The sequence below is a fragment of the Caldisalinibacter kiritimatiensis genome, from assembly GCF_000387765.1.
Classification (GTDB): Bacteria; Bacillota; Clostridia; order Tissierellales; family Caldisalinibacteraceae; genus Caldisalinibacter; species Caldisalinibacter kiritimatiensis.
This window is the reverse complement of record NZ_ARZA01000269.1, coordinates 1-50,412: the sequence shown is the minus strand read 5'-3', so window position 1 is coordinate 50,412 and position 50,412 is coordinate 1. Positions and strand designations below refer to the sequence as shown.

Here is a 50,412-nt window from a genome sequence, read left to right as displayed (position 1 = left end):
TTTCATCATCATAAGCACATATAAATCTATCCGCTGTTTGCCTTATCAATATTTTTTCGTTATAGATAAACTCTTTTCTCATAAAAGTAGCATATTCACCTTTATCCCTGTTAATAAGTGATTTATCATCCTTTATATATAATCCACCCCATTGATAATAATAACTAAATACATTTTTTCCTTCTAAAACTTTTTTTGTATTCATATCATTTTCATTTCTTGTTAATAGCTTATTTCTTATATTACCTGTTGCAATTCCTGCTATGACTTCACATCTATCGTTTAAGTAAAGCTGGGTTGACTTATAAACTTTTTCCCTCATTTTAAATGTAATATTTGTAGAACCTATATCAAAAACATAATTTAATAAATTATAATAATACTTTTGTGGTATATATCTGTACTCCTTTTTGTATAAATCTTTTTCATGATTATAATGCAGTTCTTTACATTGTATCTCATGATTAGTATTAATACTCTTCTTTTTATCCACTGTTATAATAATCATATCCATACCCACGTTATTGAATATCTTATCTCCTAATTTAATTATTTCAATTATTTCCGTTTTATCCAATAATATTTTTCTAATTAATATGAAATTGTTATTAGTCAATAAGCTCCCCGGTACTATAAAAGATAATTTACCTTCATATTTCATCATATTTAAAGCTTTCTCAATAAATAAACTATAAATATCAAATCGTCCTGATGCTGTTGTATATTTCGATTTAAGATATTCTTTATCATAATACTTATTAATCTTCCTGTTTTCTAGATATGGAGGATTTCCTATTATTACATCAAATTTAATCTTATCTATATTATTCTCCTTTAGATAGTCATAACTATATATATTTAAGTTTATATCAAAACGTTCTTTATTTAATAATTCCATTATTTTTATCATTAACATATATTTACAATACTTAACAGCTACTTCGTCTATATCAGTAGCATACAATATTTTCTCCATTATTTCTTTTACTATATGCTCTTTAGTTAATTTAGTATTTTGAATATACCATTCATATAATACATCAAAAACATATAGTAGAAATGTCCCACAACCACATGATGGCTCTAATATCTTTAATGAACTTAAATCCTTCTTTGTTTTTATATAAGCATTCACACTATTAGCAACCATATATTTAACTATCCATTTCGGAGTATAATATATACTATATTTTTCTTTATTAATATCATTAGAAATAATGAACTCATATGCCGTAGGTATATAATATAAATCATCAAAATATTTTTTAGATAACTTACTTTGTAATATATATATAATTTTCTGAAAATCTTTTGTGTTAATATCATTATTATATAGTTCTTTAAGATAACGATGTGATAATTCATGGTTTTTCCAAATTAATACTATGTATGCATCCATAATTCCACTTTGTATAATTTTTTTATCATACTTATACTTAAATAAATCTAATATTTGGCCTACGGCATCATAAAATAAGTCCATATTTTTCACCTACTTAAGTAAATCTTTGATTTCTATATTCATCAAAATTTTCTTTATTTCTCTTAATTCAACTAGTATTTTATTCATAGTATATTGAATGCTTACTAAAATTATGAAAAATGCAACTACTCCTATAATTTTATAATCCATCAAATCCCTCCTATAAATACATATAAACTTAAGTCTCCTTAATTCTTTTTAATTAAATGCTGTTTTATAATTATTTATTCATATTTAATGATTGTTATATTTATTATACCAAAAATTAAGACCACCATAAGGTGGTCTAGTAAAACTTTACTCATTCTCATCTTTTTCAAGTCTGTTATTATCATTTTCTATATACTCTAATTTTGATATAGATACTTCATATGCTACTCTATTTTCAACTTCTCCATTATCTAATTTCTTTTGATACTCTCTACTTTGTATTCTTCCCCATAGTTTTATATGGTCACCAACTTTTAATTTTTCACAAAATCTTGCATTTCTTCCCCAAGCAATACAAGGAATATAATCTGATTTGTTATAAGGCCTATTCACTGCAATTAATAAATCTGTAATTTCTCTTCCAAAAGGAGTCGTTCTATAAACTGGATTTTTACATATATAACCATCTAAAAATATTTCATTAGGCTTTTTATATAACTGTTCCAATTCTTCTTCACTTGGTGGCACATAAGCATCCCTTGCAAACACAGTTAAAACTAGTTTGTTACTCCCATTGACGTATCTGTTGTACGACCTCAATTGTCCTTCAATTACTAAATCCATACCTGGCTTCACATCCATATTGACTAATAATCTCTCAGAAATAGTAACTGGAAGTACATCAGAATGCTCACTTAATCTTGGAACTTCAATGCAAAAGTTATAAAAGCCTTCACCATACATTTCATGGCTAAACTCCAGTTCATCGACTACCTTTCCAACAATAGTTACACTATTAGTTTGAATTACTTTATCAACCATAATGTCCCCACACTCCCCTTCCTATTCTTATGTTCTTTTTAACCAATCTACAATTATACATATTCATGTACAAGTAATATTATGATGATTTTGTACCAATATTTTTATATTTTTTTACAGTGAAAAGTGACTATGGTTTTATCTTTAGTCTATTTAAATATTTGACATGAACAAAAAAATTCCTGCCATATTAAACAAAATTTTCAATATTTTTTACCAAAAAAATAAAAAAGCTAGCAATTCTAGCTTTTTTATTTATTGTACTATTTCGTTGTATAAAATCTCTCTTCCTTGATCCATACCTTGAGCTCCAAGCAACATAATAATATCATTTTCTCTCACTATATTTAATGCAGCTTTAATTGCTTCTTTTAAAGTATTATACACTTGAAATTCAATATTATTGTTTTTCAACTCATCACGGTAAGCTAAAAACTCATCTTCTTTTACTTCATCTTTATCTTTTACAACATCATTACTTAAAGTCAATATTAGTTTATTAACCCCTAGTATTGAAAACCACGTACTTAATACTTTAGCATTGTCTTTATTTATTTCAGTCCCTCTATTTCCTCTTATGGCATTTACTAAAATTAACTTATTATATTCCATACCTTGAATAGATTCGAAAACTGCCTCATAACTAGACGGATTATGACAAAAATCATCTATTACTAAGTATTTTCCTTCATATATTTTTTCTAACCTTCTATGAACTCCTTTAAATTCCTTTAATGCCTGAATAATTACATCTATATCTATTTCAAAGATTAAAGCAACTGATATAGCTGCTAGAGCATTATATATATTATGTTTACCTAATAAATGTAGTATTGCTTTAAATTCTAATGGCTCAACTGTATTACTTCTAATTGTTGTTAGACCTCTTTGCAGGCACACTGTAAAACTAATTGTATTACCAATCTCTAAACTAGATGCTGTAACTGTAGCTTTATTATTTAACCCATAAGTTAATATCAAAGGTCTAGTATTATCCTGTACTAATTTAACAGCATATTCATCATCTACGTTTAAAACTGCTATTTTATTATTTTCTAAATTATCAAATAACTTTTTCTTTGTTTTAATATAGTCATCAAATGTATGGTGTAAATTCATATGGTCCTTTTCTATATTTGTATGAACTGCTATATCAAATTTTAATCCAGATGTTCTACAAAACTTCAAACCATGGGAGGACACTTCCATTACTACAACCTCTATTCCTTGTTCCAACATGTTGTTAAGAATATCAAATAAAACCTCTGGTTCTGGCGTAGTTAGAGTTGGCGGAATGTATTCTTCATCAATTTTAGTTCCTATCGTACCTATTAATCCTGTCTTATAGCCTGCTTTTTTAAAAATTTTATAGATTAAATGAGTTGTTGTGGTTTTTCCATTGGTTCCAGTAACCCCTATTAACCTCATCTTTTCTGATGGAAAATCGTAAAACTCATTTAAAAGTTCAGATAACTTTTTCCTTGCATGCTCAACTTTTTTTACTGGCACTTTTTTATTTTTAACATCCTTTTCTGTATATATCAAGACTGCTCCTCTATCAATAGCTTCATCTATATAATCATTTCCATCCTTATTTTCTCCTTCAATTGCTACGAATACATAACCTTCTCTTACTTTTTTCGAATTACAAGTAATCCCCAAAATCTCTATACCATCAATTTTCATAGATTTTTTCTCCTCCGCATCCCTAATATATTTTTATGTTTTGTGTTATACCTTTTTTTTATGTATAATAAGTTTTTATATAAAGACTTGTTATTTATTACCATTATAAACTAAATATTTTTAGTAAACAATATGTTTGGGGTGATATTTATGAAAAATAAAATCTCAACAAATGCAAGAAGAGCATTACAAGATTTCAAAGAAGAGCTTGGTTTAGAAATGAAATTAGACTTAATAGATGAAAAAACATCCAAACAAAAAAGAAATGCTCAAGAAGATGCATCATCACATTTAGGTAGGTCATAAAAATAAGACCAGAATCAATCTGGTCTTATTTTGCAAATATATGATTTCCTATCTGTTTAATCTGTGGTCTTGTCCAAATCCAGGCCGAAGTTGATGTTCTAGGATTAAAGTAAAACAATGCTCCTTCACTTGGGTCCCAACCTTTAATAGCTAATTCAGCAGCCCTGTAAGATGTATTATTAGGTTCTAATTTAATTTGACCATCATGCACAGCTGTAAATGCATAAGGCTGATATACTACACCATGTACGGTATTTGGAAACTTTTCACTATTAACTCTATTCAAAATAACCGCACCAACAGCAACTTGTCCTTTAAAAGGTTCTCCTCTTGCTTCTGCATGTATTGTTTTAGCAAGAAGATATTTTTCATAGTTGCTATATCTCTTTCTTCCACTTATATATAATTTCTGACCTGGATATATTATATTACTCCAATAATTATTTTCTTTTTTTATTCTGTAAACAGTTGTACCATTTCTTTGAGCTATTCCCCATAATGAATCACCTTTTTTAACTGTATAAAAATAACCTGATGCATAAACTTTATTTGCAAAAACTGGTAGAAATATCATGGTGCAAACAAGTACTATTACTACTAATAGCCTCGAGTTTATTCTCACAATTATCTACCCCCAATGAAATTAAAAAATATGCTATTTTATTATATATTATGTAAACTAATTTTTCTAGCTTAATTTTAAAGCATTATTTTAATTTTTCTTTACTTTTCTCGATTATATTATGTAAACCTTTGTTGTTCTTAAATTTCTTATGCAAATTAAAAGAGAGTCTTTTAGACTCCCTTAGTTTACCTTCTTCTTTATTTGTTTTCCTGTATGGTCTATATAATAGTTATCTTTATAAATTAATTCTGATATTGGAACTATTTCATATCCCTCTGCTTTGAGTTTTTCTAATACAAGAGGTAAATATTCTGCTACATATTTGGCATTATTATGGAAAAGTACTATCGACCCGTTTTTAACATTTTTAGTAACTCTATCAACTACAGGTTCAACACCTAACTCTTTCCAATCTAAAGAATCTACATCCCACTGTATAACATAATAACCTGCTTCTTTGCATGCGTTTATAACTCTATCATTATAATCGCCAAAGGGTGGTCTGAATAAAACTGTTCGTTGTCCTGTCAATTCTTTTATTTTATTTTCAGTTTCCTTTAGCTCTTCTACAATTTGTTCTTTACTTAACTTTGTCATATGTGGATGATTTGAAGAATGATTCCCTATTTCATGACCACGTTTTTTTATTTCCTTCACCATGTCCGGGTATCTGTCAACCCAAAATCCAACTAAAAAGAAAGTAGTCTTAATATCATACTTATCTAAAATATCTAATATATCATCTGTTTTGTCTGCTCCCCACGCAGCATCAAAACTTATAGCTATCCTTTTTTCTTCTGTATCTACATAATATATCGGTAAACTTTTATCCCTTGAAAAAACCTGTGCAATTTCATACTCTTCAAAGTTTGTGTAAACTATAGAAACAGTTACTAAAATAGCTACTATTAAAACTTTTAATATTATGTCCCTACTAAAAAAATATATTTTCAAGATATTCCCTCCTAAATAATTTTTTTAATAATACATATATATTAATAATCCTTAAATTTTAGTAATCAAATAGGTATTATATAACAAAATATCGTCGTTAGGAGGAAATATTTTGTCAAAACTCTCAATTAACTCCTATTTATTAACTACTGTAATGTTTGCTTTTGGAATATCTCTTTTTCTTATTGGAGTCTATATAATGTCTTCAAGTTTTAAAAATATAGCCTCTAACAAACTAAGACAACACATAAACAAGATAACATCTAATAGAGCATTTGCAGTTATCATAGGTATAATTATAACTAGTCTTCTTCAAAGTAGTAGTGCAACTACTATTATAATAATATCTTTAGTACATGGTAAACTAATTAATATATATAATGCAGCTCCTATTATAATGGGAGCAAATATTGGAACTACTATTACTGGACAACTTATTTCATACAAAAACGATAGTATGGTCCCCTATTTATTAATAATTGGATTTCTACTGTTTATATCTCCTAGAAAAACCTCCAAAGTTTTAGGTAAAGTGTTAATGGGATTAGGCTTAATTTTTTGTGGAATTGAAATTCTATCTTATTCAATGTCACCTTTAAAGTCAGTAGATACATTTTTATTACTTATTAATAAAATTAACAAAAATAAATTATTAGGAGTATTAACAGGTGTTGTTACCACTTCTATAATTCAGAGTAGCAGTACAGGAGTTGCCATTCTACAATTAATGGCTTCTAAAGCTATTTTACCTGTACCAACTGCTATTAATATAATGCTTGGTCAAAATATTGGTACTTGTACTACAACTTTAGTTGGTAGTCTAGCTACAAATCGTATTGGAAAACAAACTGCTATAATACACCTTATATTTAATCTTTTAGGAGTAGTAATTTTCTTTTATTTTACAGATTATCTTTTTTATATCGTATATAAATTATCTCCTGCAGATGCAGCTAAGCAAATAGCTAATGCACACACTATTTTTAACACTGTAACTACTATTATTTTATTACCTTTTTCATCTTTAATAGTTAAAATTTCAAAGTTTATAGTAAAAGAATAAAAAGCAGCCAAGCTGCTTTTTATTAACCTGTTAATATATATACAATTCTTTTTCATCTACTTTTTCATTATCTATTCTATCTTCAAATTTTTTTGGAACAGTAATTATATTAGCATTTCCATCACTTATAAACCTTTCCTCAGGATTGTTATCAAAATACTCTAACCAATCATATAATCCTAATCCTTGAACATTCATTTCGCTAGCTCTAACCCTAGGTAATGACGCCGGATTAAATCTTTTATCTATAGGCGAATATGCCGGATTGCTACCAACATTTAATATAGCAATATTTTCATATCTTTTTCCTTTATATTGACCTTTTTCTAAATACTTATAATATTCTTTTCTTGGCCTACTTCCATAGGGCAATGCTAAAGTATTTATTTTATAATCCTTTACTATATTTTCCAAGTAAATTGCATTTTTACCAATAGCTTCTTGGATTTCAGTAGGACCTAATTTAGTAAGATTTTCATGTCCATATGTATGATTCCCTATATGAAATCCGTTATCTATTAAATAATTAAGTTTATATTCTAATAACTTAGACTGTCTAAATGGGTTTGTACCATTTAGAAAAAAAGTAGCTGTAGCTGAAAAATCAGGATATTGTTTATTAAACTGCTCCATAATTCCAACTGCACAATTAGGGTCAATTGTCTTTTCTCCATCCTTACTTATGATATTAAAATTATTTCTATTTCCATCATCAAATGTGATTACAACAGGTGTACAACCAGCCTCAACATCTATATTGTTATTCACAAAATCTTTTAAACTAATAGCTCTATATCCTTTTTCGTAAAGAGTTTTTAAATCCTTTCTAAAATTTTCTGGAGTCCTAACCCAATCTGACTCCTTACTTCCTATGTTATGATACATCAATATCATTATTTTTCCTGCTTCATTTGGTTTTACAGATAAATCTATAGTACTTTTTAAATCCTTTTCTTCTTTTTCTTTATTCTGTTCTTTACTTTGTTCATTTTCTACTTTATCATGATTTTTTAAATCATTATCTTTTTCATGGTTGTTTTCTGTTTCGATGGCTTGTCCATCTTCTAAATTAGTTTTTTCATTTGTTACCTCAGTATAACTATTGCAACCTGTTAAAAATATAAATACCAAAAACACTACTAAAAATCTTTTTACATTTTGTATCATATATTTTTCATCCTTTCATTTTATTATACTTTAATTATATTTTAATTTTTTACAAAAATCTATTATACAAATATACTAATTTTTCACAGTATCCTAGATTTAGTATATGGAAATAATAAATTATGTAATCAGATGATAATATCTGTTTATATTTAAAGGAGTGTGTATTTTGTCTATAAGAAAAAGTAGATTTACAAATGTTAAAGGTAAGCAGGTTGAATACTCCGCTATAAACATAACTAATGATGAACGCCATTATCACCGAGAAGCAAAATCTCAAAAGACTCAATTAAACAGTGTGCATAAGCATGGTACTAGAGGAGATGTAAAAGTCCCTATTAAAGATAAATTAACTTAGTTTCATTATCCTGGAGAAAATCATATCTCCAGGATTTTTAAAAATTTCCTTAAATATTAATTATATGCTTAAACAGTATTATTTATTCATATTTTATTTTATTGCTAACATATTTGTTTTAAATATAGGTTATATTAATAATACAGTATCAAACATAGATGCTGTTTATAATATCTATTTGGGAGGGTATACAATGGCTAGAAGAGGTAATAGAATAATTGTTCCTGAAGCTAGGCAAGCTCTTAACCAAATGAAAATAGAAATCGCCAATGAATTAGGATTATCTAACTATGAAAATATAGATAAAGGAAACTTAAGTTCTAGACAAAACGGTTATGTAGGTGGATATATGACTAAAAGGCTTGTTGAGCAAGCTGAAAGACAAATGTCAGGAAAATAATATAAAATATTTAAAAAAGGAGAAGTGATATTTTTATCACTTCTCCTTTTTTATATGGTATAATCTAATATAGGTAATAAAAAAGAAGGTGGTAAAATGTTTACAGATAATCCTAAAGAATTAGCACAACACAAATTACTACTTTTATATATTCTCGACAGAATTGATATACCAATGACTAATTCAGATATTACTCAACTTGTCTTAGAGAATAATTATATGAACTATTTTATGGTACAACAATTTCTTAGTGAGTTAGTAGCTTCAAAATTTCTTGAATTTACAACAAAGGATGGAAATGAATATTATCACTTATCAAAAGCAGGTAGTGAAACTCTTAACTTTTTCATTGATAGAATACCTAAAGAAGTAAAAGAAAAAATTGATACAATGACCGAAAAGAAAAAAGAAGAAATGATAAAAGAAACTCAAATAATCGGAAATTACTACAAAAAAAATGATGCTGAATACATTGTTAACTTAAAAGTAATTGAAAATGATATTACTTTGTTTAATCTGTCTTTAAACGTAGTATCAAATAAACAAGCCAAAATGATATGCAAAAAATGGAAAGAAAATCCTCAAGACATTTACAAAAAAATATTAGATTTACTTACTAATAATTAAAGAGGGACTTCAGTCCCTCTTCTGGTTTATACAATCAACATTCCTGCCGGTTCTATGCCTACCTTAATATTTTTTACTATTTCTTCTTTAGTTATATCAAATACTGTTAAGTAATTATTATATGCATTAGTTATATAAATTAAATCTCTACCATCCCATAACATAACATTAGGCATTCCTCCTAAGAAATACTTACCAATCACTCTATTATCATTTATATTAATTTTATATAAATATCCATCTTCTGCGTTAGTTGCATATAATACTTTTCCATTCGTCATAACTATCATATCTACAACTATTCCTTCTATATTTAATTTGTTGATAAGCTTATATGATTCTTTATTTAAGATAGTTATGCTACTTTTTGATATTCCATTAATTCTAGATGATAAAATATATAATTTATGTTGCTTAATTATAATATGAAGAGGATTACTACTTAATCTAATCTCTTTTTCTTGAAAGTCATCTAATAAAATTACATGTAAACTATCTCCTTCATTATTAGTTATATATAGCTTATTATCCTCCTTATCTAACTTTATATCGTGTGGTTTGTCACTTACTGGAATATTAGCTACTAAGTTAAATTTATTTTTATCTATAATTGATACAGAATTTGAATCACTATTAGTAACAAATATTAAGTCTTCATTTATTTCCACATGGCTAGGACATGTACCTACATAAACTATGTCTTCAATCTCTTTATTTTCAATGTTTACTTTAAATAAGCTATTATGATAAGAGTTTACTGAATAAACTATATTACACTCATCTGATACTATACAATGGGGTCCTATACGTGTACCATTTATATATAAATTTTTATTTTTAAAATTTCTTGCCATAGGTCCTAGTGAAATTGTATCTATAACAGATAAACTCTTTATATCTAAAATAGATAAAGAGTCATCCCCCATATTTGCTACTATTAACCTCCCCTTACAAGTACACATCTATATCACCTCTAAGTGCTATTACCTATAATCTAGTTTATGCAGCATTTCTTGTAAGGTGAGTATTCAAAGAAATTTATTAAACAAATATTCTATTAATAAAACTTGCTCTATCTATTTTTAATCCTCTATTCTTTATTTCTCTAATCATTTCATTTAGCTCCATAGCTACTTCCCAATATTCTATATATTTATTATCATTAGATAATTGTCTAAGATTTAATATCTTTTGATACGCAATATTTAAAAGTTCATCATCACTTAACCCTTTATAGGGGGTAAAATCGATTATAGACATAAAAATCCTCCCTATGAATATATATTATTAGTTTATTCAATAAGGAGAAAATAATAACTATTTATTTTTTATATATTTTCTTACATCACCTATTAAATACAGTGAACCTGAAAATACAATCAAATCTTTTTTGTCTGCCATATCAAATGCTCTATCTATTGCACTTTCTAATTTATTCTTTATAATTATATTCTCATTGTATTCTCTTACACTTTCAGCTAATTCTTCTGCTTTTAGTGTTCTAGGACTATTTGCTTCAGTTACAATAACTTGGTCAGCCAATGGAGCTAAGTTTTGTATAATATATTCTACTTCTTTATCTCTCAAAATTCCCATACCTAAAATTAATCTATCATATTTAAATAATTCTGTAATAGCCTTTTTTAAACTCTCAGAACCTTGACGATTATGAGCTCCATCTATGACAAAGGTAGGATTTTGCATTAATACTTCTAATCTACCTTTCCATTTAGTATTTTCTAATCCTTTTATAATTGAATTATATGATATATTAACTAACCCCTTTTCTTTAAGCTCTAAAATTGTAATCAGAGCAACAATCGCATTATTTATTTGATGTCTTCCTAAAAGTCTTATATTCAAACGCTTAAAGTTATTGTTTCTATATTTAAAGCTAAACTCACTTCCTGTTGAGCTTATATTTTCAATCCTAGCATTATTGATTGGTGCTATGATAATTTCTGAACTTTTTTCTTTAGCAACTTTCTTTATAACCTCTATAGCTTCATTTTCCTGAGGATGGCAAATTACAATACTATTGTCTTTAATAATACCTGCCTTTTCATATGCAATTTTACCTAAAGTATCTCCAAGTATATGCATATGGTCTAATGAAATAGGAGTAATCACTGAAGCTAAAGGAGTATCTATTATATTAGTGGAATCATATCTACCTCCAAGACCAACCTCTAATACTACATAATCTACTTTCTGTTTTTTATAATACATAAAAGCTATAGCAGTAACTATTTCAAATTCTGTAGGATGATTATATCCTTTTCGTAACATTGCTTTTACTTTATCTTTAACCATCTCCGTTATTTCAGCAAGTTCTTCTTCCTTTATATATTCCCCGTTAATTCTTATCCTTTCTGTGAACTTTTCTAAATAAGGAGAAGTAAATAAACCTACCTTAAAATTTCCTTCTTTAAGAATACTAGCAATAAAAGATGAAGTAGAACCTTTTCCATTTGTCCCTGCTATATGTATAATTTTTAATTCTTTATGAGGATTGCCTAACAACTCTAGTAATTTTCTTATATTTTCTAGCCCTAATTTACTTCCAAATTTTCTAGTACTGTGAATATATTCAAGTGCTTCATTATACTTCATATTCTCACTCCTGATACTTAGTATATTCTATATTTTATAATTACTAATTAAATAAAACAAGAAAAACTTAAAGATAGCAGCTATAAAGCTGCCATCCCAAAATGTTCTACCTCTTAATTTATTTTATTCATTCACATCTATATACTATTTAATAAACAAATATGGAGCATAAATATAATTTGCAAATACATAACTAAAAGCCCAAAATACTAAATACATACGAGATAATGAAGCATCATTGTATTCATTCTTATATATTTTCATAACTAAATATCCTAGTATAGTCATAATAATAGGAATAATGACTTTTAGTCCTGTATATTTGAGTAACTCTGGAAAATAAATTATCTTATCATATGTATAAAATGAATTCACGTACAATATCTGACATATAAAGTTCAGAACTATACCTGGTATAATAGCCACTTTAGGTTTTTCTTCAAAATAGCTAGAGAAAAAGAATATTATTCCCAACCATATTAGCACTGGTAGTGAATTTAATAATTGAGATGCTCCTAATAACAAGAATAGATATGAAAATACAGGTATTTCTCTATAAATTGCTATTTTCAAATCCTTTAACTCAAATTTATTTAATATATCAAACGCCATTTTATTATTGGTTGCACCTTTAATCATTGAACCTTTCCCAAACCCATTTGGTTCAAGCCAAAAAATATGTTTTATACTCCCATTATCAATTAAAGATAACTGGTGTGACCATGAATTTGTATTTGTCATAAGTTCTATATTTTTTATTTCATTCCCATTTAAAGTCATTTTTATTCCATTTGAATTAACATTATATATATCTAAATCAGTATTTGCAGTAGTAAAAACTTTTAAGTTCTCGGTATGTGAATTAGCTAATATCGGTACACTAGTAAAAACTTTGTCTGTATATCTTTTATAAGCTTTAATCTCCATTCTTTCAAGCTGAGTATTATTGTTTCTATTATAACCGTCAATAATGTATTTATATGTCCTTTCTCCTTGAACTTGCATTATCGTAAAAGAATAAACAAAATCTTTGTCAACACCTAATATTATATCCTCTATATCTACCTGTGTATTTGTAGATATAGAACCTATTCGCTGTATACCTATTATTCTTTCATTAGAATATTCAGCTATATTAACCTGTTTTTTAAAGCTATCTTTTCTTTCCTCATTAACTATTTGTAAATATAATTTATCATTATGCCTTATTAAATTTGTCATTTGAACATTCTTAATATCTTTAGGAGTATCAATTTTTTGTTTATGATTATTTTTTATTTTATAAACTTCTACTTCTTCATCTAAATTTATTAATGCAATATAATAAACATTGTCCTTATTAACCACACTAAACCCTTTTACACCTTCAAATATTTTTCTACTATTAATAATACTCTTAAATTCTTCGTCAAACTCTGAAATGTATAAATTGTTATTACTATAATTTCTCCAAAAAATATATTTGTTTTTGAAAACAAAATCATTCTTTTTAACTTTATTAAAATTAAACATCTCAAAACCAACTTCATATGTATCAATAACATTCAACTTTTCATCTACTTTAGTAACTCCTAATACTTTCTTACCATCCTTAACTGGGTACACTAATATTCCAATATCTTTAGTTATAAACTGTGCAGAAACTGGTCTATTAAAAGTAGTAACGCTTAAATCAACACCTTTACTCCAACTTTCAGATGGTTGTTTTAATATTATCTGAATATTGAATAATACATGTAATATGAATATTATAGCTAAAGTTATTATAAAAAATGATATAGTCTTCTTAAGGCTTTTTTTATTATCATTTCCCATTTTTATTCCCCCCTTATAGATATATTAGCACTTTTCTGAATGTTTTGATATTATATGCCTGATATTTTTTATTAAATTTTGTTAATAAAAAAGTCTTCCATTAAAATGGAAGATTCTCTAGGTTGACTTTTTTGAAACACATAACGGAAATTATATTTTATCCGCAAATTTAATTTGATTATAATTTCCTATGTGTTATAAAAAAGGGCCTGTGCTTAGGCCCTATTCCTTATCTGTTTTTTAAATTATTCAATCTTTCTAATACTTTATCCATCATCTGCTGATACTTAACCTTTTTCTCTCTTTCTGCATTAACAACATGCTCAGGAGCTTTATTTACAAATCCTTCATTTGATAGCTTTTTATTTACTCTATCTAATTCTTTATCTAATCTTTCCTTCTCTTTCTCTAATCTTTCAATTTCTTTTTTTATATCTACTAATTCTTCTAATGGTAAGAATATCTGACAGCTTTCTACTACTGCAGACATAGCGTCTTCACCAATATTGTCTTTGTTTTCTTTAACCTCTATTTGTGAAGCAGATGCTAGATTTACAAAGAATTCTTCTCCTTTTAATAGAGTATCTTTTATTTCTTCATTAGTTGTTACAAAAATCACTTTTGCCTTCTTAGAAGGTACTACATTCATTTCTGCTCTGATGTTTCTTATGCTCTTAATAGCCTCCATTACAAAACTAATTCTTCTTACTGAATCTTCATAGTTGTTTTCTTCTTTATGCTTTGGCCATTCTGAAACTATTAAACTCTTTTCAGTTCCAGGAAGATGATTCCATATTTCTTCAGTTATAAACGGCATAAATGGATGAAGTAGTTTTAATATATCTTTTAATACTGTTAATAATACATATCTAGCTGTATTCTTTTCATTTTCGTCTTCTCCATATAGCCTTGTTTTTACCATCTCGATGTACCAGTCACAGTATTCATTCCACGTAAAGTCATATATTTTTTGAGCTGTCATACCTAATTCGTATTTTCTTAAATTTTCAGTTACTTCTTTAACTACGTCGTTTATTCTTGAAATAATCCATTTATCTTCTTCTCTTAATAACTCTTTAGCTTCTTCTTCACTAATTATTTCGTCTCCTAGATTCATAATAACAAATCTTGTTGCATTCCATAACTTATTAGCAAAGTTTCTACTTGCCTCTACCCTTTCCATATGGAATCTCATATCATTACCTGGTGTATTTCCTGTAACTAACGTAAATCTTAATGCGTCTGAGCCATATTTATCTATTATTTCAAGTGGGTCTATTCCATTGCCAAGTGACTTACTCATTTTTCTACCTTGCGCATCCCTAACTAGTCCATTTATTACTACATCATTAAATGGTACTTCTCCCATGTGTTCTAATCCTGAAAATACCATTCTTATAACCCAGAAGAATATAATATCATATCCTGTAACTAATACATCTGTAGGATAGAAGTATTTAAGTTCTTCTGTCTCTTCTGGCCAACCTAATGTAGAAAATGGCCACAATGCAGATGAGAACCAAGTATCCAATGTATCTGGGTCCTGCTTAATATTTGTGCTTTCACAGTTACTACATTTTTCAGGAGTTTCTCTTGACACTATAACTTCATCACAATCTTGACAATAGTAAACTGGTAATCTATGTCCCCACCATAATTGTCTTGATATACACCAGTCTCTTATGTTTTCTAGCCAGTGCATATAAATTTTCCCGAATCTTTCTGGCACAAATTTAACTTTTCCCTCTTTATATGCTTTCATAGCTGGTTCAGCTAATGTTTTCATTGATACGAACCATTGCTTAGATATAATAGGCTCTACAACTGTCTTACATCTCTCACAATGTCCAACATTATGAGTATGGTCTTCTATTTTAACTAAATAACCTTGTTCATCTAAATCATTAACAATTTGTTTTCTAGCTTCATATCTATCTAATCCTTGATACTTACCACCATGCTCATTTATTGATGCGTCATCATTCATAACTTTTAATTGCCCTAAATTATGTCTTGCTCCTACTTCAAAGTCATTTGGGTCATGGGATGGAGTTATCTTTACTGCTCCTGTACCAAATTCCATCTCAACATATTCATCTGCAATTATAGGTATTTCTCTATTAACTAATGGTAATACAACTTTTTTACCTATTAAATGTTTATATCTTTCATCCTCTGGATGTACTGCTACAGCAAGGTCTCCAAGCATAGTTTCAGGTCTAGTAGTTGCTATTACTATATATTCGTCACTATCTTTAACTGGATATTTTATATGCCATAACTTACCCTGCTTCTCTTCGTGCTCAACCTCAGCATCCGATAGAGCTGTTCCGCAACTAGGACACCAGTTTATAATTCTATCTCCTCTGTAAATTAACCCTTTTTCATATAATCTGATGAAAACTTCTTCAACAGCTTTACTTAACCCTTTGTCTAAAGTAAATCTTTCTTTTGTCCAGTCACAAGAAACGCCTAGTTTTTTAAGCTGGTTTCTTATATTCCCACCATACTCTTCTGTCCAAGCCCAGGCTTCTTCTAGGAATTTTTCTCTCCCTAATTCTTTTTTACTCTTGCCTTCAGACTCTATTTTAGCCACAACCTTAGCCTCTGTTGAAATACTCGCATGGTCAGTTCCTGGAAGCCATAGAGTCTCATAACCTTCCATTCTCTTCCATCTAATTAGGGTATCCTGTATTGTATTATTAAGGGCATGACCCATATGAAGTTTACCTGTTACATTTGGTGGTGGCATCATTATAGTAAAAGGTTCTTTCTCTTCATTTGGTTCTGCTTTAAAATATCCATTTTCATTCCAATATTTATATATTCTCTCTTCAAATTCCTTAGGATTATACTTTTTAGCTAAGTTTTTTCCCACTACTTATCCCTCCTATCAATTTTTGTTTGTAACTTAATAACTATTTACCATAAAACATTAATATTGCTCCTATTACAGCCATTAATAAACCTATGGATTTAACTACTAACAATGATTTAAGTGAATTAATCTTTCCTTTTCTATACTGTATATCTGAACCAAACACTATAAACCCACTTAAAACAAACATAAACGCCCCTATGTTAAACATATACCTCAGCCTCCCAATAAAAAAAACCCTTCATCCAGTTAAGGACGAAGGGTATTATTCGCGGTACCACCTTATTTCTATATTCTGCTTTCAAGCAAAATATAGCACTCTTTAGATAACGGATACAACCGTTCAAGCCTACTTTATTTCAGCTTGACAGCTCCAGAGCTACCTTCAATAAACAGAGCCTTGTGAAATCTTTCAGCCGAGGATTCCACTCTCTTTAAAGGATGTTTATCTACTCCTCTCCTTCACAGCTTTTATTATATACAATTTACTTTATATTATATACAATAGACTTTATTTGTCAACATTTTTATTTTCACAGCTATTTTCATTTATTTCTTTAAATCCTATTAAATAATTTATAAATGCTATCACAGTTGTTGTAACTGCTAATAAAACAAAGAAATAATTAATTATTGGACTTATATCTATAGCTATTACTAATATCGCTACATAGAAAAATACTGTTGCTGCTTTTCCATATCTATTCGAAGGAATTACTGTACGGTCTACAAAATAGTATAAAAATAGTGCCCCAGCTATCATAAGTAGCTCTTTAACTCCTACAACTAAAATCACCCAAACAGGTAAATATCCTTTATCCGTAAAGCAAATTAAAACAGTAAGCTGCATGAGTTTGTCAGCTAAAGGGTCTAAAGCTATACCCCACTTAGTCACCATGTTATAAGTCCTTGCTATATAACCATCTAAAACATCAGTTATACCAGCTAGTATAAAAACAAAAGTAGCAATTAAAACATTATTTTCAATGGAAGGTGTATAAAATACATATATAAACGTTGGTACTAAGAAAAATCTAATGGTTGTCAATATATTTGGTATATTCATAATGCACCTCTTCAGTATTTATTGACTATGGTTTTAACTTGCTAAAACTTGTCATATTATCTATTATAATTTTTCTTTATCATTCGTCAAGTTTTATTTATACTTTATTATAGACTTCTACAGTAAAATAATTTTTCCTTCCTATTTATGATAATTTACTTGGAATTATTACTTAATTACCTTTAAACTATATCTTCTCTCTAAATACTCTACTAACCTCTTTACAATATGAATATACTCTTTACTTTTTACATCCCATCGTCTTTGATAATTAGCATATATATACCTTTTTGTATATATCTCATCTTTATTTAATCTATATTCTTTTGTTACTTCTTCATATATGCACAACCGTACTATCCTTCCTTTTCCTTTTTCTAAAGTTTTAGGATTAATACCATAGTCAACATCTTTTTTATGTACAAGAGCAAACCATCTATAAGGACCTATTTTCCCCTTAATAAAACCATATCTAGTTTTATTATTATCAACTTTTATATTTAACTCCATTCTAAAACCTCCCTGATATTTCTATATCTTATGCTATAAACTCCTTCTATATTCAACTTTGATTAAATATAGATACTAACCAATTTTTGTAACCATAATTCATTTGTTGAATATAATGTCTATATAGCTAATTTAATTTTTAGGGAGGAATTAAAGTGAAAAAATTTAAATTTATTTCTTTCATCGTTGTACTTATTTTTATGACATCTACGCTTCTAATTGGCTGCCAAAAGGATAAATTAACTACTGTAAGATTAGTTGAAGTAACTCACTCGGTATTCTATGCTCCACAATATGTAGCCATGACAAAGGGCTTCTTTGAAGAAGAAGGAATAAAAATTGAACTATCTAATGGAAAAGGTGCAGATAAATCAATGACTGCACTACTAAGTGGTCAAGCGGATATCGGTTTCATGGGTCCTGAAGCATCAATTTATGTTTATAATCAAGGTAGAAAAGATTATGCAATAAACTTTGCTCAATTAACTCAAAAGGATGGTTCTTTCTTAGTAGGAAGAGAAAAGGATCCTGACTTTACCTTTGATAAATTAAAAGGTAAAACTATTATTGGTGGACGTAAAGGCGGTATGCCTGAAATGACTTTAGAATATGTTCTAAAAAAACACGATTTAATGCCTGGTAAAGATGTAAATGTAAGGACTGACATACAATTTGCAGTAATGGCAGGAGCTTTTACTGGTGGAGAAGGAGATTATACAACACTATTTGAACCAACTGCTTCATTACTTGAAAAGGAAGGTAAAGGATATATAGTAGCTTCAATAGGTAAAGAAGGAGGATATATCCCTTATACTTGTTACAGTGCTACAAAGAGCTATATTGAAGAAAATCCAGACATAATACAAGGATTTACTAATGCTATTTACAAAGGTATGTTATGGGTACAAAACCACTCAAGTGAAGAAGTTGCTGAAGCTATACAACCACATTTCCCAGATGCAGATAAAGATATTCTTATTACTGTGGTAAACAGATATAAAGAACAAGATACTTGGAAGCCGGACCCTGTACTAACTGAAGAAGGATTAAATCACTTGATGGAAATAATGGAATTAGCAGGTGAGCTTGATGAAAGAGCACCTTATGAAAAAATAGTTACAACTGAATTTGCTGAAAAAGCTATGAATACTACAAAATAAATAAAAGGTCGCTACATATGTAGCGACCTTTTATTTATTTAAATTTTTTCTGTATAAACCCAACTTTTCTATATACTTTTCTTAAAGTTTTCCAAGCTGCTCTTTCTGCTTTATTAGCACCTTCCATATAAACCTTTTCTAAATAATCTTTATTTTTCATTAAGTCTTCTACTTTTTCCCTTATTGGTCTTAATTCTTCTACTATTATCTCTGCTAAATCTTTTTTGAATTTAGCATATCCTTCTCCTTCGTATCTCTGTTCAATTTCTTCCATACTTTCTCCTGTAATCTTTGAATATATATTTAATAAATTCTTTATTCCTGGTTGTTCATCACAATATTTAATTCTATTTAATGAATCAGTAACCGCTCTTTTAACCTTTCTTCTTATGGCATCTGGAGTATCTGTAAGTAATATATAGCTATTTTCGTTTTCATCTGATTTTGACATCTTACTAGTTGGGTCTTGTAAGCTCATTATCCTCGCTCCAACTTTTGCTATATATGGCTCTGGTACTTTAAAGGTCTCACTATATCTATTATTGAATCTTTCTGCTAAATCTCTAGCTAATTCTAAATGTTGTTTTTGGTCTTCTCCTACTGGAACAAGGTCTGTTTGATATAGCAATATGTCTGCTGCCATTAAAACCGGATAAGTAAATAAACCTGCATTAAGGTTAGCTTCATTCTTTTTTGACTTTTCCTTAAACTGAGTCATCCTATTTAATTGTCCCATATACGTCATACAATTTAGTATCCAAGCTAATTCTGCATGAGCACTTACATGGGATTGAATAAACATAGTGTTCTTTTCAAGGTCAAGACCACATGCTATATATTGAGCTAATAATTCTAATGAATTTCTTCTCAAATCTTTAGGTACTTGTGGAACTGTAATTGCATGAAGGTCAACTATGCAATAATAACAATCATAATCATCTTGTAATGATACCCAGTTTTTTATAGCTCCAAGATAGTTTCCTATAGTAACTTTTCCTGAAGGCTGCACTCCACTAAATATTACTTTTTTATCTCCCATTTTAATACCTCCTTCTACAGTTTTAAATGCAGCTAAAGCTGCCTTTTTGGTTATTTGCTTTTCACTATTAGCTTACAAATTAAAAAACCTTTCATCCCTAAAATTAGAGACGAAAGGTTATTCTTCCGTGGTACCACTCTACTTGGTCAAATGACCCACTCTAATCCAATAACGGTGGATAACCGATAAGCCCTACTAAAGTTTCAGACTTACGCTCATGAGTCCATTCAGTATACCTCTACACACCGGGCTCACACCATCCCCGACTCGCTTTAGAGAGATAGTACACTTACTATTCTCAATCATAGCTTTATAATATTATATTACCTTAAAACCTTAAATTTATTATAATTTTATACTAACAATTGCCTACTGTCAAACTATATTTTCCATTTTCATTCTAATGATTAGTCTTCGTTTGAACTTGCTTTATACCTAATTCATTTAATTCTTTTTCATTAATTTGCTTTATTTTCTCTCCCTGTATACTTTCTAAAATTCGAACCATTTTATCTGTATCAATATTACTTACCATTACTACTTCGAAATCTTTAGTAACCCACTTAACTAAGTTACTTTCCCCTATATATACTTTAAACACATTTATTGCATCTTTATTTATTTCTACCCATCCGGTACCTAATTGTCCATGTTCAGCATCTTTAACATAATAATCGGTTTTTGGTTCAATAGTAACATACACATCTAAATATTCTTCACTACTTGCTTCAGTAAACTTCAATAAATAATCATAAATAATATTGTCTTCTAATCTTACTGTACTTATTAATTGTAATTCTTGTGATACTTGGTTAATTAACTTTTCAGTTCCTTTCCATGATTCTTTCACTTCACTTATATCTACTTTTTCATTTAGTTGTACTACATTTTTATTATCCCCTATTTGATAATTGAAAGCTGTGTCTTCTATTTCAGGATTTATTTCTAAACTTATAAACTGATTGATTAGTTTTCTATCTTCTGGTAAGTTTAATTCCTTCTTTAATGGTAATTTTGTCTTCTTATCTACCCATATTTTATTATATATATCACTATCTGCAAATCTATACTTAAATATATCTGCTTCTCTTCCTAAAATAGTTTCACTTCCTATTTTTATCACTTCTTCAGCTTGAGTTAATTCTTGTATCTGCTTACCTATATGATAGCGCCACAATTCTTTCTTTGGATTGCTATAATCTACTGTTACATTATTTCCTTCAACAGTGTATAGTTTTTCTCCGTCACTTATCATTGTTCGTTTATAACCATCATATTCATGAACTGCAACGTATTTATTAGGCTTTTTATATCTAACATCTATGGTTTCAATATAATCTATCGCTCCATTATTTAATGAGCGTATTTCAATAGTTCCTGAATAACTTATTAACTCTTCATAAGCCTCTACCATTGCATATACAATATTATTTGAACCAAAAAATTCTGTTTCGTTATTATTTTCTAGATTGTTAATAAAAGGTACTCTAAAAAGACTTCCCGCTGTAATTACTAAAGCTAACACAGCAGCTATTGCTGTTAATCTTATTAATGAAAATTTCTTTTTATTCTTTACTCTTTTTTCATTATTATCTTTCTTTAATCTTTTCACGGCTCTTATAGTTTCAAATAAATCTTCTAGCTCCTCAATCTCTTTATCATTTAATTCTTTATATGCCCTTGGTTTCATTTCTTTGGTTAAATCATCTATGAATGAGTTAATTATCTCTTCTTTTTGAAGATTTTTATTATCCTTATTCATTAAAATAACCTCCTTCTACTAATCTATTTTTTAGCTTTTTAAGTGCTCTATATTGCATACTTTTAATTGTTCCAATTGGCTTATCTAACATATCTGCCACTTCATCAATTTTATATCCCTCTATAATTCTAAGTTTAAGTATTTTCCTTTCTGTTTCAGAAAGCTGCTCTAAAGCCTTTTCTACTAAAATATTGTCTTCTATACTTTCTTTTTTAGCACTTGGCTCTAACCCATTTTCTTTTAATTCTTCAAGCATTATTACATTGGGTTGTCTTTTTCTCTTTCGCCATGTGTCATATACTGTATTACGTGCTGACGTATACAGATAGGCTTTAATTTTATTTTCACTTATATTATTTTTCTCTATTTGCTTATATACCTTTTGGAACACATCTTGGGTAAGTTCTTCAGCTTCTTGCTTATTCTGTACCTTATAGTATATAAACTTATAGATTTGTGGCCACAATTCCTTATAGGTCTGAGTAAAATCAAACCTAAGTCTTGAAACATGTTTCATTTTTTTCACCCCAGTTTTATTTGTTCTATAATAGTAAACGTTACAGTTGTATTTTCGTTTCAAAGTTAACTCGGTAAATTTTTACATGTGTATATTTATTTTACTTTCTTTTAGTATTTCCTTCTGTTGATTATAGATAAAAAAGCGAGCATAGCTCGCTCCGCTAGGGGAACCTAGTTCCCCTTCGGCGGATGTTTAACATCCTGAACACCCCTCTTAAAACGGCAGGGGACCCTGTCCCCTACAACCCCTATTTTTTATTCTCTTACAAAATTTTCTGTACTGCTTAGATGCAGTATTTATCCATGTTCCAGCAATTCAATGAGTTATACTTTCCTATAGAATAAAAAAGTAGCCATTTAAGGCTACTTTTTAGTCCCCACTTAGGATATCATCTATTAAACTACCACCTATTCCTCCTAATCCTTTTTTCTCACCTACTTGCCTAAAATTTGCTGAAGATAAAATTCTGTCTGCTAGTCTTGATAACGGTAAGCTTTGTAAGTACACAGTTCCTGGGCCAGTTAAATTTGCTAGAAATAATCCTTCTCCTCCAAATAAAGCATTCTTAAATCCTCCAACAAATTGTATATCATAATTCACTGTATTAGAAAATCCAACTATACATCCTGTATCTACTTTTATTGTCTCATATGGAGAAAGTTCCCTTTTTATAATTGTACCACCAGCATGAACAAATGCCATACCATTACCTTCTAATCTTTGAAGAATAAAACCTTCTCCTCCAAAGAAACCTGCTCCTAATTTTCTAGTAAATGCTACTTCTATTTCCACTCCCCTTGCTGCACATAAAAAGGCATCCTTTTGACACGTAAAACTTCCTCCAAATTTGTCTAGTTCTATTGGTATGATTTTTCCTGGATAAGGGGCACCAAAAGCTACATGTCCTTTACCTCTACCATTATACATAAAAGTAGTAATAAAAAAACTTTCACCTGTAATCATTCTTTTAAATCCTTTAAATAAACCTCCACCAGTAGAAGTTTGCATGACTATTTCATCATCCATATACATCATTGTACCTGCTTCTGCTCTTACACCTTCACCTGGGTCTAGCTCAATTTCTACTATTTGCATGTCATCTCCATGAATTTTGTAATCAATTATATCTGCCATATACAAACGCCACCTTTCAAAATTTATTTTTAGGTCTAATTATCATACTAAAATAATGTATATAATTTCATATTTAAACGTTAAATAAAACCTACTACCTTTATGTATATTCTATAATATCCATTCAAATACCTTTAAATTCAATGTAAAATATTTGTTATTAAAAATGGCACACTATCTAGTGTGCCATAAACTTAACTATTCTATTATTCCCTCTGATTTTAACCATTCTAAAGCTACTTTTTTAGCATCTTTTTTCTCAATATCTACTTGTGCATTTAATTGTCTCATTACTTCATCATTTAATTTCCCCGCTAAAGAATTAATTGCATCTTCTAATTGAGGATACTTTTCTAATGTATCTTTTCTAATAATTGGAGCTGCATAGTATGGTGGAAAATAGTTTTTATTATCCTTTAAAGTCACTAACTTAAATGCAGCTATTCTACCATCCGTAGCAAAAGCAGTATTAACATCTACTTTATCATCTTTTACAGCCCTATATGTTAATCCAGGGTCCATTCCCTTCACATCTTTAAAATTCATATCATATGCTTTTTTCAAGCCTTTATATCCGTCAACTCTTTCAAGAAACTCTTGAGTACCTGCTAACACTAAATTAGGTGCATGCTTCTTTAAATCAGAAAAAGTTTGTATACCTAACTCTTCTACCTTATCTTTCTTCATAGCTAAAGTATAAGTATTGTTAAATCCTAATGGCTCTAACCAAATTAAATTTCTATCTTCTTCATATACTTTCTTTACTTTTTCATAAACTGCATCTGGGTCGTTCATAGCTTCCATACCTAATATACTTAATAAAGCAGTACCTGTGTATTCAACGTATACATCTAGGTCTCCTCTTTCTAACGCTTTATCTACCACATTAGTTCCACCAAGGTATGGTTTAGTTTCTACTTCAACATCTGTTTTGCCTTCAATAACCCCTTCTAATAAATACACTAACAACTCTTGTTCTGTAAAGTTTTTTCCTCCTATAACTATTCTTTCACTGTTTTCAAAACCACATCCTACTACAGTAGACATAGTTATTGCTAATAATAAAATTAACGCTATTCTTCTCATCTCACCACTCTCCTTCTAATTTTTGGTTAATTTTCATTAATTTTACATGTTTTTGCAATGTACAATATGCTTCTACACGCCTATAGAATTTGTGTTTGTATTTAAATATAATTGTCTAAAGAGTATATTTTAAAATTAGATAAGTTAATAATGTATTCGGTAAGATAAAAATTATTTAAATTAATTTGGTAAGGTCTTATTTTCTTACCCCTTTAGGAGTTACTTTATATTCTAAAAACTTAAGTACATTATCAAATATTAATGCCAACACAGCTGCAGGTACAGCACCAGCAAGTATTAAACTAGTAGTAGATGTCTGAATACCTCTAAATATTAAATCTCCTAGTCCTCCAGCACCTATCATTGAAGCCAATGTTGCTACACCTATAATTAATACACTAGCTGTTCTAATACCAGCCATTATAACCGAAAGTGCTAAAGGTATTTCTACCATAAATAAAATTTGTAGTGAAGTCATTCCCATACCTTTGCCGGCTTCAATCGCTGCCTTATCAACATTTATAATACCAGTATACGTATTTCTTAATATAGGTAAAAGACCGTAGACAGTTAATGCTACTATAGCTGGTACTTTTCCTATACCTAAAAGTGGTATCATAAATCCTAACAAAGCTAAACTTGGTATGGTTTGAAAAATAGATACTATTCTTATAATTGGGTCTGCAAGTTTTCTATTTCTAGTTAAAAACACACCTAAAGGTACAGCAACTAGAACAGCAAAACATAACGCTATTAAAGTTAATTGTATATGCTCTAATGTCCCCTCTAATATTTGAGGCCATCTATCTAAAACTATATCCTTAAAAATTGATATAAAAGTACTTGCTCCTGTCATAGAACAGCTCCTTTCTATTTATATTTTTAAACATTTTCTGCCATTAGCTCTATTATACTAGCTCTAGTAAGTACTCCTTTCAGAATACCATTTTCAGTTACTACTGGTAAATAAGACATCTGATTTTCTGTAATCAGCTTTATAGCTTCCTCTAATGGTCTATCTTCTTGTATCATAGGTATATCTGTCCTCATAATATCGCTTAATTCTAAATCCTCATTATCAAAGTTTTTATGAAGATCCCATATGCCAGCTATCCCCATAAGCTTCTTAGAATTGTCAACTACAAGTAAAGTTTCCACTCTATTTTTTCTCATTTCTTCAAGTGCTTCAGCTAAGCCTTTTTCGGGTCTAGATGTAATAGGTTTTTCAATAAGTTTTTTAATAGGTGGAAGTATATTTAACTTATTTAATCTCTCTTCTCCAATGAAAGATGTTACGAACTCATTTTTAGGATGACGAAGAATTTTATCTGGAGTGTCTAACTGTACAATTTTCCCTTTTCTCATTATACAAATTCTATCTGCTATTTTTAATGCCTCGTCCATATCGTGTGTTACAAATACAATTGTCTTTTTTAATTCTTCTTCTAATTTTACTAATTCCTCTTGTAATTGCTCGCGACTTATAGGGTCCAATGCACTAAAGGGCTCGTCCATTAAAATAATAGGAGGATCTGCTGCTAATGCTCTAATAACTCCAACTCTTTGCTGTTGACCTCCACTTAACTCAGATGGATAACGGTTTTTGTATACAACAGGATCTAAAGCTACCATATCTAAAAGCTCGTCGACTCTTTTCATGTATTTAGATTCATCCATCTTTTTCAGCTTAGGAACTAATGCTACATTTTCTGCTATTGTCATATGTGGTAAAAGTCCTATCTGTTGTATAACATATCCGATATCACGTCTCAGTTCTACTGGGTTAAGTGTACTTATCTCTTTTCCATCAATAAAAATTTTACCTTCCGTTGGTTCAATTAATCTGTTTATCATTCTCATAGTTGTAGTTTTACCACAACCACTAGGGCCAATTAATACTAATAGCTCACCTTTTTTCACATGAAGGTTTATGTTATCCAAAGCACGAAATCCATCTTCATAAACCTTTGAAATACCTTCAAATTTTATCATAGGCAACCCCTCCTTTTTCGACATAATTTGACGCTATATTTTATCATTGATAAGCTTTTAACTCAATGAATCTGTGAGTTTATTTATATGCATCACAAAATATTTATAGAACTCACATACAATTATATCATATATTCTCAGATATCCTCCCAATTTCAGTATTATAACACATTTTCCTCATAATTTAAAATCTATAGGTATATTACGTAAACTTTTTAATTTTCAGATTTTTGTCGCTTGTTGTCATCAATTATTTTATTTAAAACTCTTTTTTAATAATATTTATAACCTTTCAACAAAATAATATAAATATATAAAAGAAAGGAGGAATATAATGCCTTGGAAAAAAGGAAAGGTTAGATTTGATGATGGAACTGTTTATCCAGCTGAACTATTAGTTAAAGATAATGGAGAAGTTTGGAATATGAAAGTTTACAAAGATGGTGGAGTCATAGAAGAAATAGATGCTCAAGAGTTCGCTAGTAAATTTGGGAAAAGTGCTGAAGAAGTTTATCCTTTCAGATACGAAATCGAAGATTAGTTTTAAAATGAAAAAGATAGCTGAGAATCACATCTCAGCTATCTTTTTTATATTCTAGTAATTTTTTAAATACTTCTATTTCATTAGTTGGCTCATTACAAGTAAAATCTTCACATATATATGCTGTAGCTTTATTATTAATCTGCTCCTGATTCTTTGTAAATGGAGCTATATGGTACAATCTGTGATTTCCAGTATTCAATACAACTGTTGCGAAAGGTAAAAATCTTTTATTCAATATTTTTAACATCTCTTTAGTATCTTCTTTATCCCCTACTATAACAATCTCCTTTACTGAAACATTACTAAATAATACTGCTAGCATAAAATATGAATATCCATTTGGAGCTTTCTTTACTTTATTTGCAAATACTTTGAAAATTATATCAACTTTTTCTTCTAATTTAGTATCACCTATCATTTTAGATAGCTTAAGCATATTTAGTGCAGCCACTGAATTTCCAGAAGGTATAGCACCATCATAAACCTCTTTTGGTCTGACTACAAGTTGTTCGCTATCCTTACCATTCAAATAAAAGCCACCATGACCTTCATCCCAGAATAGCTCTATCATACTCTCTGTTAATTCTATTGCTTTTTCTAGATATTCTACTTTAAATGTAGTTGTATAAAGCTCCATAAGTCCCCAAGTTAAAAATGCATAATCATCAAGATATGCATTATATGCAGCTTCCCCATCTCGATATCTGGCAAGTAATCTTCCATCTTCACTTATTAATTTATTATATATAAAATCTACTGCTTTTTCAGCTGAATCTTTATATTCTTCATTATTAAATACTCTAGATGCTATTGATAATGCAGCAATCATAAGCCCATTCCATGCAGTTAAAATTTTATCATCCTTATGGGGATGAACTCGTCTTTCTCTATAATTATATAATTTTTTATTTAAGCTCTCTAGCTTATTTTTAAGTTCCTTATCTTTCTCTATATTTTTTAAATTAGTTTTTATTAGATTAGGAATATTTTTCCCCTCAAAATTACCCCTTTCTGAAATATCATAGTATTTACAATATAGTTTACCATCTTCTTCACCTAATACTGATTCTATTTCTTCTACTGTCCAAAGATAAAATTTTCCTTCTTCTCCTTCAGAATCAGCATCTAGTGCCGAGTAAAATCCACCTTCTTCTGACATCATTTCTCTAAATACATAAGTAAAAATCTTTTCAACTATTTCTTTAAACAAGTTATTACCTGTGACCTGATATGCTTCAGTATAAGCTATAGCTAAAAGAGCATTATCATAAAGCATTTTTTCAAAATGGGGTACTAGCCACTTATTATCTACTGAATATCTAGCAAACCCATAGCCTACATGGTCAAATATTCCACCTTTATACATTGATACAAGGGTTTTTTCTACCATTTCTAACGCTGTTTTTTTACCATAAGCCTTATAATACCTAAGTAAAAACAGTAAGTTATGGGGAGTAGGAAATTTAGGTGATTGCCCAAATCCTCCATATAAACTATCATAGAATATATCGAATTCATTATATGTTCTATGTACAGTTTCTTCCCCTATATCCTCTGTTTTTTTAGTTTCTATAGAATTTTTTATTGCATTTAGTATTTGATTACTTGAATTTATAAGGGTGTTTTTTTCATTGTGCCACATTTCCTTTACCTTGGTAAGTAATTCTATTAACCCCTTTCGTCCATATTTGCTCTTCTTTGGAATATATGTACCTGCAAAAAATGGTTTCTTATCTGGAGTCATTATTATTGTCAAAGGCCATCCACCATGTCCTGTCATTGCTTGGCAGAAGTTCATATAGATATTATCTATATCTGGCCTTTCTTCTCTATCTGCTTTAATTGAAATAAAATGCTCATTTAATATTTCTGCAACTTTTTCGTCTTCAAAGGACTCTCTTTCCATCACATGGCACCAATGACAGGTAGAGTAACCAATACTTAAAAATACGGGTTTGTCTTCCATTTTAGCCTTTTCAAATGCTTTTTCACTCCAAGGATACCAATCTACTGGATTATGAGCATGTTGTAATAGATATGGAGATTTTTCGTTTATTAATCTATTAGTAGTTATGTTAGTTACCATTTAATCACTTCCTATCTCAATTTATTCGTATATATTTTTCACTATTAATATAGGAGGTATTCATAAAAAAACACTAAAGTCGCCTTTTTAAAAGATTGGTTACTAGAACTAGTGACAGGAAATATATTAAGAATAAAAAACTTTTATACTAATTTTAGTAATCCAATGATAATAAGTAGTAGACCAGGAATAAAATAAGTCCCTTTATTTTCTTTAAATAGCTTAAATTTTTGACCTAAAGTAAGTCCTCCTATTATTGCTAACATATTAAAGCAAAAGGCTAATATTAAAACCTGAATATAGTTTATGTCTCCAATTGCACTTGCAAAACCAACTCCCAAGGAATCTAAAGATAGAGCAGTACCCAAATATATTGCCTCTTTTGCATCTATATCTCCAGAGACATCCATATCAGCTTTTGAAGCATCTACTGCAATTTTAATTACAATTCCTAAGTTATTTAGCTTAACATCTGTAATATTATAGTCATCTTCACCTTTTTTTCTTTTTTCATATATTAAATATTTTATATATCCCTCTAAAATAAAATAACACCCTAATCCAACTAAAATAATACAGCTAATAATAGACGCAAATTCCTTAAATATTAAAGTCTTTACAAAATGACCAAATACCATTGATATAAATAAGAAAAAAATTGTCACTAAATTGATTATAACAATGGACAATTTAGGTATGTTTATATTTTTTAAACCATATGATACTCCTATAGTAAAGGAATCTATAGAAAGAACTAATGCTATTAACAATGATTGAAGCATTTGTACAACTCTCCTTTACATTTAATTTATCATAATAATAATGTTACCTAAAAAGTATTATATATAATTAACTTAATTTGGAAATATAAGTTGAAATTTAATTTTCAAAAAACAACAAAAGAATCAGACCAATACTAAAACTTTGGCCCGACTCTTTTATCATACCCTTTTAAGAAATACAAGTATTGAAATTAAATAATTTGAACTAATAATAACTAAAAGAAACAAAAACAATAGTGCAGAAATTAACAAACCTGCTCCTCCTCAGATGGTTGTTCCTCATATTTCATAAAAATAACTAAAGCAATTCCCCCAATAATTGCTGCAACAACACCTGTCAATCTAATCCCTAAATCATCCCCAACATCTTTACCTAACAAAAGTATTGAACTAAATGCTACCATAGCAATCATTTGTCCAAGTTTATTCATAAAGGTCTGTACTGCAAAGTACATCCCCGCTTTGTTCTCTCCTGTTCTTATACCATCATAATGTGCAATATCTGCACATATAGCGTTTGGTAATATACCAAATACTGCAAAGCCTACTCCAGCTAATAATACAAAAATAATAGCTTGAATTGTTACTGAAAATGAAAAAATCCCAAGGAATGAACAGTAAAAATAAGCTAATATTAACATTATCATTGCAAACACACAAAGCTTCTTTTTCCCATATATTTTAGAAAATTTATTCACTGCTGGATATAGTAAAAATGCTATTATGCCTGTTAATGCAGTAACTATTGTTACCCATGTTTCATTAAGCTGTAAAAGTACTGATACATAATATACATTTCCTGTTTGAAAAATTGTAATAGCTATACCATACGCTAGAAAAAATATCTCAAAAATCAAAAAATTCTTGTTGCTTAGAGTTGATTTTATTGACTTCATAAAGTTTACAGAAGAAGGTTTGTAGTCTACATATTTTTTTTCATCAATGAATAAAACCGGTATCATCATAAATATAAACCCAACTATACATAATAAAGCAAGAGTAATTCTTATTGATGTTGTAAGAGAATATCCCATATTTACAAAAATAGGCCATATGTAGGCTGCTCCACTTGCAACTATATATCCTAAGAACCATGTTAATGCTATGTATGTTGATAAATCTATACGTTCCTTTTCAGTCTTACCTAATTCAGATGTTAAAGCAAAATATGGTGTTACATACATAGTAAAGAATATGTAATATAAAAGTAATGTTGTTGTTAACCAGAATGTGTTAATTGTTAAATTATTTGATGGTGGTAAAAACACAAGTAATGTTAATACTGTAAATGGTACTGCTGCGACCTTCATAAAGGGTATTCTTCTACCCTTTGGATTCTTACTACGGTCGCTTAAACCTGCAATCCAAGGGTCGGTTATTGAGTCCATTAAACGTCCTAACATCGTTATAAGCCCTATAACAGTTAAAAATCCAAATACAGAACCTCTAGGAATATAAGCTGGAATATCCACAGTTGAAGGCGGATTGTAAAACCAAACTAACCAAACTTGAATAATCCCCGATAGAATAGACCATCCAAATTGACCAACTGCATATGCCCATTTTATTTTATTTGTTAATTTTCCCACTGTATGCCCCCCTAATATAATATGATGTTCTATTTTATTTAACTAGCTGATGTATCCACTGTTTTGCTTTATCTGTATTTTCATCTATATTATTTTTCTTAGGTTCTATAAAACCAATTTGACCAATCACTTCGTTACCTTGTAATTTGTGACTAAACTTTTCGAAAACTTTACCTTCTCTTCCTCCATAACAAGAAAAGAGTGCAATTTTTTTATCTTTAAGTGATACTTGTGAAAATAAAGTGTTAAAGGATGGTGCGTATGAACCTGCCCAAACAGGACTTCCAAAAACAATTAAATCATATTTATCAAAATTTTTATTATATGGTTCTAATTCAGGTTTTTTATTGAATACTACATTCATTCCACCTAAGAAAAATTTAAGAAAACCTTTTTTAGGTATGTCTTTTTTAGGCCTTAATCTTAATACATCACAATTAATCTCTTCTGCTATAGTATCAGCAATTAACTTTGTATTCCCTTCTAATGAATAATACACAACTAACGTTTTCATAGTCTAAATCATCCCCTTTTTAATATTATATTTTTATTCCCTTATATTTTTTATCACCCCTATTTAGTAAAAGTTTAGTTTGTATTTTACTAATTTATACTTATATTTTATAACTTTTTTTACCTATTTTTCAACTTTATTTGTAATTTTCTTGAAATTAAAAATATTGTATATAAAATAAATATAAAGACCCTGAATTTTCAATCAGGGTCTTTATATTTATTTCTATTCACTTATAGTATCAGGAATTGTAATTATAAAATGGTTACCATCTTCTTTAACTACTAATTCTATTTTACCTCCATATTTTTCTATTGTTTTCTTAACAATATAAAGTCCTAACCCGTCTCCTTCTTTTCCTTTTGTACTAAATCCCTTATTAAAGATTTTTTGTCCTATATCTTCTGTAATAATAGGTGTATTATTAAATACTTCAAAAACATAGTTACCTAAATCATAATCTATCTTTATCTTTAGAACTTTATGTTCATCATTTGAGTGTATTAAAGCATATATTGCATTTTTAATAAGATTTGATATAACTTTTGTCAAATCATAAGTTTTAATTGGTAATTCTTTAGATATTTTGACCACATCAAGAACAACCTCTATGCCATATTCTTTGGCTTCATTAATAGCTGTATTGATTGTTGCTTCAAGCTCTGGAATGCCTATTTCATAATTCTGATGTATAGATTTACCTTCATTTGAAACCCTTTTTAAATAATCTAAAGCCCGTTTAGGTTGTCCCATTTGTATTAATCCCTGTATAATTTGTAAGTGATTCATAAAATCATGTTTATACATTCGAAGTTTTTCATTTGCTTGCTGTGTAACATTTAATTTATATGCTACCATTTCTTTATCAGTGATTATACGTGACAATATTAGAATTTCAATAATTATAAAAATTGACACTATAATACTAATGAACCCTATAATCCAGAGACTTCCTTTTACTCCCCTTTCTGTTTCCCCCATAAGACTTTCAATAGGTATAGCACTAGCAATATACCAATTTAAAGGCTTAATCGCACAAACCCCCAAAAGATAGTCAATATCATTTAGTTCTAATTCTTTCATTACTGGCCCTTTAGTTACATAATCTAATCTTTCTTTCAAATTAGGTGTTATAGTATGTAAAGACTTATAAATAACAGGTTCAAATTCTTCGTCGCATATAGCCAGCTCATTATCTGGTGTTAAAGTTGATTTATTATACAATTCCATTATCTTATCTTTATTTATAAAAGCTAAAATGTATCCCACAACATAATCCTTCATCCCTGCTTTGTCTTCCTTAGAGCCTTCAGGAATTATATGATAAATCTTTCTGGCGATGATAAGTTTCTCTTCTTCAATTTTCTTATCTTTACTAACAAGCCAATCAGGTTTAACATTAAACCATAACTCGTCTTTTTTTGCACTCACCATTTGATTATATATTTCTCCGTTATAAAATTTCTCTTTATCTACTTTAAATGTATTGTTAACTTTATAAATACGCCTATCATTAGTAAAACAAATAGCTTCATCTATATGATAATTTTCTTTAACTATGTTTGACATTCTTTCTTGTATGTAATTGTCAAAATAGTCTTGATATTTCTTCTTTACTGTATGATATCTTGCTATTGAAGCTCCTATTGCCATATTATTAGTAAATGAACTCACCTTTTCAGAAATATCACTAAAACTTAATTCTATTGATTCTGTAGTCTTTATAAGCACTCGTTTTGAAGTATCTATTTTTTCTTGTTTTACAACATTTAATGTATGAGTATATATAAAATAAATATAAAAAAGAATTGGTAAATAAATTAGCAAAATTAAAACTAAAACAAATCTTAACCGCAATCCTCTAGAGTTTAAAACTTTATTAAAAAATTTATTCATTTAACCACTCCGTTTCCTTATCTAGGTCAATTTATTTTATTAGTAAATTTTACTTATAGTTTAGTTCTATCATACTATATTATAGCATATTTATAGCATATTTCGACAAAAGTAGAGAGTGTAAAATTGTAGTTTTCAGTTCCTTCAATTAATGCACTAAAAAAGACACTTCTTTTCAAAGTGCCTTCCATCCAATAAATATCTACTTTCATTTTAAATATTACCATTCTTTTTTATCAGTATAGTATACTTTACTACTTCTCATGTGAGTAATATGCATTTTTCCTTTATTTTGCTGATTAAAATTATTTAATATTTCTGTTTTTGCTTTGTTTAAATTTTTCTTTAACTCATTTCTACATTCCGGACAATATTTATAATGTGCTGAAAGTAAAAGACAACCACATCTTTTACATTCAATATTGACGTATTCATTGGGAATTTCTACTAAACGACCTTCCCTAACAAATCTTTTAGTGACATGATACGGAATCCCTGTTTCCATTTCTATCTCAAAAGCAGTTGCTCCTGGAAATTCTTTTAAATATTTTCTTATAGTCTCAAATGTATCTTCTATAATTTTATAACAATCATCACAATAAGGTCGAATTGAATTTGCATCTATAGATTTTTTACAACGAATACATTTTTTTGTATATACACCTATTTTAGAATTACTTTTCATAAGTACCTCCATCCAGTTCTAGTTCCTTCTAATCCAATAATACACCTAATTACCTAAAATATAAATAGTTATAGAGTCTTATAAATAAAAATCAGCTAAATTTACTTATAGGTGCTAGGTACTTGATACTGGGTAGTAGAAATACAAAATTACAAAACTAAGTTGACTATTGGATTTTACCTACTAGCCTTTGCTAAATACTAGTACTAATTAAAGTACTAAAAAATAATAACCTAAAAAGTGAGTTAAGGAAATTTTTCCTTAACTCACTACAACTGTTAATCAATATTTGGCATTATATGAACTATTTCCTGTATTCTAATAAAGAAAACTGAATCTCCACCGCATACTTCTTTTAATACGATATGGTCTGGTTTAACATCGGCTAATTTTCCTTGTATAGAACCCCTTACTGTTTCAACAATTATTTTTTTACCTATAATACTCATCAAAGTATCAACTACAAAAGGGTCTATACAAGATACTTGCATTGGCATATTCATAGGAGGCATATTTGGTGGTCTGTTCGTAGAAGGCATCCTCCTAGGCATAGGCATATTATTATAAGGATAATTATTCACTACTTTCACCCCATTCTTTATTTTGTATTATATTTTATGTAATTTTAAACAAACTGGTGAAAGTGTTTATATCTAAATAGATTCTAATTTTGTCTAAAAAATTTTACTGCTAAATTATTAAATTGTTGTGCTTCTTCTATTTGAGGAACTAATCCACTTTTTTTAAAAATATATGTATTGAACAATGGATTTAATTGTTTAAAATCATATATATTTTGTACACTACTTAACTTCGCCTTTTCCCCCCAAACGATAAGTACAGGTTGCTTTATACTAGATAAAAAGGGTACTATGTTTATATTGCTAAATCCTGATACAAAGGAAGCAGGAGCATACTTAGCATTAGGACATTGATGTGCAGCACCAAAGGTATATTTTATTACAAAAGGAGTTACATTTTTTAAGTTTTCATATATGAAGGTTTTTAAAAAATACTCTACACTCCTAATAGAAATAAAAGAATTATATACAGCATCACCATATACTGGACTTGTAAATATATTATAAGTTGTAAAACTTGCCTCACAGGGTATGCTAGAATTGCTCCTAATCCCTGATGGAGTAATAAGTACTAGTGACTTAACCCATCTTGAAGCATAAAAAGCAATAAAAAAGGAATATGCTGCCGATAGTCCACTACTAATGATATAGCAAGGTCTTTTTATCTTTTCTTGAATAAATTCAAGTATTGCTCTACAATATACTGAAGAAGTATATTTTATCGGATTCTTTTCTGACCTACCAAATCCAGGTAAATCTATAGCATAAACTTTATAGTTTTTAGATAATTCATTAAAATTTTTTCTCCAAGTAAAATTTGATGCTCCTCCATTAATACCATGTATTAATAATAAAGCCTCTCCTTTGCCTTTTTCTGTATAATATATCTTCCCTTCTTCACTTTGAAAAAAACCATCTTCTCCACCTAAAACATTTGGTATAGTTGGAAGACAAATCGGTCTATATACACCCATATAATATTCCCTCCTATAGCCATTCTTAATATACTCTATTTGTAATGTAGGAATATTATACGAGTAAAGAGTCTCTTTTTTCCATGTATTAAAAAAAGCCCGGTTCAGGTCCAAAAACAAATTCTAGATTTATTGTTCTAACTGGTGTAACATATATTGTTAAAACTGCAGTAGGGGATTCCCTTCTTGTACCAGACTCAAATATTACATCAAAGTCTATATTGGCCTTTATAAGCAAAGAAATAGCAGCATTCAACTGAGCTATTTCTATAATATCTGCATTCAACAGCTTTTTAAATACTTCTGTTGAAAAAATTTTCGCTAACTTTTTGTTAATTGGATAAAAACTATCACCCGCCATAATAAATCCCCTTTATACTTTCTCATATTATTATATGTATAAATATAGCTACCGTGAAATAGTTGAGTAAAAAAAAGATGTCCTCGTTGGACATCTATAATTATGTATTAATAAAATGTTATTCCTTTAACTGTTCTATTAATTTTCTTAATTTAGGTAATTCTTTTGAAGCATCTACTTCTAAATCCTTAGTAGCTTCTTTAAGCTCCTTAACCAACTCTGCTTTAAAATTATAATCTCTACCTTCTCTCTTCGCTTCTAAATGCTCACTAAATTTCTTCTGTATTACTTTTTCTAATACTTTGTTAGAAGTACTCATCTCAGTCCCCCTCTTAATAATTTAGTTATTTATACAGTTCAATGACATCTCTTCTTTTCCTCTTGTTACATATTACCGTTATATCTACTATATTCCTATAGCTTAACTCGAAGGGGATATTTTATATAACTATACTATATTCTTGGTAATTTCATATCCTTCAGTAAATAGTTTTGTGCAAAACTCCTTTTCAAATCTTAAAGTATTCCCAGGTTTTATTTCTGTTTTAGGTTTAATAACCTGAATATCTTCTGTATTATAAATATCTAATATATAATCTGGAACTTTGTACTGATTATTCAAAGATACTATATATAATTTATCTACTTTGTCATTCACAAAAGGACTAAGCAAATTATTATTTAATATGCCTCCATCTAACTTATAGCCATCATAAACTCCATTAACTAAGTCTTCTTTAAATTCACCAAATACTCTTTGTGTATTAAAATCTTTTACTATTTCACTTAAAGTTTTTTCTTCATCAAATCTATAGGGCAATAGGGAACTGTATCTTACAGAATTTATCCCTTCATTTTTATTTTGTTTAGTCACATCCACTATAACTTCTTCTATCTGATTTCCTTTAACTTCAACATAATTCACATAATATGCTTTTACATTATTATTCTTTCCTTTTAAATCTTTCAATATATTTATGACACTTTCGTTTTCAATAACTTTACCCGATATTTTTTCATCTCCAGGTTCTATATTTGTCCAAGTTTCTTTAAGTTTTTCAAAGTTATCAGTATATATATAATATCCATTTATTGCTCCTATAGATGTTCCTGCTAAGACATTAAACTTAACCCCTTTTTCATGTAATCTATAAACAACGCCTGCTTGAAAAGCACCTTTAGCTCCTCCACCTTGAAGATAAATTCCGTTCATTTTGTATTCCTCCTATTTACTTTGTTAATCAACATTCCTTAACTATAATTATACATTATTGGCAGCAATTCTTAATATTACCTTAACACACTTTAGTTGTATCTTCAATATTAAAAAGCAGCAAGGTTTTTTAGGTTCTAGATACTTGGTACTAGTTTTTTATTAAATAAAAAAGACTTCCCACAAAAGGGAAGTCTTTTTCTATTTATGCATTAGCTTTTTCTAAAGCTTTATTATCTTTACCAAACTTTTTCATAAATAATATTAACGCTGTGATTGCTGCAACAATTCCAACTGGATATGAAATAGTTGTTGGTAAACTAAATCCTTCTGGAGCTTGTAGTATATAAGTTATACTTACTGCTGTCATAAATGTTGCTGGAGCAGTTGCAATCCAATGTAGTTTTTTACTCTTAATTAAATATGCAGCTGTTGTCCATAATACAATCATAGCTAAAGTCTGATTAGACCATGCAAAATATCTCCATATGATACTAAAATCAATCCTTGTTAAGATAAATCCAATCGCAAATATAGGTATAGCTAACGTTAATCTATTTTTTGTTTTACCTTGTTCAGCTCCAACTGCATCTGCTATTACTAATCTAGCACTTCTAAAAGCCGTATCTCCTGAAGTAATAGGACAAGCGATAACTCCAAGCATTGCAAGTACTCCACCGATAGGACCAAGTAAACTACTTGATATTTCACTTACTACTGCACCTGCTCCTCCTTCAGCTACCACTGCTTTTAATCCTAAAACTCCACCATCAAAGAAAGTCATAGCTGCTGCAGCCCATATCAATGCTATAATACCTTCTGAAATCATAGCACCATAGAATACTCTACGTCCATATTTTTCGTTAGGTAAACATCTAGCCATCATTGGTGATTGAGTAGCATGGAACCCACTAATAGCACCACAAGCAATTGTAACAAATAACATAGGCCATATTGGTAATCCGTCAGGATGCATATTTGTTAATGCTATTTCAGGTATATTATAACCTTTAATTACTAACATACTTCCTATACCAATTGCCATTATTAATAAAGCAGCACCAAACAATGGATAAATTTTTCCTATAACCTTATCTACAGGTAATATAGTAGCTAAGAAATAATATACTATTATAATTGCTAACCAAATGCTCATACTGCTTAATCCGGCTAATTTTAAATTAGCTAGTAATTGAGCTGGTCCTGTCATGAAAACTGTACCTACTAATATTAATAGTACAACTGAAAATACCCTCATTATCTTTCTTGCATTCTCACCTAAATAAATTCCTACAATCTCCGAAATACTTTTACCGTCATGTCTTATTGATAGCATTCCTGAAAAATAGTCATGTACTGCACCTGCAAAAATACTTCCAAGTACAATCCATATAAAAGCAGCTGGTCCAAATAAAGCTCCCATTACCGCACCAAAAATTGGACCTAAACCTGCAATGTTAAGGAACTGAATCAAGAAAATTCTTGGCCAACTAAGAGGCACAAAGTCCACACCATCATTGATAGATACTGCTGGTGTAGGTCTTTTTTCGTCAACACCGAAAACCTTTTCCACAAATTTACCATAAGTTAAGTAGCCTAAAATCAAAATCACAATAGAACTTAAAAATGATACCATATTTTACCCTCCTTTTATTCTTTTCTAACGGCATTATAACTCTTATCTACTTATTGGAGGGTAAAATAATGATGAATTACATGTTTTTGTGTCTGAAATGCAATATTTTTGTATGAAATGTATTTAAGTTATATTCATTATATTTTTAAACTCTTTTACTTGTTTTCTACTTACTGGTATTTTTTCATTTATCTGTTTCATTTTTACTTGATAGGTACTATTGAACCATGGTTCTATTTCTTCAATGAAATCTAAATTGATAAGAAAACTTCTATGACTTCTAAAGAAATTTGATAAATTAAGCTTTTCCTCTAAATCGCTTAATGTATGAGAATACTCATATTTCCCTTCTACTGAAAAGATAACCGTATTTCTATTTTCAACTGTTGCATAAATTATTTTATTTATATCTAGTGGAACAATCGTTCCATTTTTATATAAACAAATCTTTTTAATATTTTTATCTTCTTTATTTGTTATTACATTCAATAACTTTTTTAATTTTTGCTCGTATTCATTCGAAATATTATCAAGTCTTTCCTCAACTTTATTTATAGATTTATCAAGTCTTTCTTGAGATACAGGTTTTAAAAGATAATCAATAGCATTTAATTCAAATGCTTGGATTGCATATTCATCATATGCCGTAACAAATATAATTAAAGGTACATTTGTACTTTTAATAACTTCCTTTGCAACTTCAATACCATCGACCTTAGGCATTTGAATATCGAGAAAAATAACGTCAGGCTTTAACTTATCATTTAACTCTATTGCCTCTATTCCATGTTTTGCAGTACCCACTATCTCTAATTCCTCATATTCATTTAACAAATACATTAATTCTTCTCTTGCTGGGCTCTCATCATCAACAATCAAACATCTTATCATAGTTTGCCCCCTTATCCTTTGGAATTAACATTGTTACTTTTGTTCCTTGCCCTACTTTACTTTCAATTTGTAATCCATACTTATCGCCATATTTATTCTTTAATCTATTATTAACATTTACTAATCCTATTGAACCTTTATTTTTGTCATTATTAAATATTTTTTGAAGACACTGTTCACTCATTCCTATTCCATCATCTTGTACAATTAGTTCAGTTCCATTCTCCTTATCTTTAGCCCAAATGTCAATCGTACCACCTTCTAATTTTTGTAATATCCCATGTTTTACAGCATTTTCAACAATAGGCTGTAGAATCAAAGGTGGTAGTTTACATTTGATGTCTTTATCTATATGAAAATTAACATCTAACTTATCATCAAACCTAGCCTTTTCTATTTCTAAATAAGATTTAATATGTTCTATCTCTTTCTTTAAATCTACTTCATCCACACCCTGTTGTAAGTTTTTCCTAAAGTATGACCCTAAATGCAATAACAATTCCCTTGCTTTATCAGGTTTTGTTCTAACAAAAGATACTATGGTATTTATAGCATTAAATAAAAAATGAGGATTTATTTGAGCCTGTAATGCCTTTAGTTCTGCTTTAGCTAATAATTCTTCCTGATATTCAAGTTTACTTAATTCTATTTGGTTAGAAAATAAAGAAGCTAGTCCTAATGCTAATTCCAAGTCTATTTGAGAAATAGAATTTTCTGCTGTTTTATATAATTTTAAAGTCCCTACAGTAATATTTCTCTCTTTTAAAGGAACTATTATAGCTGATTTTAATCTACAATTGTCAAAGTTACAGCTTATCTCATTACTATACTTCGCCACTTTATATTTACCAGTTTTAATAACTTCCTTAGTTAATTCTGTTCTCACGTTATCGCCAGTTCTATGATGGTCTTCTCCTATACCTACATGAGCTAGAATCTTTTCTGTATCAGTTATAGCAACTGCTTTAACATCCGTCATATCATAAATAATTTTAGCTGTTTTATACGCTGTTTCTTCATTAAAGCCTTTTCTTAAGTATTTTAATGTTTTATTTGCAATTCTTAAGGCCTTTTGTGCTTGGATTGCTGCTGCTCTTTCTTGGTCTTTAAATATACTTTCTATTATCCCAATAAATATAGCAATCCCTAAAGAATTAGCTACAATCATAGGTATTGCAATTAAGCTTACCAACTCTGTTGCTGCTGAAATAGGTCTAGCTATTATTAAAATTATTATCATTTGTATACATTCAGCAATTGCTCCCATAATTAATGAGTATGATAATTTATTATTGCTTTTGTAAAATTTTTTACTTACAAGACCGGCTAATACTCCTTCTACAATTGTAGAAATACCACATGATAAAGCTGTAAACCCTCCAATGGCCCATCTATGAAGGCCAGCAATAATACCTGAAGTAATCCCTACACAAGGTCCTCCTAATAGTCCTCCAACAAAAACTCCTATAACCCTTGAATTAGCCAATGCTCCCTTTACATATATACCCGAATAAGTTCCTATTATACCTAGTATTCCAAAGAAAATTGAAAATATTAGCTTATCTAAATAACTAATTTTATTCTTAGAAACTAATTTTCTGAATATCTTAACTTTTGACAAAATAAATGCTATAACTATTATTATACCGACTCTATTAGCTAAATCACCTAACATTTGAAATATCATAATTCCACCTCTATTCAAAACTTATTAATGTAAAAAAATATTATGTATTTCTATTATACACCATGTGGTATCTTACCTCTTTGGAAATTTAAGTATATAAAAAAGCGAGCATAGCTCGCTCCGCTAGAGGAACAACATCTTTTTTAGGTTTCTGTTATATTTCTATTCCTCTAGCATAATTCTTTTATTTTTTCTTGTTAAATAATCAACCAACGTAACAATTCCACTAACAAAAAGGTTAAAATAATAAATTATCATTCTCCATAATAAAATTGCATAAACTAAAACATTCTTTGCAAAAAACACATTAAACAAAATGTAGAATCCACCTTCAGAGGCTCCAACAGTTCCAGGAGTAGGTATAAAAGATACTGCCATATACAGTAATGATTGAATGGATATTATATCTATAAAAGAAGCCTTAGAAAACCCTAACGCCAAATAAACAAAATATGTTACACTAAAATAAAAAGTTAATTGTACAACTGTAATTAAAGATACCTTTAGTGCCACAAATTTATTCTTCTTAATTTTTTCTATACTCATAACATATTCTTCTAAATGTTGGTCTATTTTAACCCTATATTTTTCTACACTATTTATAATTCTTATTTTATTGGCTATTTTTAAAACTAAAACCAGAGCTTTTTCTAAAATCTTATAGTTAAAAAACAATGCAAAAATTGTAATTATACCTATCAAATTTAAAATCAAACCTATTAAAACAAAAGGCAGTGCAGGTTTTATATTATTATAAACAAAGCCTACTTTTAAAATAAACATAAAAATCGAGTAAAAAGTTACAATGGTTTGATATATTATAAATTTATTAATCATTATAGAAGTCGCTTGCCCTACAGGTATTGAGTTATTTACCATAGTATATATCTGTGCTGGCTGACCGCCACTTGCAAAAGGTGTTATGGCACTATAATACTGACCTATCATTGTTAGTTTTAAAGAGTTAACTATATTTCCTTTAACATTCACCATTCTTGAAATACTTCTAATTATTAAGGCATCAGAAAACCAAAAGCCTACCATTGACAATAACCCTAACATTAAATAAATCTTATTCGTCCTTAACAAAAGGCTCGGTATATCTGCCAGGTTTTCACTAGACAATATTATCCATCCTGTTATACTTATAAGTAAAATCACTACAAGATAATTAATTGTTTTCTTTTTCATTATAATCGCCTTTCTTACTCAAAAATCTACCTAATTGTTCCTTAGATATCCAACACTCTTTAGGGTCCCTAAATTTCTTTGTTCCTTTGCTATTACTGCTTTGAAAGACAAGCTTTAATAGATTATCCCAAAATTTTAAAAAGAACTTTTTATTTTCTACATCTATTATCGTAAAATCTCGTTTCTTAGCTATTGGATGTAGTACAGTTCTACCATAATATGCTTTTATATTTTTAAATTCTTCATGAGTAATAGCTGCTTCAGCTAAAGCTATTAATTCCTCATCTAAATAACGAAAAATACTCTTTAAGTCATTTTTTACTTGGTTCATCTTTAAATTATCAATATGAAACTCTGCTACAAAATCCCCTTTAGTAACCATGGTGCCATCGGACAATTGAATATCTTTACCATTATATTTTTGTGTAACTACATACATAAATTTTCTTGGTGAATTGGGTATGTGCTTCCATCCATTAACTTTGACTACCGTTTTTTCAAATAAACTAAATATATATCTGACTATCTTGTTCAAATTCTACACCACCCATTCCTTGACTAATAGTTACAAACTCATATCCATCATGCTTAAGCTTAGGTATTATATCTCTAACAGCTTCAATAGTTCTTTTAGGTGCTCCTTCAGCTCCGTTGCTATCATGAAGTACTATTATATCACCATTATTAATATTGTTAATTATTCTGTCTTTTATCTGCTCTACGGTAGTTTTTCTACTCCAATCCTTAGCTTCTTTTGTCCAAAATATAGTTTTAAGTCTATACTTGGTTGCATAGTATAGTGTAAATAAATTAAATGTTCCCCAAGGGGGTCTAAATAGCTTTATATTAATACCTAATTCTTTAAATATCTCGATGGACCTATCAAAATTATATTTAGTCTGTAAAGGAGTAGTTAACCATGCACTTTTGTGTTTTAATGAATGTAACCCCACTTCATGTCCTTCTTTAATCATTCTATATACTAACTCTTTATTTTTATAAGCTTTATCTGCTACTAAGAAAAAGGTAGCTTTTACCTCATTCTTTTTCAGCAAATCTAGAAGTTCAGGCGTATACTTAGGGTCTGGTCCATCATCAAATGTTAAAGCTAAGTAATTAGTATTATCAAATCTCCTTAATACATTTTTACTAATATTTCTACTATAAAAATTAGGTATTATAGCATACATTATAAAAATCATTAAGATTATCAATACTATTTTAGTCATATACCATCCTCTTTTCTCTAGCTAATTTCATAATACTTTTTCTTATTGTAAATATAAAATCCATCTTTTTTTCTACCATTACATAATTCTAAAATTCTATTAGATAACTTATTCATATCTATATTTTTACTTACGTTTGCTATGTTATTTGATAAAGCATTTATATACTTTTTATCATTTAAAATAATATTTAACTTATACTTTAGCTGATCTAAGTCATTTACAATTGTACCTATCTTCTGAGCCTTAATAAACTTAGCATTCTCTATTTCTTGTCCGAGTTCAGGTCTATATACAATTACTGGTAATTGCGAGGCTATAGCTTCAAATACAGTAACTCCACCTGGCTTAGATACAAGAATATCAGCAATTGACATTATCTCATAAATATTTTTTGTATATTTTAGTACCTTTACACTTTGTAAGTCATCAAATTTCTTCAGCTTTTTATATAAATCATAGTTTTTACCTGTTAAAATTAAGGTTTTAGTTTCCTTTAATCTATCTAACCAATAATAAAACTCTTTATCATCTGGTAATAATCCTATACCTCCACCCATCATCATAATAACAAAATCATTGTCTTTTATCCCATATTTTCTCATAATGTGTAATGACTTCTGTCTACTTAAAAATCCTTTTCTTATAGGTATACCCGTTACCTCTATAAGATTTTCGTCTATCCCTTTTTTTATAAGTCTTTGTTTAATTTCTTCTGTAGCTACCATGTATTTATCAGTATATTCATAAATCCATTCCCAACTATCCACTACATCAGTTATACAAGTGATAAGAGGAATATCATGTTTATATTCTTCTTTATATTTTGAAACAAAACCCGAACACATAGGAAACGTAGATACTATAACTTTAGGTCTTACATCATAAATGTATTTTGCAAGCTTAGGTAAATATAACTTATAAAATATATCTTCCATCTGAAACTTTTCACTATCACTTTTCTTATAGTAAAAATAATTATATAATTTGCTACTTGTCTTTATAAGTAGCTCATAGCTTTTATATACACCTTTATATAACTTCGGGTTAGTTATTTCAAAAATATCAACTATATTTACTCTTATATTATTATCTATAGACTTTATATGTTCTTCTATTGCTTTAGAAACAAATATATGTCCAAGTCCAAATGTTGCTGTTAAAATTAAAATATCACATTTATCCTTCATTTGCTATTCCCCATTCATATTTATATTGTTTAATAAGTCTGTTTGATAATTCTAAAATACTGTCTAAAGAATGAGTATTAGCTATCTTTTTCATGTTATTTCTCATTTCTTCTAATTTTTCAGGGTTTTCTATTAAATAATCAATAACATAACCTATTTCTTTCATTTCATCTACTTTAATAGCAGCTTCTGAATCAACTAAAAATTGAGCATTTTCTTCTTCTTGTCCTGGAATATAATATGGGATAATCATCGGTATATTTTTTATAATAGACTCAGAAACTGTAATTCCTCCTGGTTTTGTTATTATTATATCTGATACATCCATTAATTGAGGAACTTTCTGAGTATAACCATAAACAAATATTTTCTTATCCTTATAAGTACTTACATATTTCTTTTCAATACTTTTCTTTAAAGCTTGATTATTTCCACATATAGCTATAATCCTCAGAGGATGTGTACATTTCACAAGATTTTTTAATGCTTTTTTCATAGATTTTACACCCATACTTCCACCCATCAATAATACAGTAAAATATTTATCTTTTTTTCTTCTCTGTGTTGACTTTGATTGTAAAAACTCTCTTCTTACAGGTATTCCATATGGGTATATTTTTTCTCTAGGAATCCCTCTTTTTATTAAGCTTTTTTCTGTATAACAACTACCAGTTATATAAGCATCTACATGTTTGTTTATATATGTCTGATGTGCTTGAAAATCAGTTACTACTGAAATAAACGGTAAATTTATTCTTCTATTTTCTTTCAGCCTTCCTATTACATTTACTATAAAAGGATGGGTTCCTATAATTAAATCTGGAGAATTTTTCTTTATAATATCATATACTTTATCACTTGTTATTTTAGTAAATAATTTCGTTATCCTATTGTTTATTCTTTCTTTATCACTTATCTTATATAATCCACCATACATCTTAGGCATATTAGTAGCCAATACTCTATAGCCATCTGCTATTAAAACATCTAGCACTTTACTTATCTCTTTTAAAACATCAAGCTTTACAACATCATATCCTTTAGCCTTAAACTCACTTTCTAACGATTTAGCTACTTGATTATGACCTCCACCTGTAGATGCTGTAAATATCAAGATTTTATTCATATATTCTCCCCCCTCAAACTCAAATATAATATCTATTATTCTCATTCTTTTTATAGGCTGGGCATAACATATTATAGTCAGTATAATCCCATAAATCAATAAGTTTATTTTATCTCTATATTAATATGCAAATCAAAATCAAGATTATATTAAAATTCCTAACTCTAATTGTAACACTAATTAACATTTTTTCAACAATATTGTTTCACCACTAACATTTCTTTTCGCTAATATATAATGTATTTTTATTAATGCATTATATTTAGACGTATTATGTAATAAAGTTACTTCAATTTTAGAACTTTTGTATTATAATTTCCAACATTATTATACCTTTTTTATGTTAATAAAATGTTATAACAATGTAATTCAAAAAAACCATGGGATTTTCCCATGGTTTTTTTAGAAAGCAATAACTATTCCTCCTTCGTTTGCATACACACTACTTAACCCTGACATTTCTACTATCACTATATCTTTAAAATTATATTTTTCTTCAACTTTTTCTTTAACTTTTTGTGCTTTCTCTAAGCAATTACAATGTGCTATACCTAATACTTTTTCTTCTAATCTTTCTCCTTGTTCTCCTATAATTTCAACTAACCTTCTAAGAGCTCGTTTTGAACCTCTAACTTTATCTACTAACTTAATTTTTCCTTCATCATTACCACCCATAATAGGTTTTATAGATAGAGCTGATGCAATATGGCCTTTTAATCTGCTCATTCTACCAGCTTTAATTAAGTTTTCTAGTGATTCTAAAACAAAAAATGTTTTCATATCCTTTATATATTTGTTTACTTTTTCTACAATTTCTAATTCATTTAAATTATTCTCAGCTAACTCAGATATCTTCATACATACAAGTGTTTCTCCTACTGAAGCACTTAAAGAGTCAAATACATGAACAAATTTATTTTCTACTTCTTCTAAAATCATACTTTTGGCTAACACAGCATTATTATATGTGCTACTAAGTGCTGAAGATAATGTAACAACGAAAACTTTTTCTTTTTCTTTAAACTTTTCAATAAAAGCTTGTGGAGATGGGCTTGACGTTTGTGGGGCCAATCTACTATTATTCATTTTATTTAGAAGCGTTCTTAAATCTAAGTTTTCATCATCAATATAGTTCTCATCACCTATTCTTATATTTAGAGGCACTAAGTCTATATTTAACTTTTCACTCAATTTTTCATTTAAATCGCAGCTACTATCAGCTACTATTTTAATTTTCATAATCATATCTCCTCACTTTCTAAACTACATATATAATATACTAATAATATATTAAAAATAAGATAATATATCAATCTTTTTCTTTATTTTAACTCTTTTATTTTTATTATATTTAGAGTATTATTATAATAGATTATTCTTTTACATAAACTAAGGGGGAACTAAAATGAGTAAAATAAAGATAATTACAGATAGTACATGCGACTTAAGTCCTGAACTTATTAAACAAAACAACATTTCAGTAATACCTTTATATGTTACATTTGATGATGAATCATATAAAGACGGCGTTAATATTAAGCCAAAAGAATTATTTGAAACAGTTGATAAAGTTGGTAGTTTACCCAAAACTTCAGCTGCTCCTCCTAGTGATTTTTATGATGTATTTAAAAAAAATATTGATGATGGATACGATATAATCTATATCTCTATATCATCAAAATTATCTACCACAATGCAAAATGCTATACTTGCTGCAAGTAATTTTCCAGAAAACAAAATAGAAATTGTTGACTCATTAAATCTGTCTACTGGTGTAGGACTACTGGTTTTAAAAGCTTGTGACTATGCAAACCAAGGCTTGAGTATTAAAGAAATCGCTAATAAATTAAGAGAATTAGCTCCTAAAGTAAAAACTGAATTTGTTATCAATACCCTTGATTATTTATATAAAGGCGGTAGATGTAATGCACTTCAAAGTTTCTTTGGAGGTATGCTAAAAATCAAACCAATCGTAAAAGTAGTAGATGGTAAAATGATATTAGGACAAAAGCCTCGAGGAAAAAAGAAAGCCTTAAAGATAATGCTTAATACTGTATTAAATAATAAAGATAATATAGACCCTTCAAGAATTATGATAACCCATTCTTTAGGTTCTGAAAAAGAAGCAGAGTATTTAAAAAAGGAATTGGAAGAAAATACAAATGCTAAAGAGGTAATTATAACAAATGCAGGATGTGTTATATCTAGTCACTGTGGTCCAAAAACAATAGGAATATTATACATAAATGAATAAAGCGGTCCCTATGGACCGCTTTATTTACACACACAGCATTTCCATTCGTTGTTTTATTTCATCATTGACTCTTTCTATATCTTTTATAATTTTATTTCTTTTTTTACTTTTCTCATTTTCTATTCTGTTTAATTTCATTTCTTGTAATTCCATTAGATAATTTTCTGCTCTCTGTTTATCTCTTTCCTTCACAAATTCTGGCGCATTTAATGCTAAATACTTAACTATTTCATTTAGTACATTCCTTTTATACGATAATAGTGTACTATATTTATTACTATTATCTAAATTATTTCTATAAATATAATCTAATATTTCGGTATGATAATATTTTAATATGTTCATTGAACTCTCTGTAAAGGCGTATATATTTATCCTTTCCTCATATTCTTCATTATTAAATTTTTTTAAAACCTTTGGTGGTATCTCTTCACTTTTATTAGTTCTCTCTAATATAAATCTTTCTTTCCCTACCCTATATACTTCCAATATAATCATAGGATTAAGTTTTTTCTTCAGCCGTGGTGCGATGTTAAACTTTTTATCATTACATATAAATCCTTTGTAAACGTCACATTCATAGTAAGATAAACCTGAAAATATTATTTCTTTTTTTCTAACATCCCCCCACATATCCTTAGCTAAATTATCTTCAATGCTTTTTAAGTATAACCTTTTCCTCATGTACATCCCCCCATAATCTGTATATTATAGCTCGTTGCAGAACTCTACAACTCGCATAAATACTGCATTTTATTTATTTAAAT

The 50,412-nt window shown here is 28.7% G+C and carries 51 protein-coding genes and 2 other annotated features; of the genes, 8 read left to right on the top strand and 43 right to left on the bottom strand.

The genetic code is table 11. The annotated features are described in order from the left end of the window. From L21TH_RS12495 to L21TH_RS12485, 4 genes are all read right to left on the bottom strand, one after another. Positions 1 to 1,483 (bottom strand): HsdM family class I SAM-dependent methyltransferase (locus L21TH_RS12495; RefSeq protein ID WP_034430152.1); only part of this gene is annotated, 1,483 nt, incomplete at its 3' end. Positions 1,484 to 1,492: 9 nt separating this feature from the next. Beyond that, entirely contained in the window at positions 1,493 to 1,633 is a 141-nt protein-coding gene (locus L21TH_RS14720; protein WP_006317077.1) for a hypothetical protein, read from the bottom strand. Positions 1,634 to 1,780: 147 nt separating this feature from the next. Beyond that, a complete protein-coding gene (locus L21TH_RS12490) occupies positions 1,781 to 2,455 on the bottom strand; it encodes a single-stranded DNA-binding protein (protein WP_006317076.1) in 675 nt (224 codons plus the stop codon). A gap of 255 nt (positions 2,456 to 2,710) precedes the next feature. Further along, entirely contained in the window at positions 2,711 to 4,141 is a 1,431-nt protein-coding gene (locus L21TH_RS12485; RefSeq protein WP_006317075.1) for a Mur ligase family protein, read from the bottom strand. Positions 4,142 to 4,291: 150 nt separating this feature from the next. Between L21TH_RS12485 and L21TH_RS14385 the strand changes: the two genes are divergently transcribed. Next, positions 4,292 to 4,447 (top strand): hypothetical protein, encoded by a 156-nt coding sequence (locus L21TH_RS14385; protein ID WP_006317074.1) that lies wholly within the window; start codon positions 4,292 to 4,294, stop codon positions 4,445 to 4,447. Positions 4,448 to 4,472: 25 nt separating this feature from the next. On the opposite strand, the gene L21TH_RS15175 is transcribed toward L21TH_RS14385, so the two are convergent. Both L21TH_RS15175 and pdaB read right to left on the bottom strand, forming a co-directional pair. Beyond that, the gene (locus tag L21TH_RS15175) at positions 4,473 to 5,069 is read right to left on the bottom strand and encodes a cell wall hydrolase (protein WP_006317073.1); all 597 of its coding nucleotides are present in this window, start codon (positions 5,067 to 5,069) and stop codon (positions 4,473 to 4,475) included. 183 nt (positions 5,070 to 5,252) lie between these two features. After that, the gene (gene pdaB / locus L21TH_RS12475; RefSeq protein ID WP_006317072.1) at positions 5,253 to 6,026 is read right to left on the bottom strand and encodes a polysaccharide deacetylase family sporulation protein PdaB; all 774 of its coding nucleotides are present in this window, start codon (positions 6,024 to 6,026) and stop codon (positions 5,253 to 5,255) included. A gap of 154 nt (positions 6,027 to 6,180) precedes the next feature. Between pdaB and L21TH_RS12470 the strand changes: the two genes are divergently transcribed. Beyond that, positions 6,181 to 7,089, top strand: a complete 909-nt coding sequence (locus L21TH_RS12470; protein ID WP_034430174.1) for a Na/Pi cotransporter family protein — start codon at positions 6,181 to 6,183, stop codon at positions 7,087 to 7,089. A 30-nt stretch (positions 7,090 to 7,119) separates the two neighbouring features. Here L21TH_RS12470 and L21TH_RS12465 read toward each other — a convergent pair whose 3' ends face one another. Further along, the gene (locus L21TH_RS12465; RefSeq protein ID WP_006317070.1) at positions 7,120 to 8,256 is read right to left on the bottom strand and encodes a polysaccharide deacetylase family protein; all 1,137 of its coding nucleotides are present in this window, start codon (positions 8,254 to 8,256) and stop codon (positions 7,120 to 7,122) included. Between the two features lie 169 nt (positions 8,257 to 8,425). Between L21TH_RS12465 and L21TH_RS12460 the strand changes: the two genes are divergently transcribed. The 3 genes from L21TH_RS12460 to L21TH_RS12450 all read left to right on the top strand — a co-directional run bounded on the left by L21TH_RS12460 (position 8,426) and on the right by L21TH_RS12450 (position 9,641). Continuing rightward, a complete protein-coding gene (locus tag L21TH_RS12460) occupies positions 8,426 to 8,614 on the top strand; it encodes a hypothetical protein (RefSeq protein ID WP_034430150.1) in 189 nt (62 codons plus the stop codon). Between the two features lie 193 nt (positions 8,615 to 8,807). Further along, a complete protein-coding gene (locus L21TH_RS12455; RefSeq protein ID WP_006317069.1) occupies positions 8,808 to 9,014 on the top strand; it encodes an alpha/beta-type small acid-soluble spore protein in 207 nt (68 codons plus the stop codon). Positions 9,015 to 9,110: 96 nt separating this feature from the next. Beyond that, positions 9,111 to 9,641 (top strand): DUF4364 family protein, encoded by a 531-nt coding sequence (locus L21TH_RS12450; protein ID WP_006317066.1) that lies wholly within the window; start codon positions 9,111 to 9,113, stop codon positions 9,639 to 9,641. Positions 9,642 to 9,667: 26 nt separating this feature from the next. Here L21TH_RS12450 and L21TH_RS12445 read toward each other — a convergent pair whose 3' ends face one another. From L21TH_RS12445 to L21TH_RS12415, 8 genes are all read right to left on the bottom strand, one after another. After that, positions 9,668 to 10,603, bottom strand: a complete 936-nt coding sequence (locus L21TH_RS12445) for a YncE family protein (RefSeq protein WP_006317065.1) — start codon at positions 10,601 to 10,603, stop codon at positions 9,668 to 9,670. Positions 10,604 to 10,682: 79 nt separating this feature from the next. After that, positions 10,683 to 10,901: a hypothetical protein gene (locus tag L21TH_RS12440; protein ID WP_006317063.1), complete on the bottom strand. Its 219-nt coding sequence runs from the start codon at positions 10,899 to 10,901 to the stop codon at positions 10,683 to 10,685. A 57-nt stretch (positions 10,902 to 10,958) separates the two neighbouring features. Continuing rightward, on the bottom strand, positions 10,959 to 12,254 hold the full coding sequence (locus L21TH_RS12435; RefSeq protein WP_006317061.1) for a bifunctional folylpolyglutamate synthase/dihydrofolate synthase: 1,296 nt from the start codon (positions 12,252 to 12,254) through the stop codon (positions 10,959 to 10,961). A 144-nt stretch (positions 12,255 to 12,398) separates the two neighbouring features. After that, positions 12,399 to 14,069 carry a hypothetical protein gene (locus L21TH_RS12430; RefSeq protein WP_006317056.1) on the bottom strand — a complete coding sequence of 557 codons (1,671 nt, stop codon included), beginning with the start codon at positions 14,067 to 14,069 and terminating at the stop codon, positions 12,399 to 12,401. 229 nt (positions 14,070 to 14,298) lie between these two features. Continuing rightward, positions 14,299 to 16,947 (bottom strand): valine--tRNA ligase, encoded by a 2,649-nt coding sequence (locus L21TH_RS12425; protein ID WP_006317054.1) that lies wholly within the window; start codon positions 16,945 to 16,947, stop codon positions 14,299 to 14,301. A gap of 40 nt (positions 16,948 to 16,987) precedes the next feature. Beyond that, a complete protein-coding gene (locus L21TH_RS14380) occupies positions 16,988 to 17,158 on the bottom strand; it encodes a hypothetical protein (RefSeq protein ID WP_006317047.1) in 171 nt (56 codons plus the stop codon). A gap of 37 nt (positions 17,159 to 17,195) precedes the next feature. Continuing rightward, positions 17,196 to 17,422 (bottom strand) — a binding site (T-box leader). Positions 17,423 to 17,458: 36 nt separating this feature from the next. Further along, a complete protein-coding gene (pgsA, locus tag L21TH_RS12420) occupies positions 17,459 to 18,013 on the bottom strand; it encodes a CDP-diacylglycerol--glycerol-3-phosphate 3-phosphatidyltransferase (protein ID WP_006317045.1) in 555 nt (184 codons plus the stop codon). Positions 18,014 to 18,181: 168 nt separating this feature from the next. Next, positions 18,182 to 18,523 carry a hypothetical protein gene (locus tag L21TH_RS12415; protein WP_006317044.1) on the bottom strand — a complete coding sequence of 114 codons (342 nt, stop codon included), beginning with the start codon at positions 18,521 to 18,523 and terminating at the stop codon, positions 18,182 to 18,184. A gap of 155 nt (positions 18,524 to 18,678) precedes the next feature. On the opposite strand from L21TH_RS12415, the gene L21TH_RS12410 reads away from it, so the two are divergent. Then, a complete protein-coding gene (locus tag L21TH_RS12410) occupies positions 18,679 to 19,683 on the top strand; it encodes an ABC transporter substrate-binding protein (protein ID WP_006317043.1) in 1,005 nt (334 codons plus the stop codon). Between the two features lie 34 nt (positions 19,684 to 19,717). Here the strand turns inward: L21TH_RS12410 and trpS are convergent, their stop codons facing one another. The 7 genes from trpS to L21TH_RS12375 form a co-directional block, all read right to left on the bottom strand. Continuing rightward, a complete protein-coding gene (gene trpS / locus L21TH_RS12405) occupies positions 19,718 to 20,722 on the bottom strand; it encodes a tryptophan--tRNA ligase (protein ID WP_006317042.1) in 1,005 nt (334 codons plus the stop codon). Between the two features lie 102 nt (positions 20,723 to 20,824). Continuing rightward, positions 20,825 to 21,037, bottom strand: a binding site (T-box leader). 85 nt (positions 21,038 to 21,122) lie between these two features. Continuing rightward, positions 21,123 to 22,484, bottom strand: a complete 1,362-nt coding sequence (locus L21TH_RS12400; RefSeq protein WP_006317039.1) for a sigma-E factor regulatory protein RseB domain-containing protein — start codon at positions 22,482 to 22,484, stop codon at positions 21,123 to 21,125. Continuing rightward, complete coding sequence (locus L21TH_RS12395; protein ID WP_006317038.1) at positions 22,477 to 23,001, bottom strand: RNA polymerase sigma factor; 525 nt, start codon at positions 22,999 to 23,001, stop codon at positions 22,477 to 22,479. The genes L21TH_RS12400 and L21TH_RS12395 overlap by 8 nt, the downstream gene beginning before the upstream one ends. A gap of 372 nt (positions 23,002 to 23,373) precedes the next feature. Further along, positions 23,374 to 24,138, bottom strand: coding sequence for a TIGR00266 family protein (locus L21TH_RS12390; RefSeq protein ID WP_006317037.1), 765 nt, complete (start codon positions 24,136 to 24,138; stop codon positions 23,374 to 23,376). Positions 24,139 to 24,336: 198 nt separating this feature from the next. After that, positions 24,337 to 25,224: an ABC transporter substrate-binding protein gene (locus L21TH_RS12385; protein ID WP_006317036.1), complete on the bottom strand. Its 888-nt coding sequence runs from the start codon at positions 25,222 to 25,224 to the stop codon at positions 24,337 to 24,339. A gap of 196 nt (positions 25,225 to 25,420) precedes the next feature. Further along, positions 25,421 to 26,080, bottom strand: a complete 660-nt coding sequence (locus tag L21TH_RS12380) for an ABC transporter permease (RefSeq protein WP_006317035.1) — start codon at positions 26,078 to 26,080, stop codon at positions 25,421 to 25,423. A gap of 26 nt (positions 26,081 to 26,106) precedes the next feature. Then, positions 26,107 to 27,216, bottom strand: coding sequence for an ABC transporter ATP-binding protein (locus L21TH_RS12375; RefSeq protein ID WP_006317033.1), 1,110 nt, complete (start codon positions 27,214 to 27,216; stop codon positions 26,107 to 26,109). A 334-nt stretch (positions 27,217 to 27,550) separates the two neighbouring features. Between L21TH_RS12375 and L21TH_RS12370 the strand changes: the two genes are divergently transcribed. Next, positions 27,551 to 27,757: a hypothetical protein gene (locus L21TH_RS12370; RefSeq protein ID WP_006317031.1), complete on the top strand. Its 207-nt coding sequence runs from the start codon at positions 27,551 to 27,553 to the stop codon at positions 27,755 to 27,757. A 34-nt stretch (positions 27,758 to 27,791) separates the two neighbouring features. Here the strand turns inward: L21TH_RS12370 and L21TH_RS12365 are convergent, their stop codons facing one another. The 20 genes from L21TH_RS12365 to L21TH_RS12270 form a co-directional block, all read right to left on the bottom strand. Continuing rightward, positions 27,792 to 29,846 (bottom strand): thioredoxin domain-containing protein, encoded by a 2,055-nt coding sequence (locus L21TH_RS12365; RefSeq protein WP_006317029.1) that lies wholly within the window; start codon positions 29,844 to 29,846, stop codon positions 27,792 to 27,794. Between the two features lie 143 nt (positions 29,847 to 29,989). Beyond that, positions 29,990 to 30,628 carry a sporulation membrane protein YtaF gene (gene ytaF, locus L21TH_RS12360; RefSeq protein WP_006317027.1) on the bottom strand — a complete coding sequence of 213 codons (639 nt, stop codon included), beginning with the start codon at positions 30,626 to 30,628 and terminating at the stop codon, positions 29,990 to 29,992. Between the two features lie 245 nt (positions 30,629 to 30,873). After that, the gene (locus L21TH_RS12355; RefSeq protein WP_006317026.1) at positions 30,874 to 32,217 is read right to left on the bottom strand and encodes an MFS transporter; all 1,344 of its coding nucleotides are present in this window, start codon (positions 32,215 to 32,217) and stop codon (positions 30,874 to 30,876) included. 34 nt (positions 32,218 to 32,251) lie between these two features. Continuing rightward, the gene (locus tag L21TH_RS12350; protein ID WP_006317025.1) at positions 32,252 to 32,731 is read right to left on the bottom strand and encodes a flavodoxin family protein; all 480 of its coding nucleotides are present in this window, start codon (positions 32,729 to 32,731) and stop codon (positions 32,252 to 32,254) included. Between the two features lie 225 nt (positions 32,732 to 32,956). Beyond that, positions 32,957 to 34,627, bottom strand: coding sequence for an ATP-binding protein (locus L21TH_RS12345; protein ID WP_034430146.1), 1,671 nt, complete (start codon positions 34,625 to 34,627; stop codon positions 32,957 to 32,959). Between the two features lie 220 nt (positions 34,628 to 34,847). After that, positions 34,848 to 35,312 (bottom strand): hypothetical protein, encoded by a 465-nt coding sequence (locus tag L21TH_RS12340; protein WP_006317018.1) that lies wholly within the window; start codon positions 35,310 to 35,312, stop codon positions 34,848 to 34,850. A 278-nt stretch (positions 35,313 to 35,590) separates the two neighbouring features. After that, positions 35,591 to 35,893 (bottom strand): YuzF family protein, encoded by a 303-nt coding sequence (locus L21TH_RS12335; RefSeq protein ID WP_006317017.1) that lies wholly within the window; start codon positions 35,891 to 35,893, stop codon positions 35,591 to 35,593. 83 nt (positions 35,894 to 35,976) lie between these two features. Continuing rightward, the gene (locus L21TH_RS13910) at positions 35,977 to 36,867 is read right to left on the bottom strand and encodes an alpha/beta fold hydrolase (RefSeq protein WP_006317016.1); all 891 of its coding nucleotides are present in this window, start codon (positions 36,865 to 36,867) and stop codon (positions 35,977 to 35,979) included. Between the two features lie 88 nt (positions 36,868 to 36,955). Beyond that, positions 36,956 to 37,228 carry a hypothetical protein gene (locus L21TH_RS12325; protein WP_006317015.1) on the bottom strand — a complete coding sequence of 91 codons (273 nt, stop codon included), beginning with the start codon at positions 37,226 to 37,228 and terminating at the stop codon, positions 36,956 to 36,958. A gap of 118 nt (positions 37,229 to 37,346) precedes the next feature. Beyond that, entirely contained in the window at positions 37,347 to 37,547 is a 201-nt protein-coding gene (locus L21TH_RS12320; RefSeq protein WP_006317014.1) for a hypothetical protein, read from the bottom strand. A gap of 129 nt (positions 37,548 to 37,676) precedes the next feature. After that, entirely contained in the window at positions 37,677 to 38,441 is a 765-nt protein-coding gene (locus L21TH_RS12315; RefSeq protein ID WP_006317013.1) for a patatin-like phospholipase family protein, read from the bottom strand. Between the two features lie 205 nt (positions 38,442 to 38,646). Beyond that, entirely contained in the window at positions 38,647 to 40,077 is a 1,431-nt protein-coding gene (locus L21TH_RS12310; protein ID WP_006317012.1) for a carbon starvation CstA family protein, read from the bottom strand. A gap of 123 nt (positions 40,078 to 40,200) precedes the next feature. Then, a complete protein-coding gene (locus tag L21TH_RS12305; RefSeq protein ID WP_006317011.1) occupies positions 40,201 to 40,968 on the bottom strand; it encodes a LytR/AlgR family response regulator transcription factor in 768 nt (255 codons plus the stop codon). Further along, positions 40,946 to 42,655 (bottom strand): sensor histidine kinase, encoded by a 1,710-nt coding sequence (locus L21TH_RS12300; RefSeq protein WP_006317010.1) that lies wholly within the window; start codon positions 42,653 to 42,655, stop codon positions 40,946 to 40,948. Before L21TH_RS12300 ends, L21TH_RS12305 begins: the two co-directional genes overlap by 23 nt. 162 nt (positions 42,656 to 42,817) lie before the next feature. Beyond that, positions 42,818 to 43,846, bottom strand: a complete 1,029-nt coding sequence (locus L21TH_RS12295) for a lysylphosphatidylglycerol synthase transmembrane domain-containing protein (protein ID WP_034430143.1) — start codon at positions 43,844 to 43,846, stop codon at positions 42,818 to 42,820. Further along, positions 43,827 to 44,381, bottom strand: coding sequence for a YkoP family protein (locus L21TH_RS12290; RefSeq protein ID WP_034430140.1), 555 nt, complete (start codon positions 44,379 to 44,381; stop codon positions 43,827 to 43,829). Before L21TH_RS12290 ends, L21TH_RS12295 begins: the two co-directional genes overlap by 20 nt. Further along, complete coding sequence (locus L21TH_RS12285; RefSeq protein ID WP_006317007.1) at positions 44,353 to 45,075, bottom strand: polysaccharide deacetylase family protein; 723 nt, start codon at positions 45,073 to 45,075, stop codon at positions 44,353 to 44,355. The genes L21TH_RS12290 and L21TH_RS12285 overlap by 29 nt, the downstream gene beginning before the upstream one ends. A 17-nt stretch (positions 45,076 to 45,092) precedes the next feature. After that, on the bottom strand, positions 45,093 to 46,265 hold the full coding sequence (locus L21TH_RS12280) for an MGDG synthase family glycosyltransferase (protein ID WP_006317006.1): 1,173 nt from the start codon (positions 46,263 to 46,265) through the stop codon (positions 45,093 to 45,095). Next, positions 46,255 to 47,391, bottom strand: a complete 1,137-nt coding sequence (locus tag L21TH_RS12275) for an MGDG synthase family glycosyltransferase (protein ID WP_006317005.1) — start codon at positions 47,389 to 47,391, stop codon at positions 46,255 to 46,257. The genes L21TH_RS12280 and L21TH_RS12275 overlap by 11 nt, the downstream gene beginning before the upstream one ends. A gap of 402 nt (positions 47,392 to 47,793) precedes the next feature. After that, positions 47,794 to 48,630, bottom strand: coding sequence for a DegV family protein (locus L21TH_RS12270; RefSeq protein WP_006317003.1), 837 nt, complete (start codon positions 48,628 to 48,630; stop codon positions 47,794 to 47,796). A gap of 166 nt (positions 48,631 to 48,796) precedes the next feature. Between L21TH_RS12270 and L21TH_RS12265 the strand changes: the two genes are divergently transcribed. Further along, positions 48,797 to 49,645: a DegV family protein gene (locus tag L21TH_RS12265; RefSeq protein WP_006317002.1), complete on the top strand. Its 849-nt coding sequence runs from the start codon at positions 48,797 to 48,799 to the stop codon at positions 49,643 to 49,645. A gap of 24 nt (positions 49,646 to 49,669) precedes the next feature. Here the strand turns inward: L21TH_RS12265 and L21TH_RS12260 are convergent, their stop codons facing one another. Further along, on the bottom strand, positions 49,670 to 50,329 hold the full coding sequence (locus L21TH_RS12260) for a hypothetical protein (RefSeq protein WP_006317001.1): 660 nt from the start codon (positions 50,327 to 50,329) through the stop codon (positions 49,670 to 49,672). Positions 50,330 to 50,412: the final 83 nt, after the last annotated feature.

What these genes read in the sequence shown, in the direction of transcription:
- L21TH_RS14720 (WP_006317077.1), bottom strand. Translation starts at nt 1,633, where the DNA reads ATGGATTATAAAATTATAGGAGTAGTTGCATTTTTCATAATTTTAGTA.
- L21TH_RS12490 (WP_006317076.1), bottom strand. Translation starts at nt 2,455, where the DNA reads ATGGTTGATAAAGTAATTCAAACTAATAGTGTAACTATTGTTGGAAAG.
- L21TH_RS12485 (WP_006317075.1), bottom strand. Translation starts at nt 4,141, where the DNA reads ATGAAAATTGATGGTATAGAGATTTTGGGGATTACTTGTAATTCGAAA.
- L21TH_RS14385 (WP_006317074.1), top strand. Translation starts at nt 4,292, where the DNA reads ATGAAAAATAAAATCTCAACAAATGCAAGAAGAGCATTACAAGATTTC.
- L21TH_RS12470 (WP_034430174.1), top strand. Translation starts at nt 6,181, where the DNA reads ATGTTTGCTTTTGGAATATCTCTTTTTCTTATTGGAGTCTATATAATG.
- L21TH_RS12465 (WP_006317070.1), bottom strand. Translation starts at nt 8,256, where the DNA reads ATGATACAAAATGTAAAAAGATTTTTAGTAGTGTTTTTGGTATTTATA.
- L21TH_RS12455 (WP_006317069.1), top strand. Translation starts at nt 8,808, where the DNA reads ATGGCTAGAAGAGGTAATAGAATAATTGTTCCTGAAGCTAGGCAAGCT.
- L21TH_RS12450 (WP_006317066.1), top strand. Translation starts at nt 9,111, where the DNA reads ATGTTTACAGATAATCCTAAAGAATTAGCACAACACAAATTACTACTT.
- L21TH_RS12445 (WP_006317065.1), bottom strand. Translation starts at nt 10,603, where the DNA reads ATGTGTACTTGTAAGGGGAGGTTAATAGTAGCAAATATGGGGGATGAC.
- L21TH_RS12440 (WP_006317063.1), bottom strand. Translation starts at nt 10,901, where the DNA reads ATGTCTATAATCGATTTTACCCCCTATAAAGGGTTAAGTGATGATGAA.
- L21TH_RS12435 (WP_006317061.1), bottom strand. Translation starts at nt 12,254, where the DNA reads ATGAAGTATAATGAAGCACTTGAATATATTCACAGTACTAGAAAATTT.
- L21TH_RS12430 (WP_006317056.1), bottom strand. Translation starts at nt 14,069, where the DNA reads ATGGGAAATGATAATAAAAAAAGCCTTAAGAAGACTATATCATTTTTT.
- L21TH_RS14380 (WP_006317047.1), bottom strand. Translation starts at nt 17,158, where the DNA reads ATGTTTAACATAGGGGCGTTTATGTTTGTTTTAAGTGGGTTTATAGTG.
- pgsA (WP_006317045.1), bottom strand. Translation starts at nt 18,013, where the DNA reads ATGAATATACCAAATATATTGACAACCATTAGATTTTTCTTAGTACCA.
- L21TH_RS12415 (WP_006317044.1), bottom strand. Translation starts at nt 18,523, where the DNA reads ATGGAGTTAAATATAAAAGTTGATAATAATAAAACTAGATATGGTTTT.
- trpS (WP_006317042.1), bottom strand. Translation starts at nt 20,722, where the DNA reads ATGGGAGATAAAAAAGTAATATTTAGTGGAGTGCAGCCTTCAGGAAAA.
- L21TH_RS12400 (WP_006317039.1), bottom strand. Translation starts at nt 22,484, where the DNA reads ATGAATAAGGATAATAAAAATCTTCAAAAAGAAGAGATAATTAACTCA.
- L21TH_RS12395 (WP_006317038.1), bottom strand. Translation starts at nt 23,001, where the DNA reads ATGAAACATGTTTCAAGACTTAGGTTTGATTTTACTCAGACCTATAAG.
- L21TH_RS12390 (WP_006317037.1), bottom strand. Translation starts at nt 24,138, where the DNA reads ATGGCAGATATAATTGATTACAAAATTCATGGAGATGACATGCAAATA.
- L21TH_RS12385 (WP_006317036.1), bottom strand. Translation starts at nt 25,224, where the DNA reads ATGAGAAGAATAGCGTTAATTTTATTATTAGCAATAACTATGTCTACT.
- L21TH_RS12380 (WP_006317035.1), bottom strand. Translation starts at nt 26,080, where the DNA reads ATGACAGGAGCAAGTACTTTTATATCAATTTTTAAGGATATAGTTTTA.
- L21TH_RS12375 (WP_006317033.1), bottom strand. Translation starts at nt 27,216, where the DNA reads ATGATAAAATTTGAAGGTATTTCAAAGGTTTATGAAGATGGATTTCGT.
- L21TH_RS12370 (WP_006317031.1), top strand. Translation starts at nt 27,551, where the DNA reads ATGCCTTGGAAAAAAGGAAAGGTTAGATTTGATGATGGAACTGTTTAT.
- L21TH_RS12365 (WP_006317029.1), bottom strand. Translation starts at nt 29,846, where the DNA reads ATGGTAACTAACATAACTACTAATAGATTAATAAACGAAAAATCTCCA.
- ytaF (WP_006317027.1), bottom strand. Translation starts at nt 30,628, where the DNA reads ATGCTTCAATCATTGTTAATAGCATTAGTTCTTTCTATAGATTCCTTT.
- L21TH_RS12350 (WP_006317025.1), bottom strand. Translation starts at nt 32,731, where the DNA reads ATGAAAACGTTAGTTGTGTATTATTCATTAGAAGGGAATACAAAGTTA.
- L21TH_RS12345 (WP_034430146.1), bottom strand. Translation starts at nt 34,627, where the DNA reads ATGAATAAATTTTTTAATAAAGTTTTAAACTCTAGAGGATTGCGGTTA.
- L21TH_RS12340 (WP_006317018.1), bottom strand. Translation starts at nt 35,312, where the DNA reads ATGAAAAGTAATTCTAAAATAGGTGTATATACAAAAAAATGTATTCGT.
- L21TH_RS13910 (WP_006317016.1), bottom strand. Translation starts at nt 36,867, where the DNA reads ATGGGTGTATATAGACCGATTTGTCTTCCAACTATACCAAATGTTTTA.
- L21TH_RS12325 (WP_006317015.1), bottom strand. Translation starts at nt 37,228, where the DNA reads ATGGCGGGTGATAGTTTTTATCCAATTAACAAAAAGTTAGCGAAAATT.
- L21TH_RS12320 (WP_006317014.1), bottom strand. Translation starts at nt 37,547, where the DNA reads ATGAGTACTTCTAACAAAGTATTAGAAAAAGTAATACAGAAGAAATTT.
- L21TH_RS12315 (WP_006317013.1), bottom strand. Translation starts at nt 38,441, where the DNA reads ATGAACGGAATTTATCTTCAAGGTGGAGGAGCTAAAGGTGCTTTTCAA.
- L21TH_RS12310 (WP_006317012.1), bottom strand. Translation starts at nt 40,077, where the DNA reads ATGGTATCATTTTTAAGTTCTATTGTGATTTTGATTTTAGGCTACTTA.
- L21TH_RS12305 (WP_006317011.1), bottom strand. Translation starts at nt 40,968, where the DNA reads ATGATAAGATGTTTGATTGTTGATGATGAGAGCCCAGCAAGAGAAGAA.
- L21TH_RS12300 (WP_006317010.1), bottom strand. Translation starts at nt 42,655, where the DNA reads ATGATATTTCAAATGTTAGGTGATTTAGCTAATAGAGTCGGTATAATA.
- L21TH_RS12295 (WP_034430143.1), bottom strand. Translation starts at nt 43,846, where the DNA reads ATGAAAAAGAAAACAATTAATTATCTTGTAGTGATTTTACTTATAAGT.
- L21TH_RS12285 (WP_006317007.1), bottom strand. Translation starts at nt 45,075, where the DNA reads ATGACTAAAATAGTATTGATAATCTTAATGATTTTTATAATGTATGCT.
- L21TH_RS12280 (WP_006317006.1), bottom strand. Translation starts at nt 46,265, where the DNA reads ATGAAGGATAAATGTGATATTTTAATTTTAACAGCAACATTTGGACTT.
- L21TH_RS12275 (WP_006317005.1), bottom strand. Translation starts at nt 47,391, where the DNA reads ATGAATAAAATCTTGATATTTACAGCATCTACAGGTGGAGGTCATAAT.
- L21TH_RS12270 (WP_006317003.1), bottom strand. Translation starts at nt 48,630, where the DNA reads ATGAAAATTAAAATAGTAGCTGATAGTAGCTGCGATTTAAATGAAAAA.
- L21TH_RS12265 (WP_006317002.1), top strand. Translation starts at nt 48,797, where the DNA reads ATGAGTAAAATAAAGATAATTACAGATAGTACATGCGACTTAAGTCCT.
- L21TH_RS12260 (WP_006317001.1), bottom strand. Translation starts at nt 50,329, where the DNA reads ATGAGGAAAAGGTTATACTTAAAAAGCATTGAAGATAATTTAGCTAAG.